We start from the raw sequence: 55,333 nt of genomic DNA on the forward strand, positions 1-55,333 counted from the left end.
ACAGAAGATCCTGGCCACCTGGACCGGCGCCTGCTCGATATGCGGCCAACCCGCGCCCACACCCGAACCCCACCACAAGACCTAACAAAGCCCTACTAGTGTCCTGCGCCTTAAATGCGTCGGCAATATCGTGCGAGGGAGTCGAGGATCTCGTCGGCCGTCTTCGTCCAGACGAAGGGGCGAGGGTCCTCGTTCCACTGTTTGACCCAGTCGCGGAGGTCTTTCTCCAGGGCTTGGACACTCTTGTGGACGCCGCGCCTGATCTTCTGCTCGGTCAGGAAGCCGAACCAGCGCTCGACCTGGTTGATCCATGAGGAGCCGGTAGGCGTGAAGTGCACGTGGAAGCGTGGGTGCCTGTCGAGCCATGCCCGCGTGGCGGGTGTCTTGTGTGTGCCGTAGTTGTCGCACACTACGTGGACGTCCAAGTCCTCGGGCACGGTCTCGTCGATCCGCTTCAGGAACTTTCGGTATTCAACTGCGCGGTGCTGACGGTGCGTTGCTCCTATGACGGTCCCGTCCGCGATGTTGAACGCGGCGAACAGGGTGGTGGTGCCATGCCGGACGTAGTCGTGGGTGCGGCGCTCCGGCATGCCGGGCATCATCGGCAGTACCGGTTGAGAGCGGTCCAGGGCCTGCACCTGGGACTTCTCGTCGACACAGAGAACAACCGCCTTCTCCGGCGGGTTGTGGTAGAGCCCGACGACATCGACCACCTTCTCCACGAAGAGCGGGTCGGTGGAGAGCTTGAACGTCTCGGCCTGGTGCGGCTTGAGTTCGAAGCGCCGCCAGATCCGGCCAATCGTCGATTTCGACAGTCCGGACCTCTTCGCCATCGAAGCCCTGGACCAGTGAGTGGCGTCCTTCGGCATGTCCTCCAGGGTTGCCACCACGACCTCTTCGACCTTCTCCAGGCTGATCGACGGCGGCCGGCCGGGACGCTTCTCGTCGACCAGACCCTCCAGCCGCTTGGCGACAAAACGCCGCCGCCACTTCGTCACGGTGTCCGGATGCACCCGCAACTCCTCCGCGATCTGCAGATTCGTCCGCTCCGCATCCGCACAGGCCAGAACGATCCGGCACCGCACGGCCAACGCCTGCGACGACTTCGCCCGGCGCGACCACCGGACCAGCGTCGCCCGCTCCTCCTCAGTCAAAACCACCTCGGCCCTGGGCCGCCCCATACGCGCCATGCACCCACCATACAAAACCGGTAAATTTAAGGCGCAGGACACTAGCCACAACCGTCGAGACATGGTGGCCAGAGATCCTTGCGTTCCTCCACACTGGGATCACCAACGCCGGCTCCGAAGGCACCAACCGGGTCATCAAGACCATCGCCCGCGACGCCTACGGCTTCCGCAACCCCGGCAACCAGCGCTTACGCACCCGCTGCGCGACCACCCGTCGAGCCCGTGGACACCTCGATGCCCGCTAATGGCCTGCTCGACACCACCCTGGACAGCTTTGACCGGCACTTCGCGGTCAATGCGCGTGCCACCTGGCTGCTGATCCGTGAGTTCGGCCATCGCTTCCACGGGACTCCGGGGGCCGGCCGCGTGATCGCCCTCACCAGTGACCACACCGTCGGTAACGTGCCCTACGGGGCGAGCAAGGGCGCACTCGACCGCGTCACCCTGGCCGCTGCCCACGAACTCGCCCACCTCGGGATCACCGCCAACGTGATCAACCCAGGCCCGATCGACACCGGCTGGATGTCCGACGACATCCGCGACCACGTACTGCGCCAGACACCGCTGGGACGTCTGGGCAGCCCGCAGGACACCGCTCACCTGGTCGGAACCTGTCAAAGCGATCAAGGCAGGTAGATCGTTCTAACGCTGTGCCGGGATCAGTGGGCCGTCTGGTGCCGGCTTGTTGATCCAGGCCGCTGCGGGGACCTTCGGGGGCTCCGGTGGCTTGCGGACGAAGCGTTCGGGGTGCTTCGCGTAGACCGCCTGGAGGACGTCGGCACGCATCTCGCGGAGCTGTTCGGCGAGGCCGAAGTGCACGTCGTAGGGCGTGTGCAGGCCGATCCCGGAGTGCCGGTGTTCCTCGTTGTACCAGGTGAAGAACTGGGTGCACCACGCCCGGGCGTCCTCGAGAGATCCGAAACGCTCGGGAAAGTCGTGCCGGTATTTCAGGGTCTTGTACTGGCTCTCGCTGTACGGGTTGTCGTTCGACGTCTTCGGCCGCGAATGCGACTTGGTGACGCCGAGACCGGCCATCATCTGGGCGACGTTCTGCGCGACCATCGGGGACCCGCGGTCCGAGTGGATCGTCAACCGGCCTGGCACGATGCCGTACTTGGCGATCGTCTCGGACAGGAACCGCTCGGCGAGGTCCTTGTTCTCCCGGCCGGCGATCATCCAGCCGACCGTGTAGCGGCTGAAGATGTCGATGATCGTGCAGAGGCAGTAGTAGACGCCTTTGACCGGGCCCTTCAGCTTCGTGATGTCCCAGCTCCAGACCCGGTTCGGGCCCTCGGCGACCAGCTCGGGAACAGTCCGGGGCGGATGAACGGCCTGCCGGCGGCGTTCACGGACCTCGCCACGGCGTCGCAGGACCCGGTACATCGTCGACTCCGAGCACAGGTAGACGCCCCGGTCGAGGAGGATCGCGTAGATCTCGGCGGGCGCCATGTCGGCGAACTCCGGAAAATGGAGCACATCGAGGACCCGTATCTCCTCCTCCGGGGTGAGCGCGCGGGGGTGCCGGCGCCGTTCCCGCCGCGGCCCGGCCGGGGCGGGGCTCTGGCGGTGGTGGCGGTAGTAGGTGGCCCGGCTCACGCCGAGCGCGGCACATGCCTGGACCCGTCCGACCAGCCCGGTGAGCTCTTCGAGGGCCTGGTCGCGGGCGGTAGTGAACGTCACGGCCGCGGACCGGGCCCCGGTCACTGGTCCTTCTCGCCGTTCCGGTTCGGGGCGCTGTCCGTGGCGAACTGGTCGAGCAGCGCGGAGAGTTTTCCCTGGACCTCGATGACCGTGCGGGCCTTCGCGAGATCGGCCTCCAGACGGTCCCTCTCCGCCTTCAGCTTCGCGATCTCCCTGTCCCGCGGGTCCGCCTTCGGCCGTCCGGCCGGCGCGGCGAGCGCGTCCAGGGCACCCTTGTCCCGCTGCTGCCGCCACGTCGTGATCAACGACGAGTACAGCCCCTCCCGCCGCAGCAGGGCACCCTTGCCCTTCTTGTCCAACGACTCGTACTCCGCGAGGATCCTCGTCTTGTACTCCGCGGTATACCGGCGCGGACCGGTCGAACGGGCTTCCACCTGCGGATCAGGGGTCCCGTGGTCATTCGTGCTGGCCACCCGGGCACTACTCCTTCTCCGCCCTCGACTCAATGAATCATCCAGTATGCCTGACTCGACCTACTTTGACAGAGAGGGGGTGGACTTCCTATGCTCACCACAGGGCCAGTGGATCAACGGCCAGCTCCTCAAGAGCAACGGCGGTCTCGCCGGCTGACCAGCCGGCCCGGCTACGCGGCCTCCGGCCGCTCAACCAGTACACCCTTCTCGAAACGGGCCCCCGCCCGGACGAGCGGCACCAGGTGAGCACCGGTGATCGCACGCCATCGGGCCTGGGCAGACTCAACGGTCAGGTTGCCGCCGGTGTGGCGGCGCTTCCATATGGCCATCTCCAGAGCGTCCAGGGCGAGGTCGGTGTACAGAGACGCGGAGACCTGCCGGCCGACGACCATGCGGGAGAAGACGTCGATGACGAAGGCGGCGTAGACCCAGCCGGAGAAGGTGCGGATGTAGGTGATGTCAGCGACCCACAGCTGGTTCGGCGTGTGGGCGGTGAACTGGCGCTCGACCAGGTCGGCGGGCCGTGAGGTCTCAGGGGCGGGCCGGGTGGAACGCGGGCTCTTCGCGCGGATCACCCCGCGCAGGCCGGCGGCGCGCATGAGGCGTTCCACGGTGCAGCGGGCCACCGTCCACCCGCGCCGCAGGAGCGCGGCGTGCACCTTGCGGGCGCCGTAGACACCGTAGTTGTCGGCGTGGATCTGGGCGATCTCCTCCGTGAGGTCCCGGTCGCGGGTGGCGCGGGCCGCTTCCGGACGGGCGTGGGCGGCGTAGTAGGTGCTCGGTGCGATCTCGGCGTCGGTGCCCCGCAAGGCGTCGCAGATCGGCTGGACGCCGAACTCCTCCTTGTACCGGTCGATGTAGGCGACCTTCATCGCTGTGGACGGTCCAGCTCCGCCGCGAAGAGAACCGACGCCGACTTCAGGATCGCGTTGGCACGACGCAGCTCCTTCACCTCGCGTTCCAGCTCGGCGATACGGGCCGCGTCCTGGCTCGTGGTCCCCTCGCGCAGCCCCTCGTCCGTCTCGGCACGCTTGACCCAGGTCCGCAGTGCCTCGGGATGCACATCGAGCTGATCGGCGATACGCCTGATCGCGCCAGCACGTGCGGCAGGGTCCTTGCGGGCCTCCACAGCCAGCCTCGTCGCGCGCTCGCGGAGTTCATCGGGGTACTTACGAGGAGCAGCCATGAACAGGATCCTTCCGGGTCTTCGATGTCTCCATCAAACCCGGGGCGGTTCAGTCCATCGCCCTGGGCTGCACCGGCCTGGTCGCTCCTCAACGGCGGAAATGACGTTTCGCTCGGCCCCCAGGCCGCGGCGAGCATCCGCCAACGCCGCGCGGGTCCGTCGAGGAGACCGCCGCCGCGCCCGCCGGTCGGGAGAGGGTGACGTTCGCCGTGGGCGTGGAGGCGCTGCGGGTAATCACCCAGGGCCGACAGATATATATCGCAGATCGATATATGCTCGGCTCATGACACGGCAGAACCCGTCCTTGACGGAACCGCAATACTTCATCCTTGCTGCGCTCATGGACGGACCGTTGCACGGTTACGGCATTATCAAGGCCGCCGAGCAGGCCACCGACGGGCGGCTCCGGATCGCTGTCGGCACTCTCTATGGCGCGCTGGAGCGGATGGAGCGGGCCGGGCTGGTGGCCGCAGGCCATGAGGAGATCGTGGACGGGCGGGCGCGGCGCTACTACCGGCTCACCGAGGACGGCACCGCGACGCTCGGCCGGGAGGCACTGCGGATGCAGCAGGCGGCGGCCGTCGTCATCGGACGCTCGCGGGATGTCGGGGCGGCCCCGGCATGAACCGTTTGCTGCTTGCGGCCTATCCCGAGCCCTACCGTTCCCGGCAGGGAGAGGAGTTGCTGACCTGCCTGTCCGAGGCGTATCCCGGCCGCTCCTGGCCCCCGCCGCGGGAAGTTGTCGCCTTGGTGCGTGCCGGGGTGCAGGCCCGCGCCCGTGCCGTCGTCGACGACACGGCCCGGCCGTGGTGGCTGGACGGCATCCATCTGACCGCTCTCGTCCTCGCCGCGCTGGCACTGGTGCCGTACCTGCAGGATGTGTGGCACTGGGCACTGCACATCGATCCCGGCCGGCATGCCATCGCCTTCCACTTCTCGGGCTGGTACCCGTGGGCAGGAGGGCCCACGCGGACACGCCTCCTGCCCTACGGGCTGCTTCCGTTGGTCTGCCTGATCGCCCTGCTGCGCGGTAAGCCGTGGATCGCGCTGCCGGCCGCAGCAGCGATGATCTACGTCGGTGCCACGTTCAACAGCAATACGTTCTTCGGCGACGAGGGCAAGGCGGGCCTGGGCTACTACGGGCTGGGCGCCCCGATAACGGCCCGTGACCTGGTGCTGTCGGGGACCCTGTGCACCGCGTGCGCCGTGCTGGCGGTCTGCCGTCCTGGCCGGCTGCGGCGCCACTCGTACCGCTGGCTGGTGCCCATCGTGCTCGCCATGTTCGTGGCCGGGGGCCTGCACATCATCTCCATCAGCCCGGCCTTCCAACGCGGCCTGTTCGCCCTCGAAGTCGCCGCGCTGATCGCCGCGTGGGTGGCGACGGCCGCCACCGGGGACTACCGGTGGCTGATCCCCGTCGCAGCGGTCGCGTTCATCCGCACACAGGCGATCGTCATCCAGCCGAACGCGTTCATGCAGTCCCTGCCGGACCTGGTCGTCCTTCTCCTCCTGATCGCACCCCTCCCGGTCCTGGCGATCGCCGCCCAGCGCCGACAGAGCCGGGCGCTCCTCGATTAGGAGCAGATCCCCGGTGCGCCGGCTGAGCCTGTCGGCCCACCCCGTGCCAGAAGAGGCGCGCGACCTTACTGCCCCACGAGGAACAGAGAGAGCGATGACTGAGCAAGATCCCTCGACCCTGTCCATACAGCCGGACACCCCCGGCCAGGTCCCGGGAATCACGGCCGAACCCAGCCTCTCGCGGACGATACGACCTCGGGTCTCAGCTCCGCTGTACCTCTTGGGGCTCCTGGCGGTCTACCTGATCGCTGTCTGCACCCCGTTCGGGCAGCGGGCGGAGAACGCCGTGCTCAAAGGGTTCAGTGCCAGACCGGCGTGGATCTACGACTGGTCGGGGGCGGCTTACAAGTCGTCGGCCCTGCCGCCGCTGGGCGACACCGCCATGCCCACCCTGGTTGCGGGCGTGGCCGTCATCGTGGCCGTGACCCTGGTGCGGCGGTGCTGGTGGCAAGGCTGCGCGGCGATCGGGGTCGCCGCGGTCACGTTCGGGGGCACGGAGGTACTCAAGAGGATCTTGCCCCGCCCCGACCTGATACACGCGCCTGTCTGGTTCACCGAGGGGAGCCTCCCCAGCGGGCACGTGGCCGTCGCCGCCGGGCTGGCTCTCGGCGCCATCCTCATCGCTTCCCCCCGCATTCGCCCCTACGTCACCACGGCCGGCATGCTGTGGCTCGCTGTCAGCGCCGCCGCCGTCCAGGCCATCCACCACCACCGTCCCAGCGACGTACTGGGGGCCACGCTGCTGGCCTGCGCCTGCTACAGCCTCGCGGAGCGGCTGCTGCCCCCCACCACCGCGCCAGGCATCACGCTGCGCCCTCGTGCACTGCCGGCCATCGCCCTGGCACTGTCAGCGGCCGGCGCGCTCGTCGCCGGCGCACGAAATGACTCCGTCACACAATCGCTGGTCTACGCGGCAGCGGCCTTCCTGTGCGCCTCCCTGCTCTGGTACACCGCAGCGGAGGGGCCCGCGCACACCACACGCCGCACACGCCCCACACCGGGCTGACCACCCAGCCGGCTCCGGGCAGGAGACCAGCTGGGTCCTACGTCGGCCATCGATCCGGCGCGGGGCTGGACGCCACGACCTCGTCCAAGACCAGGTCTCGCAGCTGGACGGTGAGTCCACCGATCGAGTTGACCAGAGCCAAGACGACGTCCTCCCGCTCCCCGGAATCGATTGCCGCTTCGGCGTCCTCCAGGAGCTGGAGGGCGTGGCGACACCCTGGTGGTGCCCGCCCTCGACCGCTACGGCCGCTCCCTGCAAGACCTGATCGCCATGGTCGGCGACCGACTCGGCTCGCGGCACCAGCACCCTGGCCGACCTGCGCGGGCAGTTCGCCGCTCACCGCAAGGCCCGCCCCGTCGCCCACTTCCTCGACCTCACGGCATAGCCCCCGTTCAGGCGGCCAGCCGTAGCTGCCCGACCGCCTGCCCGTCCGGGGGCTCCATATCCAGGTGCCACGTGCCGAAGCGCCGGATCTTGCTAGTGATGTACGGGGTGATGGTGGCCAGGTCGACCGGATCGATCTCCCAGCCCTCCTCGATGAGGTCGTTGACCACCTTCGTGATGTCCACCGCGGTATGAAAAATAAGACAGTTCGCCAGCAGCTCGCTGAACTTGATGATCTTCTCCTGGTCCTCCGGGTCGTTGTCGGCCAGCAGGTCGGAGGCGAACATCAGCCAGTTGCTGAACTTGTGGAACGCTTCGGTCTTGTTCGTCATGGACTGGATCGAATCGCGCAGCTCGGGCTCCGACAGGTAACGAAGGAGCACGATGGTCCTCATCACGCGCCCCAGCTCGCGGTACGCCTGGTAGATGCGGTTGCGGCGGGACTCGTTGCCCAGCCGCCGCAGCAGCGCGGCCGAGGAGAGCCGGCCCTCGCGGATCGAGCGGACCACGCGCATGAGGTCCTGCCAGTGGTTCTCGATCAGCCGCCAGTTGATGACGTCCTTCTCAGGGTCGCCGAACAGCGGGTCGATGTGCTTGTACTTCACCGTCGCGGAGGGCCGGTAGAAGGTCAGGTCCTTCCAGTTCCTGATCCTGGGCAGCAGCTCGACGCCGAGCAGGTGCGCGAGCCCGAAGACAGGCAGGTTCTTTATGTGGACAGTTCAAGTTGATCTTCCTCCGGTAGGGTGAAGCTGTCGATGAGGTAGCGGGGGGAAGCGTCTTGGATGTCACCGTTCAGTGGATACGGACGTCCTGGACGAAGGAGTCCCGGGGAGGAGAGGCTGCCGCTCGCCGGAACGCGGTCCCGGTCGGCTTTCGTGTCCCGCATATGTCGCCTTCGGTCGCGCATGTAGTTCGCGTGCATGAGCGAGACGGCTTCGCTCCCCATGACGGCCAGGAAGACCTGCGGAAGGTCGACGTCCAGCTCCGGGAAGACGACGGTCGGTTGCGTGTCCTTCCCCGGGTCCAGCCCCTGTTTGCCATACCGCCTCGGCCACGACGGCCCCCGGCTGTGCGTCTTGTCCCCGGTCAGTGGGTCCGCTGGCAGCTCAACTACCGTTTCAGCAGCGCGGCGGGAGTGCGGGGCTGGTCGTACTGGCTTGACACGTTCAACATCGCTTACGGCCCAGTGGGAGCCGATGTGTTCTTGTCTCCGCCCACAGTGCTCGTCGATGAGCGAGGACCAGTCCGGTAGCCCCGCTGGGGAGTGATCACGCACTGGAGACTTCAGCTTTCTCGTCGGGATGGGCGGGTTGCCCAAGGTCCGCCAGAAGCTTGTCGATGCGGTCGCTGGTGCAGCGGTGCCGTTCCACCTCGCGGTCCCAGCCGCGTTCGGCAGCATCGCGAGCGAGGGTCTGCTCGACTTCACGTCGAGCCCGCAACCGTGGGGCGTACTCAGGTGTGGTGACGAACTTGGCGCAGGTCAGGTAAAGGTCGCACTCGCATGGGCCTTCGGCAGGAAGGCGCAGGCACCGGCCGAGTTCAAGCTCCGTTTTGAAGAAGTTCGTCTTGAGCCAGTCGATTGAGGTGTCCGGCAGAGCGCCGGTTCTGAGTTCTGCGGCGGCGGGCCCTGCGATCGTTGCTCCGGGTCCGAGGACGGCCCGGTAGTCGCGCAGTACTTCCTGGTCGCTGACCTGTGCGTAGACGAGTGCCATGCTCACGGAGGTGTGCCCGAGCACCTTCATGATGGTGTGCAGCTTCGCGCCGCGTTCGGCGAGCTGGGTGCCGACGGTGTGACGGAATCGGTGGGCTGAGACGGTGCCGCGGCCGGCGCCGTCGCGGCCACCGGGGCGGACCAGGCCGACAGCTTTGCAGGCGTCCTGGATCGAGGTCTCGAACAGGTAGTAGGTCGACAGCAGCTTGCCGTGGCTCATGAACAGGTAGCGGATTTCCTCGCCGGTGCGCTCGTCGGTGAAGGGTCTCTCGGGCGCGTGTCTGCGCAGGTCGATGACCTTTTGCAGGGCCTCGGCGGCGTCCTCGTGCAGCGGCACGACCCGCTCTTTGTAGGTCTTGCGGCCAGAGAGCCGCAGCCGTGGGGTGCCGTCGGGGTAGCGGTCCAGGCAGTCGACCGGGAGGCGCTGGATCTCCGTGCGGCGGGCCCCGGACCAGCAGGCCACCAGCAGGGCAGCGCGTTGGAACGGGCAGGCGATCGCGTCGATGACTGGCATGAGCTTGTCGAGTTCGTGGTCGGGGATGAACCGGGGCACCTTTTGGGGGAACTTGGGTGCGTCGCCCGCGCCGATAAGGGTGTAGCCGGGCACGTCGGCGTACTGCCAGATCGCGGTGTCCCGGAAGAACTGGGAGAGCCCGGAGATCCGCTGGATCCGCGACATCACGCCGAGCGGCTTGCCGGTCCTCTCCGTCGGAGCCTCGGCGATGTGACCGATCCAGCCGAGGCAGTGATCCCTTGTGACGTCGGCGAAGGTGGTGATCTCGAGGTGGTTCTCACCGAGCCAGTTGCCGAACACTCGCACCGCGAGTTCCAGCTTGTCCACCGTCGACGGGGCGTCAGTCAGCTTGCGGGCCGCCAGCCACTTCTACGCCGTGGCGAGCATCCGCGGCGGCAGCTCCATCGGCGGCTTCCACGACGGCATCAACTTGCGTGGCTGAGTGGCCACTTGACCCCGATGGAACAGCACGACCTGCAACTGGTGCAGGTGGGTCACCCACTGCTTGGAGGCGTTGCCCCGGTAGTTCTGCACCGACGGGTAGAAGCGGCGCAGATCCTCACGTTCGCTGAACAGCCGGACAGCTTCGAGCGCTCCGGCGATGTGCTCCTCAGTGATGTCCTCCGCCCGCGACAGGCCCGTGTGCAGGGCGATCCGGCTGACCGTCCAGTTCATCGCCTGCCTGGCCGAGCCCGCGGCATAGCCGAGCGCGATGGCCTCCTCGATCAGTGCGGCCGTGCCCAGGTCGATCCCCATCTCGGCGGCCGGGTCCACCACCCGGAGCTGCCCGGCGCCGAGCATCCATGGGTAGTCGAACGCGATGTACCCGCGCAGCGCGAGAAACAGCAGATAGGGGCGGGCATAGAATGAGATGGGAAAGGAAGGCGCCGTGTGCGGTTCGCCGGGCAGACGGCCGACCCGTTCCACCAACGGTGCGGCAAACCAATCGGTCATGCTCGGCCATGCGTCCATGAACGCCCGGTAGCGTCGCAGCTTGGAGCCGCGGTAGCCCGGATGGATGTCCTGTCCGTTCAAGAACGCGAGGTACTCGGCCTCGGGGCAGTGCCGGGCGGGCCGCCAGGACCGTGGTGGTGCCACCGCGAGTGCTGCCGCGGTGGAGACCGGTCCGGCCCTCACTTCTCGGCTCCGCCGCGGCCCAGCTGGTCGAGCGCTTGGTGATAGTCGGCGACGACGGCCGGATCGGAGACCCGGGTGTAGATGCGTGTCGACTCCGGAGATGCATGGCCCAGTCGCTTCTGCAGCGTCAGTTCCCGCATGCCTCCCTCCCACATGCTGGTCGCGTGAGTGTGCCGTAGAGCGTGCGGGGTCACCCACGGCTCGCGAATCTTGGCGCGGGTGCAGGCGCGGGAGAACATTCGCACCAGCCCGTCGTAGCTCAGCGCCTCCAGGCGCCGGGTGCCGCGGCCGCCGATCAGGAACACCAGCCGGCTGTCGGCCTCGATGGTCGTCACGGTGACGGACCACCACCCGCCGCCTGCCGTAGGCCAGGTCGTCCAGGTGCAGGCCGAGAACCTCGCCTGGTCGCAGGCCGCCGTGGAGCATCAGCAGGACGATCGCCTTGTCGCGCAGGCCGCGAAGCTGTGCCAGCAGGGCCTGGACCTGGTCGTCAGAGAGCGGTCGCGGCACCCGCTGTACGGTCTTGACGCGCACGGCCCGGCGGACCGGGCGCTGTCGGCTGGCCCGGCCCATGAACGGGCGGTGCCTCTCGGAGACTCGCGCGAGCGCCGGGTCCGGCCGCTTCTCCAGCGGATTTGCCCTGTCCAGCAGCCCGGACAGGATCGCGTACTCGTAGAACGAGGACACCGCCGCCAGAATCCGGTTCACCGTGCTCGCCGCGAGTTTGGTGGCCGGTCCGTCCGCATCCAGGGTCACAACCGACAGGGTCATCCGACGCCGAGGGCGTCGGGACGGCGCCGAGCGCAGATACTCCAGCAGCGCGATCGAGTCCGGCGGACCGAAGTGTTCCCAGCTCAGACCGCTACCAGCGAAGAAGAGCCACAGATGCCGGTGTAGGACACCAGCGTGTTCGGCGAGCAGTCCCGGGCTGCGAGGAACCGTAGGAAACCGGAGACCACCTCGATCGGCTCGCCGCTCTCGTCGAGCAACTCGACACGGTGTGACCCGTTTTCCTGGCCTTCTCGTACCCGCATGGACGCCTCCGCCACTCTCGCGTGCAACGGCTCGGAAGGCCGCCCCTGACCCTCAACGAGAGGCAAGGTGTCCATGTAACTAAATGGCCCTGCGTATCACCGTGGACGATGTCGACGGTCACCTCGGACTCGTTCTTCCCAGCCCGACACGGGCCAGCACGCGCACCGCCCATCCCGGCTCAGCACAGGGCTCCGCCACGGCGGTCACCGCGGGCATGGGCGACGGCAGCATCGCCGACCCACGCCCCGACTCGGTGAGCAGTCCAGCCTGCTTCAGGCTCTCGACCGTGCCGGTGACGATCGCCTCGACGTCACCAGGTATCCCCTCGGTCTGCATCTCCGTGACCAGCTCAGGCACGGTACCGGCCAACGCCGCCAACCAGATCCGCTCTGTGGCGGTGTTCATCCACTGCCACGTGCCGGTGCGGACGTGCAGCACGGCGACGGCTCCGTCGCCGAGGCTGGCCCGGTGAACGCCGGTGGGTATCCACATCACCGTGCACCCCCTGCGGCAGTCAGCGGGGCCATCATGTGGGCCAGCCACCAGGACGAGACGAGGAAGTTCTCCAGCGCGGGCAGCGGTGGCCGGCCGATGCCCGCCGCCGCGGCGTCCAGCGCCGTGTGCACCGCCGCGGGGTCGAGCATCCCGTACTCCACCAGCGCGCTCGTGTCGATGACCTGGTGCAGCTCCGGGAGGCTGGAGCGCAGGCCCGCGTAGAGCAGCGGCGTGAAGTGGCCCTTGGACTGGCGGCCCGTCAGCCAGGCCGGGAGGTCCGGGCGCGCCAGTGCGAGGAGCGGCTTGTAGATGCCCGGCCGGCGCTGCTTTCCCGCCCGGATCCGCGGGCACGCACGGACGACCTCGTTGTCCAGGAAGGGACTCACCTCGTTGACGCCGTGCTTGGCGAACAGTGGCATGCTGTCGCGCATCGCGGAGCCGTTGTAGCGCAGCGCGGCCCAGTCGTCCCACTCTCCGGCGTTGACGTCGCCGGCCGCCTGCCCGGACTCATCGAGCATCGCCGATACCGTCTGCCGCCCGTGCGCAGTGAGCCACTGCGCAGCGGCGCCGATCTGACACCACGTCCACGCCCTGAGTCCGTCGCCGAGCAGGTGCCCGGCCCCGACGGCTTCCGCCGCCGGGAGAGGACATGCGGGCGTCCTCGTGCGGCGTCCTTCACTGCCCGCCACAGTGGGCCAGGCGCTGTGTTGCCCCGGCGGGCCAGGGCGGTCACGGCTGCCTTCGCCCGTCGTGTCTGCCCGTCCTGGATGAGCGCGGCCCACGCGGCCGTCGACGATTCCAGCACCACATCGCCGCCGTGGCCGGTCAGGTGAAGGGCAGATTCCCCACGCGCTGGTGGCAGGTAGTCGGCATCCAGCGGGTACGACGACACCGGCAGGACCGGCGAGAGCGGGAACGCTCTGCGGCCAGCGCGAGAAGTGTGCAGTCGTGCTGCCACCGGAGCTGACGTGATGCTCGGCGCCCACGTACTCGGCGACCCGCCGCGCCACCTGGGTGTCCTCACCGTCCGCGAGCGGACCTCCGTAGGTGACGGCCAGGATCTCGCACACCTCCGCGGCCGCGATGACGACCGTGGAGGAGTCCAGGCCGCCGGACAGGTCCGCACCCACCCGCGGCCCCGCTGCGCGGGCATAGCCCTGCGAGGCAGCCCACAGCGCTGCTCCAACCTCACCGGCGCCTTCTTCCAGGGTCCGGTCATCCGGCCGGGGCCGGACGTCGACGGTCCGGGCCGCGCCGTCCTCCAGGACCAGGGCGTGTCCGCCCGGCACCCGCTCGATACTCGTCCATACGGACCGGCGGGGCCAGTGCTCAGCCGTCCCCACTGTGATCCGGGCCGCCAGCAGCTCCAGGTCCGGTCCCCGGCCCAACTGCGCCGCGAGCAGCGCGGCGTCCGTCGCCCACACCGGGCCCCGGCCTGTCGCCGCGGTGAACACGCCACGCTGCTCAGCGAGGTCGCCCGCCACGACCGTCCGACGCCGAACGGCGTCGTGGACGACCATCCAGTACGAGCCGCCCATGCTGGTGATCTCCTCCAGCCGGCCCCTGGCGACCGCGCCAGCCACACGGGAGATCTCGACGTCATCGCCGCGGCACACTCCGGCCACCACAGCGCGGATCCCACCTGTCGACACCACTCGCACGCGGGCACCTAGGGCGTGCCACACCCGCGCTGCGCGTACGGCGCCCGCTCCTCGCGCAGCGCTTCGGGTCTTATCACCACGCCCTTGCCGTCGACCGACAGGATCAGTGGCGTGATGTCCGTGCAGGGAGCGGGCACGAGGGCGTCGTAGAACGCGTCGATGTCCGCTGCGGCGCTGACGGCGAGTTCCTGGACCTGCCGGTGCCCAATACCCGAGCCGGTGACGGTGTTGATCCGTTCGCAGGCGTCGGCGAAGCTGCCGCGGGCGGACTCGATCGCGGCGAGTCTGGCCAGCCCGTGCGAGTGCATTCCGTCCGGCAGGTTCAGCACCGCGTCGGCCGGTTGCGGGTCCGCCACACCGGTGCCGCGGTAGGCGATCCGGACCACGGTGACCCTGCCGAACACTGTGGCCAGCATCCGGTTGCGGCCCCGCTCGATCCGGGAGCGTAGGACACCGGCGGCGTCCACGACCTCCTGCCGACGCGCCTCGTTGCCGGCCCGCAGCGTCAGGTGGTCCTGGAACAACTGCCGGGTGACCTCGCGCATCCTCGCCCCCAGCAGGTCCTCCAACTGCGCGTGCGTCATCACCGCCGCCTGCGGGGCCGCCAATTCGGCACACGTCGCGGTGAACAGACCCGCCGAGGCGGCGAAGGCGTCCTCGTGTCGGGTCAAGGCTGACCCTGCGCAGGGCCTTGAAGGTGACTTTCAGCAGGGCGTTCGCACGCTCCGCGATGCCGTGCACACCGCGGATCACCGCGTTGAATGTCCGTTCTCGTTTGGTGAGTTCGCCGCCTTTGGGCTTCTTGACGGGGTGGCGGAATCCCGCCGATGTTCTCGTAGCCGAGGTCGGTCAGGGTGGGGATGCCCAAGGTGGCGGCGAGCCGGTTCAAGGCGTCGACGAGGCCATGAGCGCGGACGCAGGTGGTGTCGTGCTCGCGTCCTGGGCGGACCGGGGACACCCACAGCGGCCAGCCGTCCGGGGCGGAGATGACCTGCACGTTCCCGCCGTGATGGTGGTGTTTTCCGGACCACCAGGGGTCCGCGCCGTTGGGGCCGGCGGCGGCCACGCGGTCGGTGCGGATCACGGTGCCGTCCAGGCTGAGGTGGCTGTATCCGGCCGCCGCCGCGCGTTCCAGCGCGGTGGACAGGTCCGGCGCGTGGTCCGCGAGCACGGTCAGGCCCTCGTGCAGGTAGCGGTAGGCGGTCGGCACTGCGATACCGCTGTCCCGCGCAAGCTGGACGAGGCGTGTGCCGTCGACGAACCAGCGCAGCACGAGCACCGCCTGCCTGAAGACCCCCAACGCGCGGGCGCCCTTGCGGGTTCTGAGCCGTTCGCGGTGTTCGCGCAGCAGCTTCGCGAGATGCTCGGCGGTCTCCCTGCGGACATCGAGCACAGCGGTGCAGGTGATACTGGACGACACGTGAAGCCCCTGGTTGTACCGAACGTGATCTTGGCAGACCCGTTCTTACCAGGGGCTTCACCTCTGCCTGACGCCAGGTCACCATCCAGCCATCCGCCGCGTCATCACGCACCGCAACCGATACGTTGCCGAGAAGACCTCGCTGTGGTTCGTTTGTCGAAGTAGGAGCCCGACTATGTCCCAGCGGCCTCGCCACGAGTACGCCGCAGGCTTTCCTCGCGGCCTCCCACGCCCGCTCTTGAATACGGTCGTGGAAGTTCTCGCTGCCCCTTCGGACGACGAGATGCACCGCGCCCCGGCCCAGATCCGCCAGGTTCGAGCCGGTGTCGGGGTTGAAGGACGTAGTAACGCCGGTTCCTCGCGTACTCCTCTTCGTCTCGCTCGCCGAACCCGCACCATCTGGCAGTACTGGTACGTCCCGGCTTTGTCAGGGCCGCTCCCGCCCTCCCCGGCACCACCCGGATCAGGCTGCCCTCAGCTACACCGACCTGCTGCGACAGGCCAGAGGTGATGGTCTTTCACCTCCACTCGAACCACAGCGCCTCACAGCGCAACCAAGATCCCCGACAGAGTCAACCTCAGATTGTTGTTCATCAAAGATGCCTAGCTGAACCTGCGCCGACACGGCCCAACCTCCCCCAGGGGGTAGCCGAATCTGTTCATCAACCCGCGTTCATCTATCTGGTACTGTTTCATCTTGTTGGGGCCGGGGAAGGTCCTCGATGATGCAGACACGGGCGCGACTCCTGTGAAGATCCTTCGGCATAGAGAACTGGAAGATCGTCAGGGGCCGCGCTCGCCACGCAATAAACCGGGCTTACTGCATCAAACCGGAACTATGCTGCAGCCGTGAGGCCGTTGACGGTTCCTACCTGATGCCCCGCCCTGGCGAACTGCGCGGGGGTGAATACTTCGAGGGAGTGCCAGGAGCCGAGCCGTTAGCTCCATCCCTCCGCAGGCGCGGCCTGTCGTTTTCTTCTACCGGTGACAGCGCTGCATAAGGCGCGATTGGATTCTCCCGCGACGACTCGGAGATCATAAATGTTGTCGTAACCGTGATGCCTCCGGTTACCGGAGTCGTGGTGCCGGACTCGGCGGTGCTAGAATCACCGCCTACCTTCTGGTCGAACTCCTGGGCGCCGGTGCGCTCTTGCTTCTGAGGGGCGACCTCCTGGCCGTCGCTGATCGACGTGTTGCTCGCCTGGCGAGATATGGCCGGTTCGGGACTATTCTGCCGCCAGCGTCTCATGACGGTCTGCGTCAGCTCGGTGGCGAAACTCCTGACAGCCGATTGGATTTTCGCGGACGGCTTGGTTGGGGTCTGCGGCCTTCCGGCCGAGATCGTAACTTCGTGATTCTTCAGATCCCCCTCGTGCCCTTGAGTGATGGCTGAGTCAAACAGAGCCGCCGTGATACGGGATATGACGGTGTTGGGAAGAATCGTCGGGCTGACTTTCCGGACAGTCCCACTTGGCATCTTGCTTGCCCCGGGAGACACCACTTCCTCCTTGTTTGCCCCGGGAGACACCCCTTGCTCCTGATCGTACTTCCTCTCCCAGCGTCGGAGGGTGGCAGCGGCTCGTCTCAGCTGTTCGTCGTCCCCGTCCTCGTTCTGACTATGGAGATCTGTGGTTGGCGTGGTCATGGAACATCCTTCCTCGCAGCGGAACTGTGCACTCCGCTCCACAGGAAGACGGATCATCGGGCTGAAAGGTTCAATCGGGCATCGTCGTCTCTAAAGTGGCGGGACTGGTCGAGCACGACTCCGGCGTTGTTCCGTTGTGTCCGGCTTCGTAGTGGTTGATCAGATGCCGTAGACAGCGAAGGTGTCCCCGTACTCGTCGGTGTCGGCAGGATGTGCCAGTGCAGATCACGGCGGCCCGCGGGCCAAAACCGCCCCCACGGCCGAAGAAGGTCTCCACTCAATACCCCCACAGGATCGGGACGTCCGGCGTCTCATCCTTCCTGTGAGCTGCCCCGGGTTTCGTAGAGTCCGGTGATCTTGTTTCAGGCGGACTGCATGGTTTGCTCCTGGCTTCGCCAGAAGGCTTCCTCGTACTCGGCGGGCGGGGCGTAGTCAAGCGCGGAGTGGAGGCGCTCTTCGTTGCACCACGTAACCCACTGGAAGATCGCCCGCTCGACCTGGTCGACGTCCTTCCAGGGGCCCTGCATCTCGATCAGCTCGGCCTTGAAGGTGCCGTTCAGGGCCTCGGCCATCGCGTTGTCGTACGAGTCGGCGACAGAGCCGACGGAGGCCGAAGCCCCGATGCCGGACAGCCGCTCGGTATACCGAATTGATACGTATTGCCCGGGTTCAACGAGTCGTAGCAACATGCCTGATCAGAGGGGTGTGTTGTGGGACGACCAGCTGGTCGTCCCACCGCAGGGCACGGGTGATCCGGCGGGCGCCATAGGTGCCGCCCGAGTCCGCGTAGACCTGCTCGATCAGCAGCATGAGCCGCTCGTCGCGGAGCCGGCGGGCCGACTTCGGCCGCGTCTTGCGGGCGAAGTACGTCGACGGCGACGGCTCAAGAACCCGGCAGACTGGGGGTGCCCCCTCTGGGGGAGATCGACCCCGAGGCCCTTGTCACGCAGGTGATCTATCACCTGCTCGGCCTCGTCCGGGGATGGTCGATCTCCTGGGCAAAAAACACCGGGGCGGCTTTGAGGATCTCGTTCGCCCGCCTCAACTCCGCTACCTCTTTGCAGAGTTGTTGAGCTCGTCCTGCTCGGCGGTGGTCAGCCGGTCGTCACGCTCGCCGCGGTCGGCCCCGGCCTGGCGGACCCAGCCGCGCAGGGCCTCCTTGTGGATGCCCAGGTCCTTCGCGACGTGCGCGATGGGGCGGCCGGTGGCGCGGACCTCACGGATCGCGCGCTCGCGGAGCTCGTCGGGGTATTTACGGGGTGCTGCCATGGTGCTGGTGGGTCTCCTTCGCCAGGACCGTAACCCTGGCATCAGGGACTCCACAAATCTCAGTACAGCTCACCCATAAGGGCACCCCCCGGCCTCGCTACGGGACGCACTTGCGGCGGGGGCAGGGACGGCCTGCGGCCGTACCGCAGCAGCGGACCGAGTTCCTCGGGAAGCAAGAGCGGCCTGGAAGCGCATAGTGAGCAGCATGCGCTCCTCGACAATGACCCGGGATTCCCGGACGGCGTCCAGGGCCTGGAGCACGTCGTGTGCGGGCACCTCGGTGAAGAACCCGACGTGACCAAAGTCGATGCCCAGCAGCAAGAAGCAGTGGTGCGCCGCCAGGCGTGCCCCGCGCAGGAACGTCCCGTCACCGCCCAGGGCGACGACAAGGTCCCGGCCCCGGTGCGACCATCTCCTCGCGGGCGCTGCGCCACTGTTCCCCCGCGTTCCACACGTCGATCTCGGTGCACTGGACGTGGTGGTCGTCGCACCATGCCTGTACCGAACGTGATGCCTCCACGGCCTCGGAACGTCCTTAGTGGACGACAAGACCGACCCTCTCGACCGCCATGGCGCCTTCCTCCTGGGCGAGCGGCGGTGTGGCCATCGTCGGCGCAGGCGGGCGGTCGCCGTGCGGACGCCTTCGGCTTGCGAGCCCCCGCAGGTCTCGGTGAGGTTGAAGGTGGAAAAGACCCGTGCCTCGTGGGCCCGGAGCCCGAGCCCGGATCGCCCGGCCCCCGGTGCGGAGCCATTTGCATTATCTAGCGTCTGCAATTATTGTTCTTGCCCATAAGGCGCTTCTGCATCTATCAGTGCCGTACGCCCGGCCCTGACAAGCCGCCGCCGTGCATCCACTGCCACGGCTCCGCTGGCAGAGTCGCCAACCCACAAAGACATCCGTCCGCCATGCCTCACCCCCGCTTCAGGGATGCCCCCGATGCGGAGACATGGATCGAAAAGGAACCATCGTGTCGCTCAAGGAAATCCTTCCCGGCCGGCTCGGCTTCGGCACCGCCCCGCTCGGCAACATGTTCCGCGCGATCCCCGACGAGGAGGCCGCCGCCACCGTCGAGGCCGCCTGGGACCAGGGCATCCGCTACTACGACACCGCCCCGTTCTACGGTGCCGGCCTCTCGGAGTCCCGCCTCGGCGAGGTTCTGTCCACCAAGCCCCGCGACGCCTACGTCCTATCCACCAAGGTCGGCCGCGTCATCCTCGACGAGCTGGAGGAGGGCACCCGCGACCTCGGCGAGAAGGGCGGCCTGTTCGAGCACGGCAACCCCAACAAGATGCTCCACGTGTGGACCGCCGAGGCCACCGAGCGCTCCATCGAGGACAGCCTCCAGCGGCTCGGCACCGACCGGCTCGACATCGTCTGGGTCCACGACATCGCCCAGGACTTCCACGGCGACCTGTGGCTGAACAAGTTCGAAGAGGCCCGCACCGGAGCCTTCCGCGTCCTGTCCCGGCTGCGCGACCAGGGTGTCATCAATGCCTGGGGTCTGGGTGTCAACCGCACCGAACCCATCGAACTGACCCTCGCCCTCGACGAGCCGCAGCCCGACGGATTCCTCCTCGCCGGCCGCTACACCCTCCTCGACCACGGGCACGCCCTCCAGCGGCTGCTGCCGATGGCCCAGGAGCAGAACGTCGACATGGTCGTCGGCGGCCCCTACAGCTCCGGCGTCCTCGCCGGCGGCGCCCACTTCGAGTACCAGCAGGCCCCGCCGGAGATCGTCGAGAAGGTTTCCCGCCTGAAGGCCCTGGCCGCCAAGCACGGCGTCTCCATCAAGGCCGCCGCCCTCCAGTTCTCGCTCGCCCACCCGGTTGCCGCCGCGGTCGTCCCCGGCGCCACCCGCCCCAGCCGGATCGCCGAGGACGTCGCCGCCCTGAACGAGACCGTCCCGGCCGCGTTCTGGACCGACCTGCGCGCCGCCGGCCTGGTCAGCCCGGCCGCCCCGCTGCCCAACGGCGCCTGACCCGCCCCTCCCCGAAACCCTCGCCCCAGCACCAGGATCCAGGAGAAAGATCATGGCCTCCACCTCCGTCAGCCGCATAGTGCCCGCCTCCCCCGACAAGGTCTGGAGCCTCATCGGCGGCTTCGACGCCCTGCCCGACTGGCTCCCCTACATCCCCGAGAGCACCGCACGCGAAGGCGGCCGGGTCCGCCGGCTGAAGAACCCCGAGGGCGAAGTCATCATCGAGCGCCTCGTGGACTTCAACGAGACCGAACGGCACTACAGCTACGCCATCCTCCAGGCCCCCTTCCCCGTCAACGGCTACGTCTCCACCATCCGGGTCCACACGATTCCCGGCCGGGACGACATCGCCGAGGTCCAGTGGTCCGGACGCTTCAACCCCGACAACGCCGGCGAGGACGAAGTCGTCAACCTCTTCACCGGCATCTACCGCGACGGCCTCGACGCCCTCCACAAGACCCTCGCGGCCTGACACCCGGCCCCGCCCGCCGCGGGACCTCACCGCGCAGCCCGGGTACACGCCCGCGTACCCGGGCTGCGGTGTACCCGGTACGCCTTGCACACCAAGCACGGTATCGCCGCCGAGGCATGGAGCCCCCTGGCCCAGGAGGCTCCATGCCTCGGCGACGTGGCGATCGTGGGAATCGCTGAGGCGTATGCAACATGGTCGTCTACCTCGCCTCGCCCTACGCCTCCGCCACCACCGGCGGCGCCCTGCGCGTCGACGGCGGCTATGTCGACTCCATCCTTCCCTGAGCCTTCGCCGACCACGGTGTTCTCGCCCCGCCCAGTGCCATGCCTGTGGCTCCTTCGAAGGCCGGACCCGCTTCGAGCGGGTCCGCAAGGAGACCGGCATGCCCGTGGCAGCCGTCGGCCTGATCACCGCGCATGACCAACCGGCGGACGACACCCGACCTCGCCCGCCGGCAGATGCGCGCCGGGGTGCCGCGCCTCGCACGGCGTCAGATTCCCTCACCGACGGCAGCCGGGGCGTGCCGCCGTCGGTGAGGGAACCCGGGCGGACAGATAGTTGCATTAGCTCTATATGGGCTGTAGCCAATATTTCACTCCATGGCTTATCCTGCATTCCAGCCACACCCGGAAGGAGACCTGGACCCCATGACCGCCACAGACCCAGCACTCACCGCCCTCGCCAGCGGATGGGGCGCCCTCTCCCTCCTGCACGGCAGGATCGAGGCGCACATCGAGCGCGCACTGCAGTCCAAGCACGGCCTGAGTGTCCGGGAATACTCGCTGCTCGACGTGCTGAGCCGCCAGCACGACGGCGAAGGCGGCCATCTGCAGATGAAGCAGGTCGCCGACGCGGTCGTGCTCAGCCAGAGCGCCACAACCCGCCTGGTCACGCGCCTGGAAGACCGCAACCTGCTGTCCCGATACCTGTGCCCGACCGACCGCCGCGGCATCTACACCAACGTCTCCGAGGCCGGCCTGAAGCTCCTGGAGGAAGCCCGGCCGACCAACGACGCCGCCCTCCGGGAAGCCCTCGACGAGGCCGCCAAGAACCCCGAACTGTCCTCGCTGGTCGCGGCGGTGGAAGCGGTGGACGCTCCGTCGCGACGCCCGTAGACCCGAGCGACCCGATCGCCTTCCCGCGCGACCGATTCCAGCAGTGCGCGGGGACCCTGTAGCCGCCGGTCGGGCAATGAGCGTGTCACGCGGCTCGTACTGACACCTCTACCGGGCGGGGAGGAAACCCACCGGTTCAGCCTTGGCGCGCCCTTGAGCGATGGAGCGGCGAGCGGGTTCCGGGTCACCGGACCGCCGCCGCCGGGCGCCCACCGTGCAGGGCAGGCCCTTCGTCGCGCGGCACGCGCACGCGATCGCCGCAGGGGCGGCTCAGGCGGGGCAGCACCGCCCAGGGCGGCCGCATCCGTCGCAGGCGGGTTGGCCACGGCCCTCGGTCGGCCTCGAGACCGACCGCGGACACCGACGCCCCCCACCCCCGCACCCCCTTTTCACACCCCACACGTAACGGCGGGTCCGCACGACGGCGGAGCCACTGACACGAGCCGGTCGATGCCGCTCAGAGCCCATCGGCAGCCGCACCCGCGGTGTCGGCGTCGGGCGGCATCGCACAGCTCTCCGCCCCCCACTGCGTCCTGCCTGGGCGCGGGCAGGTTTGCGACACACAAGCCACCCTGCGCGCTCATCGACACACCCCTGCGCCCACACATTGCCCGCGCTTGCACTTATAGGCGTCTGCAACTATTTTGAAGGCATGCAAGGCGCTCGTTCAAGTAATCACAGAAGGGCTGAGCCCATGCCCCTCGCACTCCTCGCTCTGGCTGTCGGGGCCTTCGGCATCGGCACCACCGAGTTCGTGATCATGGGGCTGCTGCCCGAGATCGCCGCCGACTACGGTGTCTCCATCCCCACCGCGGGCCTACTGGTCACCGGCTACGCCCTCGGCGTCGTCATCGGCGCACCACTGCTGACCGTGCTCGGCACCAAGGTCAGCCGCAAGCGGATGCTCATGCTGCTCATGGCCCTGTTCGTGCTCGGCAACGTGGTCTCCGCCCTCGCCCCGAACTTCGGGCTGATGCTGACCGGCCGCGTCGTCGCCTCCCTCGCCCACGGCTCGTTCTTCGGCATCGGCTCCGTCGTCGCCGCCGATCTGGTCGCTCTGGACAAGAAGGCCGGCGCCATCGCCACCATGTTCACGGGACTGACCATCGCCAACATCGTCGGTGTGCCGCTGGGCACCTACATCGGGCAGGCCACGGGCTGGCGCACCACCTTCGTCGTCGTCGCCGCGCTCGGCGTGGTCGGGCTGCTCGGTGTCGCCAAGCTCGTGCCCGCCACGCCGCGGCCCGAGGGCGCGCACCTGCGCCGGGAGCTGACCGCGTTCCGCAACCCGCAGGTGCTGCTCGCAATGGCGATGACGGTGCTCGGCTTCGGTGGTGTGTTCGCCGCGATCACCTACATCGCGCCGATGATGACCCGTGTCGCCGGCTACTCCGACGGCGCGGTCACCTGGCTGCTGGTGCTGTTCGGCGTCGGCATGTTCCTCGGCAACCTGCTCGGCGGGCGCTATGCCGACCGTGCGCTGATGCCCATGCTGTACGTCACCCTCGGCGGCCTCGCCGTCGTGCTCGCGCTGTTCACCTTCACCGCGCACAGCAAGATCCTCGCCGCGATCACCGTCCTCCTGGTCGGAGCGCTCGGATTCGCCACTGTGCCGCCGCTGCAGAAGCGCGTGCTGGACCAGGCCCACGGAGCACCCACCCTGGCCTCGGCCGTCAACATCGGCGCGTTCAACCTCGGCAACGCTCTGTCCGCCTGGCTCGGCGGCATCGTCATCGCCGCCGGCTTCGGCTACACCTCCCCGAACTGGGTCGGCGCCGTCCTTGCCGCCGCCGCATTCGTCCTGGCCTTCTGGTCGGCCGCCCTGGAGCGCCGTACCCCCACGCCGGAGCCCGTCGGCGCCGCCGCCCGCGCCCCCGTTCACCACTGACTCCCCTCCCCTTCATCTCACCTCAGGGAAAGCACCATGAGCACCATCGCTGTCACCCCACTCAGCACCGCGGACGCCGAGATCCTGATCGCGGCCGCCCACCGCGCCGCCCAGGCGGCCGGAGTCCCGGTCAGCATCACCGTCCTCGACGCCGGCGGCCATCTGCTCGCCTTCCGCCGCGATGACCAGGCGGTGCTGATCTCCGGCGAGACCAGCACCCGCAAGGCCTTCACCGCCCTGCAGTTGAACGCCCCGACGGCCGACCTGGTCGACCTCGTCAAGCCCGACGGGCCCTTCCACTCCCTGCCCACCGCGCTCGACCGGCCGCTGCTTTTCATCGCCGGCGGCATCCCCGTCCACCGCGACGGCCGCCTGATCGGCGCGATCGGTGTCGGTGGCGGCGCCCCCACGCAGGACCACTCGTTCGCTTCCGCCGCACTGAAGGAACTCACCTGATGACGCGCACGCCGCAGGAGGTCTTCGCCAACCACGGCACCCGCCTGGGTACCGGCGACCTCGACCTGATCAGCCAGAACTACACGGAGGACGCCGTCTTCCTCACCCCCGAAGGTGTCCTGACCGGGCGTCAGGGCGTGCAGGAGGGCATCGGCCGCCTGCTGGCCGACCTGCCCGACGCCGACTGGCAGCTGACCCCGCAGTTCGCAGGGAACGTCCTGTTCCTCCAGTGGACCGCCACCAGCGCCACCCACCAGGTCACCGACGGCGTCGACACCTTCGTCTTCCGGGACGGCCTCATCAGCGCCCAGACCGTCCGTTACACCCTCTCCGCCCCTACCGCCTGAAGGAGCACCAGCACCATGGCACCCACTTCTGTCCCCACCGTCACGTTCAACAACGGCGTCGAGATCCCCCAGCTCGGCTTCGGCGTCTTCCAGGTCCCCGACGACGAGACCACCGCCGCGGTCACGGCCGCACTTCAGACCGGCTACCGCAGCATCGACACCGCCGCGATCTACGGCAACGAAACCGGCGTCGGCCGCGCCCTCGCCGCGTCCGGGCTGCCCCGCGAGGACCTGTTCATCACCACCAAGCTGTGGAACGCCGACCAGGGCTACGACTCCACCCTCCGCGCCTTCGACGCCAGTCTCGCCAAGCTCGGCCTCGACTACGTCGACCTCTACCTGATCCACTGGCCGGCCCCGGCCCGCGACCTGTACCGCGACTCCTGGCGGGCCCTTGAGCGCCTCGCCGAGGAGGGCCGCATCCGCGCCGCCGGTGTCTCCAACTTCCAGCCCGGCCACCTGCTGAGGCTGCTGGACGGCGCGACGCTGACCCCGGTCGTCAACCAGATCGAGCTGCACCCCGGCCTCCAGCAGGCCGAGCTGCGCACGCTCCACGCCGAGCGCAAGATCGCCACCGAGGCGTGGAGCCCGCTCGCCCAGGGTGCGGTGCTCGACCACCCGGTCATCGGTGAACTCGCCGCCAAGTACGGCAAGTCCCCCGCCCAGGTCGTCATCCGCTGGCACCTCCAGCTGGGCAACATCGTCATACCCAAGTCGGTCACCCCGGCCCGTATCCGCGAGAACTTCGACGTCTTCGGCTTCGAGCTCACGGCCGATGAGATGCAGGCCGTGGCCGCGCTCGACCGCGACCTGCGCACCGGCCCCCACCCCGACGAGCTCAACTGAGCCTGCAGCCCCCTCCCGCTCCGTTCCGGGCAGACCGCCCGGAACGGAGCCCCGTGTCCGCTCCCGGAAGGACCCGCCATGGCATCCCCCCATCCCGCGCTCGCCCGCCTGGCCCCCGCCGACGGGAGGCTCACCCTCGGCCTGGAACTGCCCCTCGACAACGACTGGGGTCCGGCGCGCCGGCGCACCGACCGCGCGGCCGGCCACCCCTTCGGCGTCCCCGACCTGACCGGGCACACCCGACTCGCGCAACTCGCCGACCGCCTCGGCTTCGCAGCCCTGTGGCTGCGCGACGTCCCGCTCTACGACCCCGCCCAGTTCGGCGACGCCGGAAGCGTCTTCGAGACCTTCACACACCTTGGTCACCTCGCCGCGATCACGGACAACGTCGTACTCGGCACGGGCGCTGTCGTCCTGCCCCTGCGCGAGCCCCTGCTGGTCGCCAAGGCGGCGGCCACCGTCGACGTTCTGTCGGGCGGCCGCATGCTGCTGGGCCTCGCCAGCGGCGACCGCCCTGTGGAATACCCGCTGTTCGAACGCGACTTCCAGACCCGCGGCACAGCGTTCCGCGAAGGTGTCGAGGCGCTGCGCGCCGCCTGGCGCGGCGGCCCGCTGGAACTGCCCCGGGTCGGCCTCGGCGCGGACCGGCAGTTGGAGGTCCTCCCCAGGCCGGTCCATACGACGGGGATCCCGATCGCCGTCGCCGGAGGCGCGCAGCAGACGCCCGAGTGGATCGCCGAGCATGCCGACGCCTCCCTCAACTACCCCCGTGAACTGGGCGCATTGCGGTTGAAGATCCGTGAGTGGCGGCAGCGCACCGAGGACGGCGGCAAGCCGTACCTCACCCCCATGGTGCTGGCCCTCCAGGACGACGCCGACGCCCCGGCCCGCCCCATCCGGCTGGGCCTCAGCACCGGCCGCAAGGCCCTGGTCGACCACCTGGAAATGATGGCCGGCCTCGGCGTCGCTCACGTCTCCTTCAACCTGCGCCCCAACGACCGGCCCATCGACGAGGTGCTGCACGAGCTCGCCGAGGACGTGCTGCCCTACTTCCCCACGCCGCCGGCCACGCCCGCCGACTTCGGCAGCCGGCTCGAAGCCACCGTCCGGAAACAGCGCGGCTGAACAATCCGTACGCCGCTCTGCCACCACCTCAGCGGACTTGCCGGTGTCGGCGACCTCATCACCGCCTGCTCCTCACCGCTGTCCCGCTGCGCTGCGCATCGAACCGGCGGAGCAGCTGAGGAGTGACTTTCGCGACGTACCAGGTAATGGCAGCAGCGATGTCTTCAGGCGTATTCGGAAAGCACGCCACGTTCTCCTCCTCAGTTGTTGTTGGTCACAGGTTGGCGGTCACCAGACGGCCGATCATTTCGGCGCGAAAGGTTCCCTCGGCCTTGGCGCGCTTGTCCAGGGCGTGTTTCCTCGTCCATGCCCCACTCTTCGAGGGGAGCCCGGCTGCGATCCCGACCGAGCCGACTTCACCATCGCTCTGGAAGCCGCCCGCGACACGGTGGTCAGCCTGCTCGGAACAACCGCGGCCTCAGGGCCGAGCAGCCGCTCCGACCTGGCGGGACACATCGGCGCCCGCGTCCTGCACGCACTGCTTCCCAGGCGCCGGATGCGACTGTCCGCCCGCATCGTCAAGTGCGGAACCTCCCGCTACAACATCTGGAACCGCGACGGGCGTCCACGCGACAGCACCCCGATCACCGCCACGCGGTCCGCTACGTCGTCGACAACGGAGTGAAGTGAGCCAACTTGCCCGCGGACTTCCCGCCGGTTCTAGCCGTCGCGGTGACCGCGGCGAGCGTTTCCACGGACAGGCAGGACAGTGAACTGCACGGTTCCTCCGGAAGACACCTCGGCCCGCGGCCGGACACGTCAAACAGCGGCCCATCTCTCCCGTGCCGGGGCAGGGCCTTCCTGGTTCGGGACCACTGGGATGACTACAGCTTCAAGACGACCTTCCAGTTGCTCTGTGTCGATCCAGACGGCGGGATCAGGGAGATCGGCGCGGTCAAGATCAGCCGGTTCGGCAGGGTAGCGCCGGCCAGGACGCCGCTCCCGGACAACTGGAAGCTGGGCGCCGCCATCGCGCGCTTCTTCACTGACGCCCCTGAGACGTCCGGCGCGGCTGGGGCTTGCGAGGCGGGCCGGTCGGTCCTGGGCGCGGGCGCGGCACCGACGGCCAGGACCCGGACGCTGCGCACGGCGCCGGTACCGGCCGCCTCGTTGGCCGCAGCGACGATGCGGGCACTGATCAGCGTCGGCGGGGCCGGGAACTGGATGCGCGCCGGTGGACGCGGGCCGACGTCCGGGCCAGCGATGCGGGTAATTCGGCGCGGTGCCGCTCCGGAGGAGGGGAGTCGATTATGGGCGGGTCCGACAACCTCTTGGCCAGGCGGACATCATGGCGACAAAGGAGGTCCTGTGACGGCCGCGGGCCTGCAAGCGTGCCTGGTGGAATCGCGCCCGCCGGCCGTCGGAACGGACGATCCGCTGCCACCGATCTCAGGGCGTCCGACTTGACGCGCAAGACGACCGTTCATATTCTTCAACGTGAGAGAAAGGGAGTTCGAATGCCCAGGCCCAGCGTTCGTGAGCAGTTGGTCGAGGCCGCCATGGAGTGTTTCCACGAGCGCGGCTTCAACGGCACAGGGATCCAGGACATCGCCCGCACGGCCGGTGTTCCCAAGGGGTCGGTGTACAACCACTTCGAGAACAAGGAAGCCCTTGCCAGCGAGGTCATGGACCGCTACGCCGCCTCCCGCAGGTTGGAGATGCTGGGGGACGAGAACTTGCCGCCCGTGTCACGGCTGCGCGCCCATTTTGATTACCTCGCCGCGGATCTGGAGCGCTTCTCCTACGGGCGTGGGTGCATGTTCGGGAACTTCGGGGCGGAGCTGGCGAACCAGAGCGACACCATGCGCGGCAACGTCGACTCCCGTCTGAATCTCTGGACCTCCGCTGTCACACAGGTCCTCGAGGAAGCCCGTGCGGCGGGCGCGCTCACGGCCTCCCTCACCCCTGGCCAGCTGGGGCAGTTCCTCGTCAACGCGTGGGAAGGCGCGGTACTGCGGGCCAAGGTGACCCGAAGCCGGGCCCCTCTGGACGACTTCCTCAACGTCTTCGACTCCTTCGTCGCCTGAAGCCCTGTCCAGAGGTCGGTGCTCTTGATGAAACCTTCGCCGAGCGAAACCGCGCCGGAAACAGGCAGTGCTGGCAGCGAAGTTCGAGACGACCCTGCCGCATCTCGATGAGCGTCAGCGTCGCCTGCTGCTGGGAGAGGGAGACACGGTCGATCAGGTACGGCGGCATCAGGCTGGTCGCGCGGGCTGTTGACGGTACGGGAGGCGTGACGGCACTCGACACACCATCAACTACGCCGGCCACAGCCGCATGAGTCGTGTCCAAGGTCAAGGGTCAAGCCCTCCTCCAGGGCACACTTGTGCGGAACTTGAACACGATGCTCTCAAGGACCTGGCGGTGATCGCGCCACCTGCCCCAAGCGCGGCCCATCGGCGGCAGTAGCGGCTCGATCACTGCCCACTCGGCGTCAGGTATCTCCCCCTCCCTCACGACCAGTCCAGCGATCGGATGATCGGAAAGATACTCCGTACCTGGGCCAGGAACGTGCGGGAGTCAGGTCCTGGCCGCCTCGCTGTTGCGTCATGACCGATTGTGGATCACGCCGCCCAGGACGGAATGTCCTGCTCCGCCCAAATGCATTTGCCATCGTGAAGGTAGCGGGCGCCCCAGCGCAAGGAGACAGCCGAGATCAGTTGCAGGCCGCGGCCACCTTCGTCGGTGTACGTGGCCTTGCGGATACAAGGGGTGGTCAGGCTTCCGTCGTAGACCTCGCAGATAAGGGAGCGGCTGTACATCAGGCGCAGACGAATGGGGCCCTTCGCATGCCGTATCACATTGCCGACCAGCTCGCTCACCAGTAGCTCGGTGGTCATGACGAGGTCATCAAGACCCCATCCGTCCAGCTGCTCACGGACATATGCACGAGCCTGTCCGGCCGCCTGGGGACTGTCGGGCAGGTTGCAGACGGCAATGTGATCGGCACAGGTGCCTCGCGTGTGGGCGATCAAAAGAGCTGCGTCGTCGGTCGTCCGCTCATGGTCGGGGACCAGCGCCGAGATGACCGCGTCGCACAGAGCCTCCAACCGCCGGGGCTCATCGCGTACGTCTCCGGGCCTGGCGTAGGGAAACTGGGCCGCCACGCTGGCCAATGTCTGCCGCAACTGGGCCACTCCCTGGCCGAAGTCGCTAGAAGCGGATTCGACCAAGCCGTCGGTGTACAAAACCAGCAAGCTTTCTTCCGGCAAGCAGAGTTCATGCAATGTGAACGGCGGAGCTGCAGCACCCAGAGGCGGGTCTGGGACCGTTTGGGCGGTGTGGACCTCCCCATCGGGTCGGACGACCAGTGGCGGGGGGTGACCGGCCAGGGAGAACGAGCATGTCCGGGTGACCGGGTCGAAGATGGCATACAAACAGGTGGCGTAGAAGTCCTCGCCCAGGTCACTGACTAGGTCGTTGAGATGTCCCAGCAGCTCGTCGGCCGGCATGTCCAGGTCGGCGAGTGTACGGACCGCAGTACGGAGTCGGCCCATGGTGGCCGCTTCCGTGATCCCGTGCCCCATGACATCGCCGATTACCAGGGCGACCCGGTCCGCAGACAAGGGGATCACGTCGTACCAGTCTCCGCCGACCTCCTCACCCCTGCGTGCAGGCAGGTAGCGGGCTGCGGCACATACCGCAGGGAGGCTGGGCAGTTCCCGAGGCAGCAAACCGCGCTGCAGTTCCTGCGCGCGGGCGTGTTCCACATCGTACAGACGAGCGCGTTCCAGTGACTGGCCGATCAGACCGCTCAGCGCCGTCAGCAAGGCACGTTCCTGCTTATCACGGAATGACCTCGGTCGGCGGAAGGCAACCACGCATACACCGATGGAGCGCCCAGAGGCGATCAGCGGAAGGAACACCCATGCCTCCATCGGGGACAGACGCGACCCACGCCACGCCGGCCAAAGCCGGCGGCACTCCGCACGCGTTTCGACGAACAAGGGGGTACCGGCGCGTAGCACGTCAGGGACCGGGGCATGTTCGGTGAGCGGCAACCCGTGCAGCACCATATCGAGGTACTCCTGCGGGTATCCGGTAGACCCGGCCACGTACACTCGGCCGCCTTCGAGCGAATAAACGATCAGACCGTCAGCGCCGAAGGGAGGCATCACGTAATCCGCGACAGCCTCAACGACGTCGTGCGAGGTGAGCGCCTCGGCTAGCGCCGCGGTCAGCTCACCCATGCGGACGGTCCGCTCCGCGCTGGCCATCTCATCGATGCCTGGTGGCGTGTCGCGCACACCCTCCAAGTGCGCGGCGGTCCAAGCGGCCACCGAGCCCAGAATCGAGCGCTGCAGTTCATCCGGCTCGCCAGACGCCGCGGTGAGCACGCACAGCACACCCATCGGCCCCTCGGCACCGAGTATGGGCACCGCCGCCGCGCCGCTCGCCCCAATTCCGAGACTGTCGTCACCCACCCAGGTGAAGCGCCCGCTCCGTAGGGCCCGGGCGGGCACCACATCCTGGTCATCGTGCAGTTCCGCCCATGCCTCGGTTGTGCCTGGGGCAAGCCCTTCCACCGTCATGAGATATAGGCGGGCAGAACCCGGGTCCCATCGGTACACCAAGCCCCCCAAGCCCCCAAGAAACGCCGTCACGTGCCGGACGGCCAACGCGAGCGTCCCCGTTTCAGCCGCCCACCGACCAACATCCCAGGTTGCCGCAGCGCCGAACGACGCCGGCTCCGCCCGCTCGGTCTGGTGCGCAAGCCCGTTTCGCACAGGCGAAACCTCCTGTCTGAGGGCCCTGGCACGCGCTCTTGGGCCGGGGCAGCGACCACGGCCAGCACAAAATGCCTTCTACCTGCATTAACAGTAACTCTGCTGTCCTCCACACACTATGGTTGCTCGACCACACACCATGGTTACTCGACCCCGTTTGTCGGCAACAGGCACTGCGGACGGCCGATCAACGTAGGGCCGGCTGCAATCGCATGCGCTTTCTGGAGCTGCACGTCGGTGATCTGGTCTTCGTTGACCCCCGCACTTGTAGGGGGCGGGTGGCGATCCTCTAGGCAACCGTCTGATGGACGCCCTGCCCATCAACGCCTTCATCCACCCTGCTGGCCTGCCCATCAACAAGATCGCAATGTTGCGACGATCACTTGAAGGCGGTCTGTAAAGCGGTGGCATCGGGCTCGTTCAGCTCGTGCCATGGGCACCGGTGCAAATCCCCACACGCACGCCCCGGGCCGGCACTACGCCCATCGCCGGTGCGGGTTCAGCCCGCCAATCGCGCCGCGAAACCCGGGGGCGGGCGCGTGCGAGGCCAGCCGGACGACCGATGTGGGGCTCCGTCGTGAACCGGAAGCTCAGCAGGGGCGACAGACCCGGTCGTCGCAGCCCACCGGGTCTCGATGAGGGCGTTCTCTTGCGTTTGGGCCGATCCACTTTTAGCATTTAATACGACCGGTCATATTGGACTGGCTGGAACTTGGAGGACCCCCTCGTGTCTGACCTTCTCGACACCGTCATCGCCGCCCACGGCGGCCTCGACCGCTGGCGCTCCGCTACTCGAATCACGGCCGAGGTGCAGGCTGGCGGCGCACTGTGGGGCCTCAAGGGCCAGCCCGGGGTGCTTGACCGGTACACCATCTCCGTCGACCTGCACCGGCAATCGGCCACCCTCGCGCCCTTTGCGGGGCCCGAGCTGCGCGCGGCGTACACCCCCGACCGGGTCGCGATCGAGTCCCTCGACGGCCAGGTTACGGAGGAGCGTATCCAGCCGCGGGAGTCCTTCGCCGGGCACACGCTCGAGACGCCGTGGGATCGTCTGCACGCGGCGTATTTCGCCGGGTATGCCATGTGGACCTATCTGACGGAGCCCTTCGTCTTCGCCGAGCCGGGCTTCACCGCCACGGAGATCGAGCCTTGGGAGGAGAACGGCGAGACCTGGCGGCGCCTGCAGGTGACCTTCCCCGACCGCATCGCCACCCACAGCCGGGTGCAGACCTATTACATCGACACCGAGGGCCTCATCCGGCGCCACGACTACCGGCCCGACGTGTTCGGTGCCGCCGACCGCGACTCGGCTCACTACACGTGGGAGCACCGGACGTTCGGCGGGCTCGTCTTCCCGACCAGGCGCTCGGTGCACCTCACCGACGAGCACAACCAGAAGGTTGCCGAACCGGTGATCATCTCCATCGATCTCACCGACATCACGGTCTCGTGAAGCGATGGACGTCTAGCCGACAAGGCCCGGACGAGGACAGGAGGATGTCATGAGCGGCTATCGCGCCGTCGAGGCGACCGCTGGCGGTGATTTCACCCTTGTCGAGCGAAAGTTCGAGCCGCCGGGGGCAGGACAGGTCCGGATCGCGGTCGAGGCGTGCGGGGTCTGCCACAGCGACGTGGCCGGGATCATGAACATGACCGGCAGTCGGCCGTCCAGTGAACCCGTGGTGCCCGGGCACGAGGTCATCGGCAGGATCGACGCGGTCGGTGACGGTGTTTCTGGTTGGCGTGTCGGGCAGCGGGTCGGTGTGGGCTACCTTGGCGGGCACTGCGGCGAGTGCGCGATGTGCCGTCGCGGGGACTTCGTGTACTGCACCGACCAACCGGTGCTGGGAGACAGTCAGCAGGGTGGGTACGCCGAGTACCTCACGGCCCGGACGTCGGGTCTCGTCGCGGTGCCGGACGACATACCGGCGGCCGAGCTGGCCCCGCTGATGTGTGCGGGCCTGACGGTGCATCACGCGCTGATGACCTCGGCCGCGCGCACGGGTGACCTCGTCGCCGTCCAGGGCATCGGCGGCCTGGGACACCTCGGGATCCAATACGCGCGCGCCTTGGGGTTCCAGGTGGCGGCGATCGCGCGTGGTCGGAGCAAGAAGGAGCTCGCGCTTCGGCTCGGGGCGCATCACTACATCGATTCCGCCGAGGGCGACCCGGGGCAGGCACTGCAGGAACTGGGTGGTGCCAGGGTCGTTCTCGCCACCGCCAGCAGTGGCGCCTCGATGTCGCCGCTGGTCGGGGGGCTTGCCGTCCGCGGGCAGCTGGTCGTCGTGGGCGTGGCGCAGGACCCGATCGAGGTGGGCACCATGCCGCTCATCTTCGGTGCCCGATCGATAGTCGGCTCGTTGACCGGCACACCTCGCGACAACGAGGACAACGTCGGCTTCGCCCACGCCCACGGCATCCGCCCGATGGTCGAGACCGTTCCCTTGGAGCAGGCCGGAGAGGCGTATGCACGGATGATGTCCGGCGACGCGCGCTTTCGGATGGTGCTCGAGGTCGGTCGCTGACGCTGAGTACGACAAATTTCTCATCGACGGCGCGTGGCAGGCCCCGGCAACCACGGACCGCATCGAGGTGACTTCGGCCCAACACCGGCCGACCGATCGACAGTGTCCCGGCCGCGTCGACGCGGGACATCGACGCGGCCGTGGCAGCGGCCAGGCGCGCGTTCGACGACCCGAGCGGTTGGGCACACTGGGCGCCAAAGGACCGGGCGGCGGCGATACTGCGACTGGCCGACGCTCTCGCGGCGCGTTCGGACCGCACGGCCGAACTCGTCTCCGCCCAGGTGGGCATGCCGATCAACACCGCGAAGTCGTTCGAGGGCTCCGTGCCCGAGAAGCTCCTGCGGTTCTACGCGTCGATGATCATGCAGACGCCGTCCGACGACCTGCGCGGCGAAACGCTCGTCACTCGCAGGCCACTCGGCGTGGTCGCCGCGATCACACCGTGGAACGTCCCTGAGGTCCTGGCGTTCTTCAAGCTCGCGCCCGCACTCTCGGCCGGCTGCACCGTGGTCATGAAGCCCTCGTCGGACGCGGTCCTGGACGCCGGGGTCCTCGCCGAAGCTGTCATCGAGGCCAGTCTTCCCCAAGGCATCCTCAACATCGTGCCGGCCGGCCGCGAAATCGGCTCCCACCTGGTCACCCACCCGGGAGTCGACCAGATCTCGTTCACCGGATCCACCCCGGTCGGCCAGGACATTGCCACCAACGCCGGGAAGCTGCTGCGCCGCGTCACCCTCGAACTGGGCGGAGAGTCTGCCGCCGTCATCCTCGATGACGCAGACCTCGAGTCGAACCAGGCGGCCATCTTCGGAGCGAGTCTGCTCAACAGCGGACAGACTTGCTTCGCCGGTACCCGCATCCTCGCCCCGTCCAGCAGGTACGACGAAGTCGTCGACTTCTACACCGCACTCGCGGAATCGGCCCGCATCGGCGACTCCCTCGACGCCGCGACCCAGATCGGCCCCATAGCCAGCGCCCGGCAGCAGGAGCGAGTCGAGTCCTACATCGCCAAGGGCATCAGCGACGGAGCCCGCCTGACCACCGGTAAAAAGCGGCCCACCGGACTCGACGGTCTTGAGGGCGGCCATTTCGTCGCGCCGGCCATCTTCGCCGACGTGGACAACAGCACCACGATCGCTCAGGAAGAGATCTTCGGTCCCGTGCCGGCGATCGTGCGCTACGAGGATGACGCCGACGCCATCCGGCTGGCCAACCAATCCGTCTACGGAGTCGGCGGCCGGTGTGGAGCAGCGACCACGACCGCGCACTCGGCGTCGCACGGCAGATCGAAACCGGAACCATCGGGATCAACGGCTATCAGATCGACGTCAACGCTCCTTATGGCGGCGTCAAGGACAGCGGGATGGGCCGCGAGCCGGGCCTCGAAGCCCTCCTGGAATACACGGAACCGAAAGCCATCTACCTGTCCCCCCGCATGACCGCCGACAACGCGGGATACCTACCGTCCAGCGTCACCACTACTGCACGGTCCTGATCAGCGCTCTCAGCGGGCAGTAGATCAAAAATGCTCGAGTGCGCCCGCCGTCTGCAGCCGGCCCTGGAATCCATCAAGCACTGCGCCCGCGCCGAACAGCCCGAGCGGATGCTCCGGTGCCCAAGTACCGTCCCGCCCTCGTCGCCCTCTACCGCGACCACCTATGCCGACGCCGCAACGAGGAGCCCGGCACGCCCGTCAGTCACCTCCTCGAAGAGGTCAGGACCCTCGATCACACCGGCACCCTCAACCTGCTGCACACACACATCAACCAAGGCCGCGTCGAAGGCGACCGCAGCTTCCCACCCCTGAACAAGAGGACGAGGCTCTCCCATGAAGTCACTGGCCAGCGGGACCGCGCCGGTGGACACATACCCGACCACCTCCTCGCCTGACGAAGCGGTCGCCCCCGGTGAGAGCGACCCGACGAGGGCGGCGGTCCAAGCGCATCGGACTGCTCTCCGTCTCGCTCGGCACCGCCGGTCTCGGCGGCGCGTGGCAGACCGCAGCGGTGGCCATGTCCGCTCCCCTCGGGGTCAGCGACGGGCGCTTCGTGATCAGCGGGCTGGTATGGCTGGTGCTTCTGGCCGAGTATGTACGCCACGGCGGAGCGCGCTGGTCGACCCTCATAAGCGATCTGCGACATCCGGGGCAGGGCTTCGCACTCGCTTATGTCCCCATCATTGGCATGCTCTTCACCACGCACTTCTCCCGGTTCGGAATGGACGCCGCACGCTGGGCGTACGCGGTGTTCGCCGTGGTCACCGCGGTGGTCGCCGCCAGATTGCTGGCCCACTGGCTCACCGGGACGCTCAGCTCCTCCCCGCTCCACCCGGTCTATGTGCTGCCGGTGTCGTCGGGACCCTTCATCGCCAGCATCGCCGCAACCACGCTGGGGCTCCCTCAGGTCGCGGACGGCGCCTTCGCGGTCGGACTGCTGTACTGGCTCGCCTTCGGGACGGTCATACTCAGCAGCCTGGTGGCGAACACCCCACCGGTTCCAGCCCGACCGACTCTCGCCGTATTCGGCATCCCGCCGACCGTGGGCGGTCTGGCCTGGATGGCCGCATACCCCGTCCCGGTCGATGCCGTCGGACACGGGTTCGCCGGCCTGGTCGCCTTCACCATCCTCATCATCGTCTTCCTGCTGCCCCACCTGCGGCAGCAGTCGTTCGGCACCGGTTTCTGGATCTACTCCTTCCCCGTCGCCGCGACCACCAATTTCGTCATCCGCTGGGTACACAGCGCCCATGTACCCGCCTCGCGACCGATCGCCTGGGCGGTACTCAGCACGGCAAGTCTGACGTTCGCGGCGCTAGCCGTCGCCACAGCGGTGCACGCCTTGACGAGCAGGCGCCGCTCATAGCCGAAACCGAGACCGCCCGGCGATGGGGCCAGTGGGAGCGATCGGTCTCCGTCCCACCCAGGGTCATTGCATGATTGAGATCTGTCTGGGTTCGTCACGCGAGACCGAGGGCTCGTAGTGGCCGGTGGTGGTCGCGGCCGGTGTGGCGGCGGGCGGCGGCGATGTTGGTCTGGCCATCCTGGCGGAAGAGGCTGATGGCGAGGTTGCGCAGGGAGGCCATGGCGCGGGGCAGGGTGCCGGTGCGGACCTTGGAGTCGTCCTCGCGGAACGTGCGGTCCCGGACGTGGTGCAGGAGGTTCTCGATGCCCCAGTGGCCTCTGATCCAGGTGGCGAGTTCGGTGCAGGTGGCGTCGAAGACGCTCAGGCTGGTGATCAGGTAGACACGCTCGATGGTCAGCCTCCCGGTGCTCAAGTCGCGTCGCCACCGTACGACTTGGATCGCCTGGCGGGCACCGGGGTAGTCGAGGTGGCTGAACGCGGCGACCTTGAGCCGGCGGATCTCGTCGCGGTGGTGGGCGTGGTCGCGAGTGCGTCGGGGAGCCCGGTTTCCCCGGTGTGGAAGGGATGGGCGATGATGTTCGGGCAGGCACGGTCTCGCTCGGTTCTCATGGGTCTCGACAACCACATGATCACCAGCGCCGTGCCTGCTCTGCTCTGCTCTGCTCTCCAGGCTCATGCCGCACAACGGATACGACGCCATGTCACTCACGAGACCGGCGAACCGGACCAATCCCAATCACGCAATGCCCCTGCTTCTCGACTCCTATGTGTCCAGGCGCTGCAGCATATGCACGCGGTAGGCGCTCCGCTGCGGGCCACCCGATATACGACGGCCGACTGCGCTGCAGAAAAGGAGTTTCAGCGGACCGGAATTCACCACGGCTGCCGACAAGATTCAGGGTTGCACATTCAGCGATTTGTCTTCGCAATGATGGTCGCGGGTTTCCGGGTGCGTAAGGGGGTGGATGGGACATACTGGGATCGAATACCGATCGCCGACGTGTAGGAGGGACGACGTCTATGGCGAAGACGGTGACCATGAAGTGGGCTGATGCTCCGGCAGAGCACGATTATCCTGCGGCCGCGTCGTTTCTGCGGCTGACGGCCGCTCCGGCACTCGTGGAGGTTCTCACCGCGCTGCTGTCGCAGGCGCCCACGGTGCAGCAGCGCGCCAAGGACATCTTGCGCGCGGCCAGGCTGCAGCTGCTTCCTGCAGATGATCCCGAGGTCGCGAGGGAGCTGAAAAAGGTCGCCAAGGGCAAGCCGCTGTCACCGATCCTGCTCGTTCGCGGCGAGCTGGGCCTGGACCGTGCTCTGCAGATCGCTGATGGCTATCACCGGGTGTGCGCCAGCTACCACCTCAGCGAGGACGCTGAGATTCCGTGTCGCCTCGTTGACCTGCCCGCGATCGCCGTATAGACCCGGCGCCGAGGCGAGGACGCGTCGTGACGGGCGACGAGCAGCTCAGCGGTGGTGTATCGACGGGAAGCCGTGACGTGCACGATGACGTCGAGGCGATCGTCCGCGCCCGTCACGGGGCGCGGATCGCGGCTGTGTTGGAACGTGAGCCGGTATGGGCCCGTGACTTCACCGATCTCACCCACGAAGGGCGACGGTTGTTCGGTGAAGGGTTGGGGACCTTCCTGCTCGTCCTGGCCGGTGCCGGAGCAGCGCTCCTGGAGACAGCCCTCACGGTCAGATCGGTCGGGCCGCCGCGGTGACTCGTCCTCCTGCACGAGCGGACGGACGACTCGGACCGCGCACAGGTCGAGGAAGCCGTCCGCTCCTGCCCCGCTCTCGCACTCTCGATCGTCGAGGACTGAGCCATGTCTATGAACTCATCCGCAGGCGACGGGCTCGTGGTGGTAGGGCGTGTCTCGCGGGGCTGCGAGCCGTCCAGATAGTCAGGCGGGACGGCTACTGCGGCCGGATCGTCCTGATCGGACGAGAACCGACGCTCCCCTACGACCGCCCGCCCCTGTCGAAGTCATTCCTCACCAAGCCGGACGCGGAACCGGTCTTCTACACCGACGAGACAGAACTCGCCGCCCTGGACGCCGAACTGCACCTAGGGGCGGAAGCCACCGGCCTCGACCTCGCATCCCGGACCGTCCAAGTCGACGGCGCGCCCGTCACCTACGACAAGCTGATCGTCGCCACCGGCGCCGACCTCCGGCCACTGGCCGGGACGCCCCCACTCGCCGGAGTGGAGACCCTGCGAACCCTCCAGGACGCGACCCGGGTGCGTGACGCGCTGCGCCACGCGCGGAACGTGGTCATCGTCGGAGCCGGCTTGATCGGCGCGGAGGTCGCCTCCTCGGTGCGTCAGCTCGGCGCCAAGGTAACGATCGTGGAGGCGGCAGCCACTCCGCTGGTTCGTGCCGTCGGTGAAACCGTCGGTGACGCCCGCTCCCGGCTCCACGACCGTCATGGAGTGCGGCTGCTGCGAGGCACGTCGCTGGAGAAGACCAGCGGCGACACCCATGTCACCGCGGCACCCTGAGCAACAGCGAAACCCTCGAAACCGATCTACTCATCGTCGGCGTCGGTGCCTCCCCGGCCACCGGCTGGCTCCGTGATTCAGGGCTGGAGCTCCATCCGGCCGACGGCGGTCTGGTGTGCGATGCCCAACTGCGAACGTCCGACGAGCACGTGTACGCCGCCGGCGACGTCGTGCACTGGCCGAACGCGGTCATGGACACCACGATGCGCCTGGAGAACTGGACGAACGCCGCCGAGCAGGGAGCCCGTGCCGCCCTGAACGCGGTCTTCCCCGAGCGGGCGCAGCCATATGAAACGGTCCCGTACTGCTGGAGCGACTGGTACGGCCACCGCATCCAGTTCGTCGGCACGGCAGATGCGGAGAGCGTCACGTTCACCGACGGCTCGCCGGACGACGACCAGTTCAAAGCGCTCTACCGGACCGGTGACCGAGCAGTCGGAGCTGCCACTCTCAACCGACCGCGCCTGATCATGAAGTTGCGACGCCTGATTGCCACCCGCGGTAGCTGGGACGATGCCCTGGCGCTGGTCCAGGCCAAGATCGGCAGTACCCGATGACGGGCGTGCAGCCAGGCCAGCGCCAGCTGTGCGATCGTGCACCCCATGGACCGCAAGAGGTCACGGATCAGAGCGAACCGATCACCATTGCCCGCACTTGTCACCTGTGGATCAGAGATAGCGCGAGACCGGCTCCAGGACTCTTCAGGTGACCCCGTCACCCGTCTGAACCTGTCGGCCGGGCGGGGCAGCTCATCAACTGGCGAGAAAAGGTACGGCCCGCACGTCCGCCTCCGCGGCTGCGATTTCGGGCAAGGGGTTCCGGCCCAGCCGGAGTCGTCGTCCCCGGACTGCGGTAACGGTGTTCATCCGGCGGTTTCCAGCGGGTCGAGGGTGACGCGGCGGCCGAGGGGCCTTGAACCCACATCCTGGACACGGGTTATGTGGCTGTTGGCAGCGTAGTTGTTGACGTTGTTTCGGACAACGGGACCTGTCCCCGAGGGGTGGACACCTCTGAGCCCGGCCCCGGCAGGGGCTGGGTAGGAGGCATCTTTTATGGTGATGAAGGTCTACTCGCCCGAGTTCAAGGCGGACGCTGTCGCGCTGTACCTGTCGGACCCGAGCCACACCTTCGAGGGCATCGGCAAGGATCTGGGGATCAGCCGCGAGACGCTGCGTAACTGGGTACGGGCCGAACGGGTCCGCCACGGCGGAGGCACCACGACGAGCACGAGCACGGAGAGGAACACGGTGGATTCCCCGCCGACGGCCGAGGAACTTCAGGCCGAGAACGAAGCACTGCGCCGGGAGCTGGCGGCAGCCCGCAAGGAGATGCACAAGCTGGCCACCGAACGGGACATTCTACGCAAGGCGACGAAGTTTTTCGCACAAGAGATGACCTGGTGACCAACCGCTTCCAGTTCATCGAGGACCACCACCACGCCTGGGGCGTGAAGCGGTTGTGTGCCGTGCTGGAGGTCGCCCGCTCCAGCTTCTACAAATGGCGGGCCGGCCGCGTGGCCCGTGCCGCGCGTGAGCGGGCGGACGCTGCGCTCGCCGAGCGGATCAGGGCCGTGCACGCCGAGTGGGACGGCACCTACGGCCGGCCCCGGATCACCGCCGAGCTGCGCGGCGACGGTGAGCGCGTGAACCACAAGCGTGTCGGACGGGTCATGCGGAAGTTCGGCATCGCCGGGCTGCGGCTGCGCAAGCGGCAGGTCACCACTGTCCCCGAACGGGCCCTGACCCTGGAAGTTGGACACCAGAGACACTTGGATCTTGATGGTCCGGGTGGACAAGGAGTCCCGCACAGATGGTGATGAAGCACTACCCGCAGCAGTTCAAGGCGGACGCGGTCGCGCTGTACAGGTCTCGGCCGGGAGCGACGATCAAGTCGGTCGCCGGGGACCTGGGGGTGAACACCGAGACGTTGCGCAACTGGATCCGGGCCGCCGACGGGCGACGTCCCGGCTCGCACTCGGCATCCGGGGCAGCCGCGCCGCTGCCAGCCGCGGACTCGGTGCAGGCCGAGCTGGCCGCCGCGCGGAAGAGGATCCGCGAGTTGGAAGAGGAGCGGGACATCCTGCGCAAGGCCGCGCGGTATTTCGCAGGTGAGACGCGCTGGTGAGGAGCTGTAAGGGAATTACTGCTGATTTTGGCCCAACTTCGCTGCGCAGCATGGTAGATGGGCTGCCGTGGCAATACCGGAGAAGATCCTCGCAGTCCTGGATGCGAAGTTCACGGCGGTGCTCCCGCACCTGGACGAGCGGCAAGACCGCCTGTACCTGGCCGCCGAGGCCGAAGCCTTGGGACACGGCGGGATCTCGGCCGTGGCCCGGCTGGCCGAGATCTCAGAGTCGACCATCGCGCGCGGGCGGGACGAGCGGCGGTGCGTGGCGCACCATCATGTTGAACCAGTTGGTCATCGCGTTCGGGATGCCATGGTGCCGGGTGGTGACCAGGATGACGGGGCCGGGTTCGATGAGACGGTGAACCTGGTCGGGGGGCGCGGCTGAAGGTCCTTCAGGGTGATCATGTCTGCTCCCGGTGCCGTGCGGTCTGTGGCATCGAGTGTCGGCAGGCGGGGCACTGCTATGAACGTTGTTCCTGGGTGTGCCAGTGCCAGCCTCCGCCGGAGCTGGCATGCTCACATGTTCGCGTCCACCGCTCCTGCCCGGGCCTGCTTCGGCTGGGCGGCCATGGCCCTCAGTGTCTCGAAGGCGGTCGCCGTCGGGCTGGCCGGTTCGGCCTGGTAGACCACCAGCTGCTGGTGCGGGGCCCCGTTGACCGTGAAGGCCGCGAACTTGATGTGCAGGTCCCCGACCTGGGGGTGTTTGAGGTGCTTGCCTTCCTGGGACTTGCCCTTGACGTCGTGCAGTTGCCAGATCGCGGCGAACTCCGCGCTCTTGGCGGACAGTTCCGCAACGACCTCGGCGATGCGGACGGATTCGGGGTCGTGGCCATAGGCGGCCCTGATCTCGGCGACGCACGAGTGCGCGGCCCGCTCCCATTCCTGGTAGAAGTCGCGCCCTGCCGGGTCGGCGAACACCATCCGTGCGAGGTTGTCGAACTTCTCGAAACCACTGTGCAGGGCCGTGGCCAGGGAGTTGCCCGCCATGACGTCGAGGGCCGGGCCGACGACGAAGGCCGGAGCGTGGTCCCATCCGTTCAACAGCTGCACCAGTTGATGGCTGACGTCAGCCTCGCCCCAGTCGTGCGGGCGCTGCGAGGCGGCCAGGCAGAGGCGGTTGAGATGGTCGGTGGACTCCGCGTCCAGTTTCAGCGCTTGCGCCACGGCGTCGAGGACCTGTGGGGAGGGGCTGTTCTCGCGGCCCTGTTCCAGCCTGATGTAGTAGTCGGAGCTGACTCCGGCGAGCAGCGCGACTTCTTCTCTGCGCAGTCCCGGCACCCGGCGCCGCCCGTGTTCGGGCAGACCGACGTCGTGCGGCTTCAGGGCTTCTCTGCGGGCTCGGAGAAAATCACCCAAAGGCGTCCCGTTGCTCATGCGGCAAGACTAGATGGATTTTGGCCGGGGGGTAGCTCCGGCCGTGCAATATTACAGCTGGTCGCAGGTTCGTCGCAGAGGGTGACTATTTACTGAGGGGTTCCGGAAGGGGGAGGACAACTGAAACGCCAGGCTGTGGTCCGCCACTGCCTTGCCCCGTGGAGTCCGTAATCCTGGGTGCAATGCACCCACCGTCGGCGGAACTTTCCCGGGTGTTTTCCGCCTACCTTCGATGACATGGACAACGACACGCACCTTGACCCGGTGGAAGGGCTGGGTGAGTTTCTCCGCGCCCACAGGGAACGCCTGAGTCCCGGGGCGGCGGGACTGCCCGCCGTCGGCCGGCGAAGGGTGCCCGGGCTGCGGCGCGACGAGGTCGCAACACTCGCCGGGGTCAGCCTGAGCTACTACAGCCGCCTTGAGCAAGGCCGTGAGCTCAGCCCCTCGCCCAGGGTGCTGGAGGCGATGGCTCGCGTGCTGCAACTCGGCGACAAGGACAAACAGGCGCTCTTCCGACTCGCCCTGCCGGGGGCCCGCCGTACCAAGGCACCCGTCCGGGTCGAGCGTGTCCGGCCGCACTTGCGGCAGCTGATCGAGAGCTGGACCCGGACGCCGGCCTTCATCATCGGCCATGCCCAGGACCTGCTGGCCACCAACGCACTCGCCGACGCCCTCTACCGCGACTTCGCGCAGCACGACAACGTGCTGCGCATGCTCTTCCTGGACCCCGCGGCGAAGACCTTCTACCGCAGCCCGGAGCGGGCCAGGCGCCGGGCGGTCGCCGACCTTCAGCAGACCGCCGCAACCACTCCGGAGGACCCCCGCATCCTGAAGCTGGTCGGTGAGCTGTCGGTGCGCAGCGGCGAGTTCCGCACCCTGTGGGCACGCGAGTACACCAGGGTCCCGCCCTACGAGATCAAGCAGGTCCATCACTCGGTCGTGGGAGACCTGGAGCTGCGGCACGAGGCTCTCACCATCCGCAGCGCCCCGGGGCAGCAGCTCGTCATCCTGCAGGCCGAGGCCGGCTCCCCCTCCGCCGACGGTCTGGCCCTGCTGGGCTCCGTCAGCGCGCCCGACGTGCCGCACCAGCAGAACCCCGCGCGCGATACCTGAACGCCATCCTGGGTGCAGGACTCCCAGGAAAACCGCTGCCTTCATATCCATGCTGGAGAGGAACAGACTCGAATACGTCAACAGGAAATCCCCCTCAAGGGGGAAAGCAACGAAAGAGGTTTTTCCCATGGCTACGTGGTTTGTCACCGGTGCCTCCCGCGGAATCGGCGCGGAAATCGCCCGTGCCGCTCTGGCAGGCGGTAACAATGTCGTGGTCGCCGTACGAAATCCGGAGCGTGTACCGGACGATCTGAAAAGTTCTGACAAGGTCTTCGCGGTCGCCATGGACGTCACGGACAACGACAGCATCCCGCAGGCGGTCGACGCCGCCGTGGAGCGGTTCGGCGGCATCGACGTCCTGGTGAACAACGCCGGCCGCGGCCTGCTCGGCGCGCTGGAGGAGATCACCGACGCGGAGACCCGGTCGCTGTTCGACCTCAACGTCTTCGGCCTGATCAACGTCACCCGCGCCGTGCTGCCCGTGATGCGCAAGCAGGGCTCGGGCCGGCTGGTGCACATCGGGTCCCGCTCCGGTTTCGAGGGCGAGCCGGGCGTCAGCCTGTACTCTGCCTCGAAGTTCGCCGTCGCCGGCATCAGCGAGGCGCTCTCCGCGGAGATGGCTCCGTTCGGAATCCAGTCGATGGTCGTCGAGCCCGGCGTCTTCCGCACCGACTTCCTGGACGCCAGCTCCCTTTCGGTCGCCCAGAACCGCATCAGCGACTACGACGACACCCCCGCGCACGTCACCCTGGACTGGATCGACCAGGCCAACCACGCCCAGCTCGGCGACCCCGTGAAGGGCGCCGCCCTCATCGTCGAGGTGGCCTCCACCGAGAAGCTGCCCACGCATCTCTACCTGGGGCGCGACACGCTGGAGCGGCTTGACGTCAAGTACCAGCAGGTGCAGGACGACCTCGCCCCGTGGCGCGAGAAGTCCGCCGCCACCGCGCACGACGACGCCTGACGCTGACGCTCTGCCGGATGCCCGACCCGTTCGGGCACCCGGAGCCTTCCCCTTCCCCCTCCTGTGATCGAAGAGATCGAGGTTTTGTGATGTCTGCTGCCCTGCTCACCGGTACCCCCCTCACCGGCCGTGTCGCCGTCGTCTCCGGCGCCTCCAGCGGCATGGGTGCCGTCACCGCCGAGCGCCTGGCCGAACTCGGCGCCACCGTGGTGGTACTGGCCCGGCGCAAGGAGCGTCTGGACGGTGTGGTCAAGAACATCGAGGCCGCCGGCGGGACCGCGCTCGCCCTGGCCGTCGACGTGACCGACCGTGCTGCCGTCCAGTCCGCCGCCGCCGAGGTCGCCGAGCGCTTCGGCAAGGCCGACCTCGTGTTCAACAACGCCGGTGTCCAGCTCATCTCCGGCATCGAGGAGCTCAAGGTCGACGACTGGCAGCGCCAGATCGACCTCAACATCGGCGGCCTGATGAACATCATCGCCGCGTTCGTCCCCCACCTGACGGAGTCCGCCGCCGCGGGCAAGCCCGCCGACCTGATCAACACCTCGTCGATCGCGGCCACCCGCATCCTGACGAAGTTCTCCGTCTACTCCGGCACCAAGGCGTACATCAGCCACCTCACCCGGCTGCTGCGCGTCGAACTCGGCCCCAAGATGGTCCGCGTGGCCACCATCGAGCCCGGCATGGTCGACACCGAACTCCCCGACCACGTCACCGACCCCGACGCCTCCAAGCTGATGGCCGACCTCATCCACGACATCGACGTCCTGCAGAGCGCCGACATCGCCGAGACCGTCGCCTTCATGGCCGCCGTCCCGCGCCACGTCAACCTCACCGAGATCACCATCCTGCCCACCGCCCAGGCCATCTGAGCGGACCGTCCCGGCGTGGTGGGAGAGAGCAGCCCAATGCTGTTCTCTCCCACCACGCTTTCATCCGTCGAGAGAACCCAAGAGGACCCGCCATGAACATCACGGTGATCGGACGAGGGCGGGTCGGCGGTGACCTGGCCCGGCTCCGCGCTGCCGAGGCGCGCCTGCGCCTGGCAGCCTCCGTCGCCGGAGTAGGAGAACACGGCGAGGTCGGGGTGGGAGTTTTGACCGTAGTCGGTCACGGCGACGCCGCGGCGCCCCCGGCGGCGCGAACGCCGTGTCACCGGACGCCAACGGCTGCGTCCTTCTCGCCCGAGCCGGAACCGCTGACAGGCTTTCGCACACCGACCGGAGTGCCGTATCTCGTCTTCTTGCCGAAGGTGACGCTCAGTCGAGCACCAGTGTGGGAGGGGTCGGAGACGCGGTCGGTACGGCCGTCGCAGCGCGGTGCCGGGAGCGAGGGCCGTACGGTCCTCGATGTCCCGGACCATACGCGGGGCCGGTCCAGAAGCCCGACCAGATAGGGGACCGAGTAGAACCACGCGACTTGGGTCCCGATCACGACGACGCTCACCGCGAGGGCGGCGAACGTCGCCTGGACCAGGGAGACGGACGTCAATGCTCGTACCAGCGGGGGCAGTTGGATACCGGCCAGGATGAACAGCGCACTGTTGACCAGATAGCTGGCCACTTCCCAGGAAGCGACGGCCTGGATACGGGCACGGGGACCGATGACGCGAAGGCCAAACCGGGTGGTTACCAGGCCGCAGGTGACGACAGCGAGGACGCCGGCGCGCGGCATGCCCTGGCGACGGCGGCGACGGCCGCGGCGTCGGTCGGGGCCAGGACGGCGCCGAGGACGAAGGCAACGGGCCGGCCGTAGCCCAGCGCGTGGGCAACGACCGCAACGGCGGCAGCCGTTGCCAGGACCAGCCCGATGGGCTGCAGGGCGATGCTGCGGAAGTTGTCCCCGATCTCGCGCACCGAGGAGGTGAGCGCCTCCCAGTACAGCAGGGCGGGCAGAAAGAGGAACAGGATGCCCTCGGGGGACAGCGCGAACGACGCGAAGGGCGGTGTCAGTCCCACCAGGCAGCCCCCACCGAGCAGCAGAAGCGGTTCGCCCAGGCCCGTACGACGCGACAGCCAGCCCATCAGGAGCACGCCGACGCCCCGCACGCGGCGCGGCCGTCACCCTCTACGGATGCAGCATGTTCCCTCGGCGCCAGCCTGGGCCCGGTCGGTGCGGCGGGGGCCCAGTAGGGCGCCTGGTCCGGGGTGCCGGGCGCAGCCGCAGTGTCCCGGGGGAAGTAGTGGGAGTGGGGTGGGACATGGGAACTCCAAGCGGGTCCCCGGCCGGAAGGAAGGGACGAGAAACGGCCCGGAGACCACGAAACGGGGAGGGACAACGTTTAGACAGCCGGGGTGTTCAGCACGTACTCGCGCGAGGTGTGCACCTCGCCGCGCAGGGCGCTCAGGTTGACGTCGAGGACCTGTCCGTCCCACTTGCGGGGCTCGCCGTTGATGAGGACGGCGCTGATGTTGCGGGCGTCGGAGCCCAGCACGATTGTGCCGATCGGGTCGTTGAGGGGCATGTTGTTGAGGTCTTCGGCCCGGATGACCAGCAGGTCGGCCTTCTTGCCCAGAGTGAGTGAGCCGGTGACGCCGGCCAGGCCGTTGGTGCGGGCGCCCTGGAGGGTGGCGAAGTCGAGGACATCGTGAGTGGTGATACGGGAAGGCTGGCGGTCGGTGCCGTAGGCGGCGTTGACCGCGCGCATCCGCTGGATGGCGTGCAGGGCCCGCATCTGGGTGAACATGTCGCCGGCCAGGGCGACTTCGACGTCGATACTCAGCCCGGGGCGGATGCCGACAGAGAGCGCCTCGTCGACGGCGGGGACCGCGGTCTCCAGACCGATCTGGGCGTCGGAGGTGGGCGCGAGGGCCACGGTGGTGCCGGATCCGCCCGTGGCCTGCCACGCCTCGGTGGTCAGCCCGGTGGAGTGAATGAGGGTGACGTCGGGGCCGAGGATGCCGTCCTTGGCCCAGCGCAGGACCGCGTCGGAGGAGGCGGTCCCGAAGACGGCGTCCACGCTCACCCCGATGCCTAGCTCCTTGGCGACACGGGCGGGTTCGGGGCCGTAGGCGAGCGCGGGTCCGGCGATCTCGTCGGTGGCCAGGGTCGCCAGGCGCAGTGTGAGCAGCTGGTCGTAGCTGCTGAAGTACTGCTCCTTGAGACGGTTCAGGTCGCCGGGCCACTGCCGGTCCCAGTCACCGAAGTGCGGGCCCATGGAGGCGTGCATGCCACGTATGGCGGTGTCGCGCAGCGCCTCGACGGCGGCATCGGAGTGCTCGCGGGTACGGGAGTTGTGGGAGAAGTCGCGCATGGTCGTGATACCGCTGTCGATCGCGGTCAGGGCGGCCAGTCTGGTGCCGATGTACATGTCCTGGGGCCGGTAGACCGTGGCATAGCCGACGAGGGTGGCCATCACATAGCCGCCGAGGTCGTCGACGTCCGGCATGATCCGGCGCAACTGGGCCTCCCAGGCGTGCCGGTGAGTGTCGACGAAGCCGGGGGTCAGGATCGTGCCGGTGGCGTCGACGACCACGGCGTCCGCCGCGTCGAGGTGGGGGCCGACCGCGGTGATCGTGTCGTGCTCGACGAGGAGGCCCCGCCGTCGACGACACCGAGGCCGGGGTCCATGGTGACGACGGTCGCGCCGGTGAACAGGATGCGTCGCCGGTCGGCCGGCCGGCGCCGGAGCTCTTCGAGACGGCGGCGCTGGTGGTGTCGTTGAGACTCATGAGGGGCCTTCTTTCGGTACGGGAGAGGGCAGGCGGAAAGGGGGGAGGGAAAGTCAGCCGAGCTTCATGACGTAGCCCGCGTGGTGGAGTTCGTCGCCCTGGAACGCGCCGTAGGCCCAGAAGCCCAGGTCGTCCAGGTAGTCGATACGGTCGCCGTCGATCCAGTAGCGGCCCTGGTAGGCATGCGGGCGGCCGCCCCGGGTCTCGTCGTAGCGGCCGTCGGCGGTGAGTTCCTGGTGCAGGAAGTCGTTCCGGTCGATCCAGACACCGACACGCGGGCTGCCGGTCAGGTCTGCGGCGGCCGGGAAGCCTGCCGCGGGTGCGGGGGAACGGCCGGGGACGGCGGCACCGGCCCACAGGACCGGCCGACCCGCCGCGACGAGCGCGCGGACCTGCTCCGGCCGGGACAAGAGCGTGGCCACCGCACTCGGCACGTCGTCGGCGAGTTCGTCGGGCACCACCAGGAAGTCGGCGGTGTTGCCCGGGGCCAGCGTCGCGACGTACTCAGAGCGGCGGCCGCGGTCGCCGGCCAGCGCGATGGCGTCCATGACGGCGGGGACGATAGTCGTGCCGGTGCCGTCGACGACGATGGCGTTGTCGTCCCCGGCCGCGGTGACGATGCCAGGGCCGACCCCCACGATCAACGAGCCGACGAACAAAATGTCGGCGCGGACCATGGCCCTGATCAACGGGTCCAGCGTCAGGATCCGGGCATTGGTGAACAGGACGGGACGCCCCTCGTCGTTCGAGAGGATCTCGTCGAGAGCCTCGGGGTTCCAGCTCATGGTGCCGGTGGCGGCGATGGTCATTGCGTACTCCTCGATAGAGTCACCTCATCGGTGTGTCCGCTGCGGAAGTGAGCGTCGACACGGGCCCGAGGCGAGTGTCCGGCGGCTACGGCAGCCGCCTGACCACCAGGTTCGTCGCGCGACGGAACCGGAACCAGGCCGCTGTGTCCCCAGGTGTCGGGCACCCACGATCCGGCCGGCTCACGATGCTGGGTGCGCGGCACCCAGGAAGCCCTCACCTGGGGAGACGGCGGCCTGGTTGCCACCGGCCGGCGGGCCGATCGTAGAGGCGTGACCAGCAACGACACGCCCCCCGACCCGCACCCGTACGTTGGGATGTGGGTGACCGCCGACAGGTTCATCCGCCAGGAACTGCTGCCGAACGGCCGCTACGACGAGGCCCGTGGCAACCGGCCGAGCGCCTACACCGGCAGCTACACCGTCACCGGCAACCACCTCGACTACGTCGACGACACTGGCTTCACCGCCACCGGCGACGTCCGCCACGGCGTTCTCTACCACGAGCACCTGGTGCTCTACCGCGAGGGCGACGAACGCGCCTGGCGGGAGACCTGACCATTGCCAAGGTTTCGGTCCCCACATCACAGGGCCGGTGCTCAAGGACGGGGTCTGTCCAGCGATTACCGGACAGAGCCGAAGACTGTACGGACCCGGTCCCGACCGCCGCCCATCCTCCCGGCGTTGGCACCTTCCTGTCTGGAGGACCCGTCGCCCTCGCGCTGAAGAACTACCGGAGGGGACGGCGGGGACACGCGCCGCTCCCGCACCTGACAGAGCGCGACGAAGCACGGGCTTCGTCAACGCTGTCGGCTCACCTGCCGGGCACGGCTTCCGTGAACCGGACCGAAGTTCCGCAGCAGATCTGCCACACGCCAGCGATGGTAAAGGGAACGGCTCCGCGCAACGTGCGAGCGGGCGCGGAGCCGTGAACGCCCAGCCGTCCTGTGAGCCGGGCAGGATTGAAACGTACGAGACGGAATCTCAGCCCGCACTCGTAGCCGTGCACCTGAGTGACGTCTGCGGCTGTCCGGGGCTGCCGCAGTTGACGCCTCGGCATGCCGGCGAAGCGAGCGCGGACACCGCTGTCGACCGGAGCCCCACCTCGCTCGCCGTCGGCGGATCGTTCTGGTCCGCCTGGACCGTTCCCTCTCTCCGGAGCGGGCCGGGGTCAGATCCGCCAGGAGCGGATACGGTCCGCCGTGTCGTACCCGTCAGCGCGGCCGGCGCCGATGTCACGGGCGAGATCGATCAGTGCGCCGTAGTGCGGGTCGATGGCCTCGCCCGCGGCGTCCATGTAGGCGACGACGATCGCGGCGCCGTACAGAGCGTTGCGGGCCGAAAGCGGGTGCAGCCGGGTGATGGCGTGCAGGAGGGCGGCTGCGCGCCAGGCGTTGTCGACGGTGATGCCAGCTCCGGAGCCGTGCGCCGGAGGCTGGTCACGGCCGGTGACGCGAGTGGAGCCTGTAGCCCCCACGCACACCAACTGGGCAGTTGAGTACCGGGTGACCCGTCCGCGCCCCGCCCCCCCTCGGAGCCAAGATCCTCATGGGCCTTGAGGCTGCCCTTTACGACGCCCCGCTCGATGAATGGGCGTACGAAGCGGCCGGTGAACCGGTTGAGGGCTACGCGGAGACGACGAAGGCTTGATCTTGGATCATGCCAGCTGACCTGCGGTTTCCTTGATCCCCTGGTCTTGCGGTCCGTGCCCGGTCCGCAGTCCGCCGAGCACGGCGTCCATAACGGCCCGGGTGCGGTCTTCTTCGCCCGGCCGCAGGTGGGCGTAGACCCGCAGCGTGATGGCTGCGGACGCGTGGCCGAGGACGAGCTGGACCTGCTTGACGCTAGCTCCGCCGGCGATGAGCGCGGAGGCGAAGAAGTGGCGCAGGTAGTGGGGCACCGTGTGCGGCGGCTCGACGGGCTTGCGTCCCTCGCGCTCGGCCGTCTCGTTCTCCTCCGCTTGGAGCGCCCTGGGGCGCAGTTCCACTCCGTCTTCCAGCGGCGATAGTTGAGGGGCCTGGTCGAGATCGGTGTCGACCAGATAACCCACCGTCGACTTCCCGGCCCCCCTCACGAGCACGATCGGCGAGTTCGGCTCCTTCCCCGCCTGGGGGACCGCGGCCGCTGCCCCCGTCGTGGCGCGCCACTGGCCGACACCGGCCGCACCGACAAGTCCTTCAGCCCGGCCGGCCACGCGCCCGGCGCCTCAGCGTGACCCGACTGCCGCCCGGACCATCACCGCGGTACGCGGTGATGGTCCGGGCGAGCGATCCGCGCCACCAGCGCAGCGGCATGGCCGAGCGCCTGTCGCGCGCGTCCTCCGGGCATCGGCTGATGATGGGAGTACGACCGAAACGTGGAGCTGATCATGACGGGTTGGCGGGTCAGGGACTACGCCCAGGACGATCTCGAAGCGCTGATCCGAGTCGACATGGAGAGCGGCACGACCGAGGATCCGCCGCTCTTCCCGCTCTCGGACGCCGTGACGGCTCTCCAGGGCAGCCACCCGGCTGTGGTGGCCACGGCCGACGACGTGCTGATCGGCGCCGCGGTGAGCAGGGTGGAGGGCGAACGGGCATGGATCCTGCGCATCTGCATGGCGCCCGGCTGGCGGCAGCGCGGGCTGGGCAGTGCCCTGATCACCGCCCTTGACCAACGGCTCTTCGCCGCTGGCATCCGGGCAGTGCACGCCGTCCTGCCCGAGGGCGAGACCGGTGCCACCGCCCTGCGCAACTGCGACTTCGGCGCCCGCACCGGGCTGGTCTTCTTCGAAAAGCGCGGGCCGGTGACTCCGCAGTCGGCCGGCACGCTGTCCTCGCTCGGAGCAGAGCTGCCGCCGGGGGGACTGTGGCAGAAGGTCGCGGGCATGCAACGGGAGAAGCAGCTCATCGAGCGGCGCCTGGTCCTGCCGCTGGCCCATCCCGAACTGGCCGCCCAGCACGGAGTGGAACTGCCACGGGCGGTGATGCTGTTCGGCCCGCCCGGGACCGGCAAGAGCACGTTCGCGCACGCGATCGCCAGCCGCCTGGGATGGCCCTTCCTCGAACTGTTCCCCGCCCGTCTGGCCGCCGAGTACGGCCTGGCGACCGGTCTGAACCGGCGTTTCGACGAGATCGCCCGGCTCGACCACGTCCTCGTCTTCATCGACGAGGTCGAGGAGATCGCCGGCGAACGCGGCGGCGCGGACGCGACCGCTGTCGGCGTCGTCAACGAACTGCTCAAGGCGATCGTCCGGTTCCGAGGTCAGGACGGACGGCTGCTCGTCTGCGCCACGAACAACGTGACTACACTCGACTCCGCGTTCCTGCGACACGGCCGCTTCGACTACGTGCTGCCGATCGGCCCTCCCGACCACACCGCCAGGACCGCGCTGTGGGAGAGCTACCTGGCCCGAGCGGGCGCGCGGGCCGACAGCGCGGTTCTTGCGTCCGCCAGCGAGGGGTTCACCCCCGCCGACATCGCCCATGCGGCGCGAACCGTCTCCCAGGCCCAGTTCGAGCGGACCTTCGACACCGGAACCCGAACCGCCCCCACCACGGACGACTACCTGGACACGATCAGCGGCACCAAGCCCACGGTCAACACCGCCATGGCCCAGGAATTCGCCCAGCAGACGGAGAAGTTCGCCCGCATCTAGCGTCCTGGCCGACGGGGAGCCGATCTGCGACGGAGGTTTCAGGTCGGCGTAGGAGGCGTGTCGCTGCCCCTATCGATGAGGATCTGTTTGGCCTCGATGACGTTGTCGGCGGCCCAAACCACCCTGGCCATCGCGGCGTGTGCCGCGTCAGGCGACGTGCCCGAGAGACCAGCATCAGGGAGAAATAGTCCCGTTCGCCCGGGGTGATGAGGACGGTGTCGTCACCGACCGGGAAGGAGTCGATGCGCACGGCTCGGTCGTCGACCATCACCCGGGTCGGCAGTTCGTCCCAGGCACTGCTGTCCAGACCGACTCGGGTGACAGGCCCGACATACTCGGTCAACGCGGAGATCAGCGAGGGAGGCTCGGCACCGATGTCCCGGGACCGCGGGCACAATGCACCGTCCAGGATTCCCTCGCGTGCGTGTGCCGTCTCCACCCGCAGCAGGGCCGTGCCGGCTTCCACCGACCGGTGGACGGCGTCCGGCAGGAGCCTGGGGAGGCCAGGGGTGTCTGAATCGGCCATGGTGTCCGCCCGTCCGCAGAGAGCAGTGCGACCGCAGAGCGGGCGACCGCGATACGACCTGCTACCTGGCGGTACTCCGCACGACGCTCGCGCGAGCACTTCGCCGCAGGGCGCGGTTACGGAAACAGGCAACGGCTCCGGCGTATACCCGCCGGAGCCGCCCTTCCAGGTCATTGCACGTGAGCGTGCGCCGACCCGCTTTCCACGTTACGCCAAGGATTACTCCGGCGTAAGAAATCCTTGCGAAGGTTCACTTCGGTCCGAGAGGCCGACGCGGCGACTCAGCCACGCCCTTCCTCTTCCGTCTCCATCTGCCGGATCCCCTGGTGCGTCAGCGTGATCATCGCGGGCGTGTTGCCCCTCCCCCAGTCCACGACGACCCAGCCTTCGCCCGCCAGATACATACAGGCAGCGGCCATGTCCTGCTCAGGGATACCGAGGTCGATGCGGAGCTTCGCCCCATCGACGCCCAGGAGGCGATTGCCTTCGGCGGCTTGGTACAGAGCCTGCATGATCCTCTCGCGGTACGTCTTCCGGTCTCGCAATATCGCCATGACGTGCCTTCCTCTACCGCCCGCGGTCGGGCCGAAGTCGATGTGATCCGCGGTCGCCGTCGCGGTGGAGCATGTCGGAACGGTCGCGTCCCCCGCCGACCGACGCTGCCTCCGGGTCCGGCGCCGACCCCCGGCAGGACATCGCTGTAGTGGAAGGCAGCGATCCGTTCATCGTGCTGACCGTTGAACCGGTGGATCAGAACGACTCCGACGACGATCAGAACATGGTTCTCTCACCTCCACCGACCGGCGGGCGAATGCCCTGTCGAACCGATGGGCCAGGGGAGGCCAACGGTCGACCTGCTCCGCCGTCGGTCTCCCACGCCTCTTCCCTGATCCGGGCATCGATGCTGTCGGCCGCTTCCCCCGGGGCCGGGGCATCGACGCCGTCGACGGCCATCAGCCGTGCGGCGGCATCCGCACCGGTTTCCGGCGGAATCACCAGCACATCCCGGCGGCCAGCAGTGGAGAAAAAGGTCAGTCTGTGCGGATCTTGCTCCTCGGTGGACCAGCCCACATGCACCGTGCGCCCGGCGACGGACGCCCAACGCGGGATGACGGGCCAGTAGGCCGGGTTCACCGTGATACGCGTGATGCGACCCCAGAGGTCGCCCAGTGCGGCCGTCAAAAGTGGCAGCTCACGGGTGAGGTCACGGGAGCGAGGCCACCACATGCCGTCCAGTCCTCCGGGCGCCGACGTCAGAGACAGGCAAACCGGCAGCAACGGCGCGCGCCTGCCTGATGTCGTACGGTCGATGGTCACGGACATGGCGCGGACCTGCCCCGGGCTCGTGAGCGGCCCGGCGTTGTCGATCGCCGGAAACGGCACCCGCACCGGAGCCGGTGCACGAAAAACTCCCGGAGCGTTTCACACTACTCCGCCCAGCGACCCGAAAGACCACGGACGACCAGGCATTTTCCTGCTTCCGGACGGCCCGGACCATAACCTTCCTCATGACTTGCCTCATGCTCGAAGAGCGATTCGCACACTACGCAAGGCCGTCGTTGCACCCCGCCGATCCGACTGCACCCGGCCGCGAAGGGTGTGCGCGTCAGGGATTTCCGGGGCTGGGCGGGAGCGCTACACGTGGAAGGGCACGGTGGTGATGACAATTTTGGGCAGGGGACGCAGGGCGCGGCGCAGGCGTGGGGCGGTGCGGCTGTGGAGGAGTTGGTGGCGCCGCTGCCGGGTGATGATCTCCGGAAGGATCACCGTGAGGGTGAGGTCGGGGTGCTGCCGGTGCAGAGCCTCGATGTAGTGGACGAGAGGTGCCACGGTCGCCCGGTAGGGGGAGACGACGATCTCGAGAGGGAGGTGGTCGCCCCACAGCGTCCAGTAGGTGCGTACTCGTTCGGCCTCCTGCTGGGTGAGGCT

The 55,333-nt window shown here is 68.2% G+C and carries 57 protein-coding genes and 11 pseudogenes (1 of these 68 cut by a window edge); 36 read left to right on the plus strand and 32 right to left on the minus strand.

Annotated features, from left to right (window positions below):
* Positions 1-110: 110 nt before the first annotated feature.
* The gene (locus ACFY2B_RS34845) at positions 111-1,190 is read right to left on the minus strand and encodes an IS630 family transposase (protein WP_390767068.1); all 1,080 of its coding nucleotides are present in this window, start codon (positions 1,188-1,190) and stop codon (positions 111-113) included.
* Between the two features lie 47 nt (positions 1,191-1,237).
* On the opposite strand from ACFY2B_RS34845, the pseudogene ACFY2B_RS34850 reads away from it, so the two are divergent.
* Both ACFY2B_RS34850 and ACFY2B_RS34855 read left to right on the plus strand, forming a co-directional pair.
* Positions 1,238-1,435, plus strand: a pseudogene (locus ACFY2B_RS34850) (transposase); the annotation flags it as partial.
* Positions 1,434-1,826, plus strand: a pseudogene (locus ACFY2B_RS34855) (SDR family oxidoreductase); the annotation flags it as partial. The pseudogenes ACFY2B_RS34850 and ACFY2B_RS34855, both read left to right, overlap by 2 nt.
* A 6-nt stretch (positions 1,827-1,832) precedes the next feature.
* Here the strand turns inward: ACFY2B_RS34855 and ACFY2B_RS34860 are convergent.
* From ACFY2B_RS34860 to ACFY2B_RS34870, 3 genes and pseudogenes are all read right to left on the minus strand, one after another.
* Positions 1,833-3,304: pseudogene (locus ACFY2B_RS34860) on the minus strand (IS3 family transposase).
* 317 nt (positions 3,305-3,621) lie between these two features.
* Positions 3,622-4,176, minus strand: a pseudogene (locus tag ACFY2B_RS34865) (IS3 family transposase); the annotation flags it as partial.
* Positions 4,173-4,490 carry a transposase gene (locus tag ACFY2B_RS34870; RefSeq protein WP_390767069.1) on the minus strand — a complete coding sequence of 106 codons (318 nt, stop codon included), beginning with the start codon at positions 4,488-4,490 and terminating at the stop codon, positions 4,173-4,175. The gene ACFY2B_RS34870 and the pseudogene ACFY2B_RS34865, both read right to left, overlap by 4 nt.
* 283 nt (positions 4,491-4,773) lie before the next feature.
* Here ACFY2B_RS34870 and ACFY2B_RS34875 point away from each other — a divergent pair, with 283 nt between their 5' ends.
* From ACFY2B_RS34875 to ACFY2B_RS34885, 3 genes are all read left to right on the plus strand, one after another.
* The gene (locus tag ACFY2B_RS34875; RefSeq protein ID WP_376538354.1) at positions 4,774-5,115 is read left to right on the plus strand and encodes a PadR family transcriptional regulator; all 342 of its coding nucleotides are present in this window, start codon (positions 4,774-4,776) and stop codon (positions 5,113-5,115) included.
* On the plus strand, positions 5,112-6,068 hold the full coding sequence (locus ACFY2B_RS34880; RefSeq protein WP_390767070.1) for a hypothetical protein: 957 nt from the start codon (positions 5,112-5,114) through the stop codon (positions 6,066-6,068). The genes ACFY2B_RS34875 and ACFY2B_RS34880 overlap by 4 nt, the downstream gene beginning before the upstream one ends.
* A gap of 220 nt (positions 6,069-6,288) precedes the next feature.
* Positions 6,289-7,074, plus strand: coding sequence for a prepilin peptidase (locus ACFY2B_RS34885; protein ID WP_390767071.1), 786 nt, complete (start codon positions 6,289-6,291; stop codon positions 7,072-7,074).
* Between the two features lie 392 nt (positions 7,075-7,466).
* On the opposite strand, the gene ACFY2B_RS34890 is transcribed toward ACFY2B_RS34885, so the two are convergent.
* Positions 7,467-8,168 carry a Tn3 family transposase gene (locus ACFY2B_RS34890; protein WP_390767159.1) on the minus strand — a complete coding sequence of 234 codons (702 nt, stop codon included), beginning with the start codon at positions 8,166-8,168 and terminating at the stop codon, positions 7,467-7,469.
* Positions 8,169-8,236: 68 nt separating this feature from the next.
* Between ACFY2B_RS34890 and ACFY2B_RS34895 the strand changes: the two genes are divergently transcribed.
* The gene (locus tag ACFY2B_RS34895; RefSeq protein ID WP_390767072.1) at positions 8,237-8,710 is read left to right on the plus strand and encodes a hypothetical protein; all 474 of its coding nucleotides are present in this window, start codon (positions 8,237-8,239) and stop codon (positions 8,708-8,710) included.
* 16 nt (positions 8,711-8,726) lie between these two features.
* On the opposite strand, the gene ACFY2B_RS34900 is transcribed toward ACFY2B_RS34895, so the two are convergent.
* The 12 genes and pseudogenes from ACFY2B_RS34900 to ACFY2B_RS34955 form a co-directional block, all read right to left on the minus strand.
* Positions 8,727-10,010: a tyrosine-type recombinase/integrase gene (locus ACFY2B_RS34900; RefSeq protein ID WP_390767073.1), complete on the minus strand. Its 1,284-nt coding sequence runs from the start codon at positions 10,008-10,010 to the stop codon at positions 8,727-8,729.
* A gap of 42 nt (positions 10,011-10,052) precedes the next feature.
* Positions 10,053-10,718: a hypothetical protein gene (locus ACFY2B_RS34905; RefSeq protein WP_390767074.1), complete on the minus strand. Its 666-nt coding sequence runs from the start codon at positions 10,716-10,718 to the stop codon at positions 10,053-10,055.
* A gap of 98 nt (positions 10,719-10,816) precedes the next feature.
* A complete protein-coding gene (locus tag ACFY2B_RS34910) occupies positions 10,817-11,155 on the minus strand; it encodes a tyrosine-type recombinase/integrase (protein WP_390767075.1) in 339 nt (112 codons plus the stop codon).
* 519 nt (positions 11,156-11,674) lie between these two features.
* A complete protein-coding gene (locus ACFY2B_RS34915) occupies positions 11,675-11,854 on the minus strand; it encodes a hypothetical protein (RefSeq protein ID WP_390767076.1) in 180 nt (59 codons plus the stop codon).
* Positions 11,855-11,972: 118 nt separating this feature from the next.
* Positions 11,973-12,347, minus strand: coding sequence for a hypothetical protein (locus tag ACFY2B_RS34920; RefSeq protein WP_390767077.1), 375 nt, complete (start codon positions 12,345-12,347; stop codon positions 11,973-11,975).
* Positions 12,347-13,933 (minus strand): asparagine synthase-related protein, encoded by a 1,587-nt coding sequence (locus ACFY2B_RS34925; RefSeq protein ID WP_390767078.1) that lies wholly within the window; start codon positions 13,931-13,933, stop codon positions 12,347-12,349. The genes ACFY2B_RS34920 and ACFY2B_RS34925 overlap by 1 nt, the downstream gene beginning before the upstream one ends.
* An 86-nt stretch (positions 13,934-14,019) precedes the next feature.
* Positions 14,020-14,682 carry a hypothetical protein gene (locus ACFY2B_RS34930; RefSeq protein ID WP_390767079.1) on the minus strand — a complete coding sequence of 221 codons (663 nt, stop codon included), beginning with the start codon at positions 14,680-14,682 and terminating at the stop codon, positions 14,020-14,022.
* Complete coding sequence (locus tag ACFY2B_RS34935; protein WP_390767080.1) at positions 14,679-15,431, minus strand: transposase family protein; 753 nt, start codon at positions 15,429-15,431, stop codon at positions 14,679-14,681. Before ACFY2B_RS34935 ends, ACFY2B_RS34930 begins: the two co-directional genes overlap by 4 nt.
* Before the next feature lie 2,007 nt (positions 15,432-17,438).
* The gene (locus ACFY2B_RS34940; protein WP_390767081.1) at positions 17,439-17,648 is read right to left on the minus strand and encodes an integrase core domain-containing protein; all 210 of its coding nucleotides are present in this window, start codon (positions 17,646-17,648) and stop codon (positions 17,439-17,441) included.
* Positions 17,649-17,745: 97 nt separating this feature from the next.
* Positions 17,746-17,889: pseudogene (locus tag ACFY2B_RS34945) on the minus strand (IS3 family transposase); the annotation flags it as partial.
* Between the two features lie 237 nt (positions 17,890-18,126).
* Positions 18,127-18,345 carry a transposase gene (locus tag ACFY2B_RS34950; protein WP_390767082.1) on the minus strand — a complete coding sequence of 73 codons (219 nt, stop codon included), beginning with the start codon at positions 18,343-18,345 and terminating at the stop codon, positions 18,127-18,129.
* Positions 18,346-18,414: 69 nt separating this feature from the next.
* On the minus strand, positions 18,415-19,119 hold the full coding sequence (locus ACFY2B_RS34955) for an NAD(+)/NADH kinase (protein ID WP_390767083.1): 705 nt from the start codon (positions 19,117-19,119) through the stop codon (positions 18,415-18,417).
* 194 nt (positions 19,120-19,313) lie between these two features.
* Here ACFY2B_RS34955 and ACFY2B_RS34960 point away from each other — a divergent pair, with 194 nt between their 5' ends.
* From ACFY2B_RS34960 to ACFY2B_RS35005, 10 genes and pseudogenes are all read left to right on the plus strand, one after another.
* Complete coding sequence (locus tag ACFY2B_RS34960) at positions 19,314-20,324, plus strand: aldo/keto reductase (RefSeq protein ID WP_390767084.1); 1,011 nt, start codon at positions 19,314-19,316, stop codon at positions 20,322-20,324.
* 52 nt (positions 20,325-20,376) lie between these two features.
* Positions 20,377-20,796: an SRPBCC family protein gene (locus ACFY2B_RS34965; RefSeq protein WP_390767085.1), complete on the plus strand. Its 420-nt coding sequence runs from the start codon at positions 20,377-20,379 to the stop codon at positions 20,794-20,796.
* A gap of 182 nt (positions 20,797-20,978) precedes the next feature.
* Positions 20,979-21,080: pseudogene (locus ACFY2B_RS34970) on the plus strand (oxidoreductase); the annotation flags it as partial.
* A 363-nt stretch (positions 21,081-21,443) separates the two neighbouring features.
* A complete protein-coding gene (locus ACFY2B_RS34975) occupies positions 21,444-21,911 on the plus strand; it encodes a MarR family transcriptional regulator (RefSeq protein ID WP_358862811.1) in 468 nt (155 codons plus the stop codon).
* Positions 21,912-22,605: 694 nt separating this feature from the next.
* A complete protein-coding gene (locus ACFY2B_RS34980) occupies positions 22,606-23,799 on the plus strand; it encodes an MFS transporter (RefSeq protein WP_390767086.1) in 1,194 nt (397 codons plus the stop codon).
* Positions 23,800-23,835: 36 nt separating this feature from the next.
* Positions 23,836-24,255 carry a heme-binding protein gene (locus ACFY2B_RS34985; protein WP_390767087.1) on the plus strand — a complete coding sequence of 140 codons (420 nt, stop codon included), beginning with the start codon at positions 23,836-23,838 and terminating at the stop codon, positions 24,253-24,255.
* A complete protein-coding gene (locus ACFY2B_RS34990) occupies positions 24,255-24,602 on the plus strand; it encodes a nuclear transport factor 2 family protein (protein ID WP_390767088.1) in 348 nt (115 codons plus the stop codon). Before ACFY2B_RS34985 ends, ACFY2B_RS34990 begins: the two co-directional genes overlap by 1 nt.
* A gap of 15 nt (positions 24,603-24,617) precedes the next feature.
* Positions 24,618-25,448, plus strand: coding sequence for an aldo/keto reductase (locus ACFY2B_RS34995; protein WP_390767089.1), 831 nt, complete (start codon positions 24,618-24,620; stop codon positions 25,446-25,448).
* 78 nt (positions 25,449-25,526) lie between these two features.
* The gene (locus ACFY2B_RS35000) at positions 25,527-26,573 is read left to right on the plus strand and encodes a TIGR03571 family LLM class oxidoreductase (protein WP_390767090.1); all 1,047 of its coding nucleotides are present in this window, start codon (positions 25,527-25,529) and stop codon (positions 26,571-26,573) included.
* A 292-nt stretch (positions 26,574-26,865) separates the two neighbouring features.
* The gene (locus ACFY2B_RS35005; protein ID WP_390767091.1) at positions 26,866-27,198 is read left to right on the plus strand and encodes a hypothetical protein; all 333 of its coding nucleotides are present in this window, start codon (positions 26,866-26,868) and stop codon (positions 27,196-27,198) included.
* Between the two features lie 199 nt (positions 27,199-27,397).
* On the opposite strand, the gene ACFY2B_RS35010 is transcribed toward ACFY2B_RS35005, so the two are convergent.
* The gene (locus ACFY2B_RS35010) at positions 27,398-27,559 is read right to left on the minus strand and encodes a hypothetical protein (RefSeq protein WP_390767092.1); all 162 of its coding nucleotides are present in this window, start codon (positions 27,557-27,559) and stop codon (positions 27,398-27,400) included.
* A 471-nt stretch (positions 27,560-28,030) separates the two neighbouring features.
* Here ACFY2B_RS35010 and ACFY2B_RS35015 point away from each other — a divergent pair, with 471 nt between their 5' ends.
* Positions 28,031-28,600: a TetR family transcriptional regulator C-terminal domain-containing protein gene (locus ACFY2B_RS35015; protein ID WP_390767093.1), complete on the plus strand. Its 570-nt coding sequence runs from the start codon at positions 28,031-28,033 to the stop codon at positions 28,598-28,600.
* A gap of 274 nt (positions 28,601-28,874) precedes the next feature.
* Here the strand turns inward: ACFY2B_RS35015 and ACFY2B_RS35020 are convergent, their stop codons facing one another.
* The gene (locus tag ACFY2B_RS35020) at positions 28,875-29,030 is read right to left on the minus strand and encodes a transposase (RefSeq protein WP_390767094.1); all 156 of its coding nucleotides are present in this window, start codon (positions 29,028-29,030) and stop codon (positions 28,875-28,877) included.
* Positions 29,031-29,137: 107 nt separating this feature from the next.
* On the minus strand, positions 29,138-31,105 hold the full coding sequence (locus tag ACFY2B_RS35025) for a SpoIIE family protein phosphatase (RefSeq protein WP_390767095.1): 1,968 nt from the start codon (positions 31,103-31,105) through the stop codon (positions 29,138-29,140).
* Between the two features lie 922 nt (positions 31,106-32,027).
* Between ACFY2B_RS35025 and ACFY2B_RS35030 the strand changes: the two genes are divergently transcribed.
* The 6 genes and pseudogenes from ACFY2B_RS35030 (at position 32,028) to ACFY2B_RS35055 (ending at position 36,686) form a co-directional block, all read left to right on the plus strand.
* Complete coding sequence (locus tag ACFY2B_RS35030) at positions 32,028-32,753, plus strand: hypothetical protein (protein WP_390767096.1); 726 nt, start codon at positions 32,028-32,030, stop codon at positions 32,751-32,753.
* 49 nt (positions 32,754-32,802) lie between these two features.
* A complete protein-coding gene (locus ACFY2B_RS35035) occupies positions 32,803-33,825 on the plus strand; it encodes an alcohol dehydrogenase catalytic domain-containing protein (protein WP_390767097.1) in 1,023 nt (340 codons plus the stop codon).
* 128 nt (positions 33,826-33,953) lie between these two features.
* Positions 33,954-35,003: pseudogene (locus tag ACFY2B_RS35040) on the plus strand (aldehyde dehydrogenase family protein); the annotation flags it as partial.
* Positions 35,004-35,065: 62 nt separating this feature from the next.
* A complete protein-coding gene (locus ACFY2B_RS35045) occupies positions 35,066-35,320 on the plus strand; it encodes an aldehyde dehydrogenase family protein (RefSeq protein ID WP_390767098.1) in 255 nt (84 codons plus the stop codon).
* A 21-nt stretch (positions 35,321-35,341) separates the two neighbouring features.
* Positions 35,342-35,619, plus strand: a pseudogene (locus ACFY2B_RS35050) (ISL3 family transposase); the annotation flags it as partial.
* A 113-nt stretch (positions 35,620-35,732) separates the two neighbouring features.
* Positions 35,733-36,686 (plus strand): hypothetical protein, encoded by a 954-nt coding sequence (locus tag ACFY2B_RS35055; protein WP_390767099.1) that lies wholly within the window; start codon positions 35,733-35,735, stop codon positions 36,684-36,686.
* A gap of 94 nt (positions 36,687-36,780) precedes the next feature.
* Here the strand turns inward: ACFY2B_RS35055 and ACFY2B_RS35060 are convergent, their stop codons facing one another.
* Positions 36,781-37,386, minus strand: a complete 606-nt coding sequence (locus tag ACFY2B_RS35060; RefSeq protein ID WP_390767100.1) for an ISAs1 family transposase — start codon at positions 37,384-37,386, stop codon at positions 36,781-36,783.
* 320 nt (positions 37,387-37,706) lie between these two features.
* On the opposite strand from ACFY2B_RS35060, the gene ACFY2B_RS35065 reads away from it, so the two are divergent.
* The 8 genes and pseudogenes from ACFY2B_RS35065 to ACFY2B_RS35100 form a co-directional block, all read left to right on the plus strand.
* On the plus strand, positions 37,707-38,105 hold the full coding sequence (locus ACFY2B_RS35065) for a hypothetical protein (RefSeq protein WP_390767101.1): 399 nt from the start codon (positions 37,707-37,709) through the stop codon (positions 38,103-38,105).
* A 26-nt stretch (positions 38,106-38,131) separates the two neighbouring features.
* The gene (locus tag ACFY2B_RS35070; protein ID WP_390767102.1) at positions 38,132-38,407 is read left to right on the plus strand and encodes a hypothetical protein; all 276 of its coding nucleotides are present in this window, start codon (positions 38,132-38,134) and stop codon (positions 38,405-38,407) included.
* Positions 38,404-39,189, plus strand: a complete 786-nt coding sequence (locus tag ACFY2B_RS35075; RefSeq protein ID WP_390767103.1) for an NAD(P)/FAD-dependent oxidoreductase — start codon at positions 38,404-38,406, stop codon at positions 39,187-39,189. The genes ACFY2B_RS35070 and ACFY2B_RS35075 overlap by 4 nt, the downstream gene beginning before the upstream one ends.
* Positions 39,190-39,221: 32 nt before the next feature.
* Positions 39,222-39,746 (plus strand): oxidoreductase C-terminal domain-containing protein, encoded by a 525-nt coding sequence (locus tag ACFY2B_RS35080; RefSeq protein ID WP_390767160.1) that lies wholly within the window; start codon positions 39,222-39,224, stop codon positions 39,744-39,746.
* Positions 39,747-40,241: 495 nt separating this feature from the next.
* Positions 40,242-40,592: a transposase gene (locus tag ACFY2B_RS35085; protein WP_390767104.1), complete on the plus strand. Its 351-nt coding sequence runs from the start codon at positions 40,242-40,244 to the stop codon at positions 40,590-40,592.
* Positions 40,589-41,005, plus strand: coding sequence for an IS3 family transposase (locus ACFY2B_RS35090; protein WP_390767105.1), 417 nt, complete (start codon positions 40,589-40,591; stop codon positions 41,003-41,005). Before ACFY2B_RS35085 ends, ACFY2B_RS35090 begins: the two co-directional genes overlap by 4 nt.
* Positions 40,999-41,313 carry a transposase gene (locus tag ACFY2B_RS35095; RefSeq protein ID WP_390767106.1) on the plus strand — a complete coding sequence of 105 codons (315 nt, stop codon included), beginning with the start codon at positions 40,999-41,001 and terminating at the stop codon, positions 41,311-41,313. The genes ACFY2B_RS35090 and ACFY2B_RS35095 overlap by 7 nt, the downstream gene beginning before the upstream one ends.
* A gap of 67 nt (positions 41,314-41,380) precedes the next feature.
* Positions 41,381-41,560, plus strand: a pseudogene (locus tag ACFY2B_RS35100) (ISAzo13 family transposase); the annotation flags it as partial.
* 272 nt (positions 41,561-41,832) lie between these two features.
* Here ACFY2B_RS35100 and ACFY2B_RS35105 read toward each other — a convergent pair.
* Positions 41,833-42,690, minus strand: a complete 858-nt coding sequence (locus ACFY2B_RS35105; protein ID WP_390767107.1) for a helix-turn-helix transcriptional regulator — start codon at positions 42,688-42,690, stop codon at positions 41,833-41,835.
* Between the two features lie 237 nt (positions 42,691-42,927).
* Here ACFY2B_RS35105 and ACFY2B_RS35110 point away from each other — a divergent pair, with 237 nt between their 5' ends.
* The 3 genes from ACFY2B_RS35110 to ACFY2B_RS35120 all read left to right on the plus strand — a co-directional run bounded on the left by ACFY2B_RS35110 (position 42,928) and on the right by ACFY2B_RS35120 (position 45,636).
* Positions 42,928-43,803 (plus strand): helix-turn-helix transcriptional regulator, encoded by an 876-nt coding sequence (locus ACFY2B_RS35110; protein ID WP_390767108.1) that lies wholly within the window; start codon positions 42,928-42,930, stop codon positions 43,801-43,803.
* A gap of 127 nt (positions 43,804-43,930) precedes the next feature.
* Positions 43,931-44,767 carry an SDR family NAD(P)-dependent oxidoreductase gene (locus ACFY2B_RS35115; RefSeq protein ID WP_390767109.1) on the plus strand — a complete coding sequence of 279 codons (837 nt, stop codon included), beginning with the start codon at positions 43,931-43,933 and terminating at the stop codon, positions 44,765-44,767.
* Positions 44,768-44,853: 86 nt separating this feature from the next.
* Positions 44,854-45,636 (plus strand): SDR family oxidoreductase, encoded by a 783-nt coding sequence (locus ACFY2B_RS35120; RefSeq protein ID WP_390767110.1) that lies wholly within the window; start codon positions 44,854-44,856, stop codon positions 45,634-45,636.
* Between the two features lie 280 nt (positions 45,637-45,916).
* On the opposite strand, the gene ACFY2B_RS35125 is transcribed toward ACFY2B_RS35120, so the two are convergent.
* From ACFY2B_RS35125 to ACFY2B_RS35140, 4 genes and pseudogenes are all read right to left on the minus strand, one after another.
* Positions 45,917-46,327 carry a hypothetical protein gene (locus ACFY2B_RS35125; protein WP_390767111.1) on the minus strand — a complete coding sequence of 137 codons (411 nt, stop codon included), beginning with the start codon at positions 46,325-46,327 and terminating at the stop codon, positions 45,917-45,919.
* A gap of 65 nt (positions 46,328-46,392) precedes the next feature.
* Complete coding sequence (locus ACFY2B_RS35130; protein WP_390767112.1) at positions 46,393-46,812, minus strand: cation:proton antiporter; 420 nt, start codon at positions 46,810-46,812, stop codon at positions 46,393-46,395.
* A gap of 233 nt (positions 46,813-47,045) precedes the next feature.
* Positions 47,046-48,435 (minus strand): annotated as a pseudogene (locus tag ACFY2B_RS35135) (amidohydrolase family protein).
* Positions 48,436-48,488: 53 nt separating this feature from the next.
* On the minus strand, positions 48,489-49,244 hold the full coding sequence (locus tag ACFY2B_RS35140) for an Atu4866 domain-containing protein (RefSeq protein WP_390767113.1): 756 nt from the start codon (positions 49,242-49,244) through the stop codon (positions 48,489-48,491).
* 270 nt (positions 49,245-49,514) lie between these two features.
* Between ACFY2B_RS35140 and ACFY2B_RS35145 the strand changes: the two genes are divergently transcribed.
* Entirely contained in the window at positions 49,515-49,799 is a 285-nt protein-coding gene (locus ACFY2B_RS35145; protein ID WP_390767114.1) for an Atu4866 domain-containing protein, read from the plus strand.
* Between the two features lie 613 nt (positions 49,800-50,412).
* On the opposite strand, the gene ACFY2B_RS35150 is transcribed toward ACFY2B_RS35145, so the two are convergent.
* Both ACFY2B_RS35150 and ACFY2B_RS35155 read right to left on the minus strand, forming a co-directional pair.
* The gene (locus ACFY2B_RS35150; protein WP_390767115.1) at positions 50,413-50,718 is read right to left on the minus strand and encodes a hypothetical protein; all 306 of its coding nucleotides are present in this window, start codon (positions 50,716-50,718) and stop codon (positions 50,413-50,415) included.
* A 180-nt stretch (positions 50,719-50,898) separates the two neighbouring features.
* A pseudogene (locus tag ACFY2B_RS35155) lies at positions 50,899-51,260 on the minus strand (tyrosine-type recombinase/integrase); the annotation flags it as partial.
* A 349-nt stretch (positions 51,261-51,609) separates the two neighbouring features.
* Between ACFY2B_RS35155 and ACFY2B_RS35160 the strand changes: the two are divergent.
* Positions 51,610-52,878 carry an ATP-binding protein gene (locus tag ACFY2B_RS35160; protein ID WP_390767116.1) on the plus strand — a complete coding sequence of 423 codons (1,269 nt, stop codon included), beginning with the start codon at positions 51,610-51,612 and terminating at the stop codon, positions 52,876-52,878.
* On the opposite strand, the gene ACFY2B_RS35165 is transcribed toward ACFY2B_RS35160, so the two are convergent.
* From ACFY2B_RS35165 to ACFY2B_RS35180, 4 genes are all read right to left on the minus strand, one after another.
* On the minus strand, positions 52,820-53,578 hold the full coding sequence (locus tag ACFY2B_RS35165; protein WP_390767117.1) for a DUF5994 family protein: 759 nt from the start codon (positions 53,576-53,578) through the stop codon (positions 52,820-52,822). The two genes, ACFY2B_RS35160 and ACFY2B_RS35165, sit on opposite strands and share 59 nt — an antisense overlap.
* A gap of 107 nt (positions 53,579-53,685) precedes the next feature.
* Complete coding sequence (locus tag ACFY2B_RS35170; protein WP_390767118.1) at positions 53,686-53,958, minus strand: hypothetical protein; 273 nt, start codon at positions 53,956-53,958, stop codon at positions 53,686-53,688.
* 217 nt (positions 53,959-54,175) lie between these two features.
* On the minus strand, positions 54,176-54,727 hold the full coding sequence (locus tag ACFY2B_RS35175; protein ID WP_390767119.1) for a DUF5994 family protein: 552 nt from the start codon (positions 54,725-54,727) through the stop codon (positions 54,176-54,178).
* A 312-nt stretch (positions 54,728-55,039) separates the two neighbouring features.
* On the minus strand, positions 55,040-55,333 hold the 3' end of the coding sequence (locus ACFY2B_RS35180; protein WP_390767161.1) for an APC family permease. The gene runs 1,881 nt beyond the window's last position; only the last 294 of its 2,175 coding nucleotides appear in the window; its start codon lies off the right edge, out of view; it ends in the stop codon at positions 55,040-55,042.

It is taken from the genome of Streptomyces sp. NPDC001270 (genome assembly GCF_042896695.1).
GTDB lineage: Bacteria > Actinomycetota > Actinomycetes > Streptomycetales > Streptomycetaceae > Streptomyces.

Bases quoted from the DNA above. Each gene is read 5' to 3' on its own strand.
- ACFY2B_RS35025 (WP_390767095.1), bottom strand. From the start codon at position 31,105: ATGACGGTGGAAGGGCTTGCCCCAGGCACAACCGAGGCATGGGCGGAA.
- ACFY2B_RS35105 (WP_390767107.1), bottom strand. From the start codon at position 42,690: ATGAGCAACGGGACGCCTTTGGGTGATTTTCTCCGAGCCCGCAGAGAA.
- ACFY2B_RS34985 (WP_390767087.1), top strand. From the start codon at position 23,836: ATGAGCACCATCGCTGTCACCCCACTCAGCACCGCGGACGCCGAGATC.
- ACFY2B_RS34870 (WP_390767069.1), bottom strand. From the start codon at position 4,490: ATGGCTGCTCCTCGTAAGTACCCCGATGAACTCCGCGAGCGCGCGACG.
- ACFY2B_RS34940 (WP_390767081.1), bottom strand. From the start codon at position 17,648: ATGGCCGAGGCCCTGAACGGCACCTTCAAGGCCGAGCTGATCGAGATG.
- ACFY2B_RS35170 (WP_390767118.1), bottom strand. From the start codon at position 53,958: ATGGCGATATTGCGAGACCGGAAGACGTACCGCGAGAGGATCATGCAG.
- ACFY2B_RS35000 (WP_390767090.1), top strand. From the start codon at position 25,527: ATGGCATCCCCCCATCCCGCGCTCGCCCGCCTGGCCCCCGCCGACGGG.
- ACFY2B_RS34880 (WP_390767070.1), top strand. From the start codon at position 5,112: ATGAACCGTTTGCTGCTTGCGGCCTATCCCGAGCCCTACCGTTCCCGG.
- ACFY2B_RS34975 (WP_358862811.1), top strand. From the start codon at position 21,444: ATGACCGCCACAGACCCAGCACTCACCGCCCTCGCCAGCGGATGGGGC.
- ACFY2B_RS35060 (WP_390767100.1), bottom strand. From the start codon at position 37,386: ATGGCGTCGTATCCGTTGTGCGGCATGAGCCTGGAGAGCAGAGCAGAG.
- ACFY2B_RS35160 (WP_390767116.1), top strand. From the start codon at position 51,610: ATGACGGGTTGGCGGGTCAGGGACTACGCCCAGGACGATCTCGAAGCG.
- ACFY2B_RS34950 (WP_390767082.1), bottom strand. From the start codon at position 18,345: ATGGCAGCACCCCGTAAATACCCCGACGAGCTCCGCGAGCGCGCGATC.
- ACFY2B_RS35140 (WP_390767113.1), bottom strand. From the start codon at position 49,244: ATGACCATCGCCGCCACCGGCACCATGAGCTGGAACCCCGAGGCTCTC.
- ACFY2B_RS34995 (WP_390767089.1), top strand. From the start codon at position 24,618: ATGGCACCCACTTCTGTCCCCACCGTCACGTTCAACAACGGCGTCGAG.
- ACFY2B_RS34845 (WP_390767068.1), bottom strand. From the start codon at position 1,190: ATGGCGCGTATGGGGCGGCCCAGGGCCGAGGTGGTTTTGACTGAGGAG.
- ACFY2B_RS34915 (WP_390767076.1), bottom strand. From the start codon at position 11,854: ATGCGGGTACGAGAAGGCCAGGAAAACGGGTCACACCGTGTCGAGTTG.
- ACFY2B_RS35110 (WP_390767108.1), top strand. From the start codon at position 42,928: ATGGACAACGACACGCACCTTGACCCGGTGGAAGGGCTGGGTGAGTTT.
- ACFY2B_RS35035 (WP_390767097.1), top strand. From the start codon at position 32,803: ATGAGCGGCTATCGCGCCGTCGAGGCGACCGCTGGCGGTGATTTCACC.
- ACFY2B_RS35175 (WP_390767119.1), bottom strand. From the start codon at position 54,727: ATGTCCGTGACCATCGACCGTACGACATCAGGCAGGCGCGCGCCGTTG.
- ACFY2B_RS34875 (WP_376538354.1), top strand. From the start codon at position 4,774: ATGACACGGCAGAACCCGTCCTTGACGGAACCGCAATACTTCATCCTT.
- ACFY2B_RS35095 (WP_390767106.1), top strand. From the start codon at position 40,999: ATGGTGATGAAGCACTACCCGCAGCAGTTCAAGGCGGACGCGGTCGCG.
- ACFY2B_RS34965 (WP_390767085.1), top strand. From the start codon at position 20,377: ATGGCCTCCACCTCCGTCAGCCGCATAGTGCCCGCCTCCCCCGACAAG.
- ACFY2B_RS35015 (WP_390767093.1), top strand. From the start codon at position 28,031: ATGCCCAGGCCCAGCGTTCGTGAGCAGTTGGTCGAGGCCGCCATGGAG.
- ACFY2B_RS34920 (WP_390767077.1), bottom strand. From the start codon at position 12,347: ATGTGGATACCCACCGGCGTTCACCGGGCCAGCCTCGGCGACGGAGCC.
- ACFY2B_RS35115 (WP_390767109.1), top strand. From the start codon at position 43,931: ATGGCTACGTGGTTTGTCACCGGTGCCTCCCGCGGAATCGGCGCGGAA.
- ACFY2B_RS35065 (WP_390767101.1), top strand. From the start codon at position 37,707: ATGGCGAAGACGGTGACCATGAAGTGGGCTGATGCTCCGGCAGAGCAC.
- ACFY2B_RS35165 (WP_390767117.1), bottom strand. From the start codon at position 53,578: ATGACCTGGAAGGGCGGCTCCGGCGGGTATACGCCGGAGCCGTTGCCT.
- ACFY2B_RS35085 (WP_390767104.1), top strand. From the start codon at position 40,242: ATGGTGATGAAGGTCTACTCGCCCGAGTTCAAGGCGGACGCTGTCGCG.
- ACFY2B_RS34980 (WP_390767086.1), top strand. From the start codon at position 22,606: ATGCCCCTCGCACTCCTCGCTCTGGCTGTCGGGGCCTTCGGCATCGGC.
- ACFY2B_RS34990 (WP_390767088.1), top strand. From the start codon at position 24,255: ATGACGCGCACGCCGCAGGAGGTCTTCGCCAACCACGGCACCCGCCTG.